34 protein-coding genes and 1 pseudogene (1 of these 35 running past the window's edge) are annotated in these 47,220 nt (G+C 66.0%); 20 read left to right on the top strand and 15 right to left on the bottom strand.

Annotated elements, in window-relative coordinates:
- On the top strand, positions 1-222 hold a 222-nt coding region (locus HL666_RS32715; RefSeq protein WP_210262420.1), incomplete at its 5' end, for a hypothetical protein.
- A 1,179-nt stretch (positions 223-1,401) separates the two neighbouring features.
- On the opposite strand, the gene HL666_RS32710 is transcribed toward HL666_RS32715, so the two are convergent.
- Both HL666_RS32710 and HL666_RS32705 read right to left on the bottom strand, forming a co-directional pair.
- On the bottom strand, positions 1,402-3,477 hold the full coding sequence (locus HL666_RS32710; protein WP_172185648.1) for a methyl-accepting chemotaxis protein: 2,076 nt from the start codon (positions 3,475-3,477) through the stop codon (positions 1,402-1,404).
- A gap of 212 nt (positions 3,478-3,689) precedes the next feature.
- Complete coding sequence (locus HL666_RS32705) at positions 3,690-4,418, bottom strand: SDR family oxidoreductase (RefSeq protein ID WP_172185646.1); 729 nt, start codon at positions 4,416-4,418, stop codon at positions 3,690-3,692.
- Between the two features lie 147 nt (positions 4,419-4,565).
- Here HL666_RS32705 and HL666_RS32700 point away from each other — a divergent pair, with 147 nt between their 5' ends.
- Positions 4,566-6,182: an ABC transporter substrate-binding protein gene (locus HL666_RS32700; RefSeq protein WP_172185644.1), complete on the top strand. Its 1,617-nt coding sequence runs from the start codon at positions 4,566-4,568 to the stop codon at positions 6,180-6,182.
- 140 nt (positions 6,183-6,322) lie between these two features.
- Here the strand turns inward: HL666_RS32700 and HL666_RS32695 are convergent, their stop codons facing one another.
- Positions 6,323-7,357 (bottom strand): magnesium and cobalt transport protein CorA, encoded by a 1,035-nt coding sequence (locus HL666_RS32695; RefSeq protein ID WP_172110201.1) that lies wholly within the window; start codon positions 7,355-7,357, stop codon positions 6,323-6,325.
- 62 nt (positions 7,358-7,419) lie between these two features.
- Positions 7,420-9,024, bottom strand: coding sequence for a hybrid sensor histidine kinase/response regulator (locus HL666_RS32690; RefSeq protein WP_172110202.1), 1,605 nt, complete (start codon positions 9,022-9,024; stop codon positions 7,420-7,422).
- A 269-nt stretch (positions 9,025-9,293) separates the two neighbouring features.
- Here HL666_RS32690 and HL666_RS32685 point away from each other — a divergent pair, with 269 nt between their 5' ends.
- Positions 9,294-9,998 carry an SDR family oxidoreductase gene (locus HL666_RS32685; RefSeq protein ID WP_172185642.1) on the top strand — a complete coding sequence of 235 codons (705 nt, stop codon included), beginning with the start codon at positions 9,294-9,296 and terminating at the stop codon, positions 9,996-9,998.
- Between the two features lie 6 nt (positions 9,999-10,004).
- On the opposite strand, the gene HL666_RS32680 is transcribed toward HL666_RS32685, so the two are convergent.
- Positions 10,005-11,444 carry a glutamine synthetase family protein gene (locus HL666_RS32680; protein WP_172185640.1) on the bottom strand — a complete coding sequence of 480 codons (1,440 nt, stop codon included), beginning with the start codon at positions 11,442-11,444 and terminating at the stop codon, positions 10,005-10,007.
- 287 nt (positions 11,445-11,731) lie between these two features.
- Positions 11,732-13,090, bottom strand: coding sequence for an aromatic ring-hydroxylating dioxygenase subunit alpha (locus HL666_RS32675; RefSeq protein ID WP_172185638.1), 1,359 nt, complete (start codon positions 13,088-13,090; stop codon positions 11,732-11,734).
- A 211-nt stretch (positions 13,091-13,301) separates the two neighbouring features.
- Between HL666_RS32675 and HL666_RS32670 the strand changes: the two genes are divergently transcribed.
- From HL666_RS32670 to HL666_RS32660, 3 genes are all read left to right on the top strand, one after another.
- Complete coding sequence (locus tag HL666_RS32670) at positions 13,302-14,102, top strand: IclR family transcriptional regulator domain-containing protein (protein ID WP_172110206.1); 801 nt, start codon at positions 13,302-13,304, stop codon at positions 14,100-14,102.
- A gap of 815 nt (positions 14,103-14,917) precedes the next feature.
- Entirely contained in the window at positions 14,918-15,619 is a 702-nt protein-coding gene (locus HL666_RS32665; RefSeq protein WP_172133792.1) for an alpha/beta fold hydrolase, read from the top strand.
- 1 nt (position 15,620) lies between these two features.
- Complete coding sequence (locus HL666_RS32660) at positions 15,621-15,962, top strand: zinc-ribbon domain-containing protein (RefSeq protein WP_210262418.1); 342 nt, start codon at positions 15,621-15,623, stop codon at positions 15,960-15,962.
- 274 nt (positions 15,963-16,236) lie between these two features.
- Here HL666_RS32660 and HL666_RS32655 read toward each other — a convergent pair whose 3' ends face one another.
- The gene (locus HL666_RS32655; protein ID WP_172110208.1) at positions 16,237-16,827 is read right to left on the bottom strand and encodes a TetR/AcrR family transcriptional regulator; all 591 of its coding nucleotides are present in this window, start codon (positions 16,825-16,827) and stop codon (positions 16,237-16,239) included.
- A 198-nt stretch (positions 16,828-17,025) separates the two neighbouring features.
- Here HL666_RS32655 and HL666_RS32650 point away from each other — a divergent pair, with 198 nt between their 5' ends.
- The 3 genes from HL666_RS32650 to HL666_RS32640 are packed head-to-tail and all read left to right on the top strand — an operon-like array spanning position 17,026 to position 20,829.
- Positions 17,026-17,517 carry a (2Fe-2S)-binding protein gene (locus HL666_RS32650; protein WP_172185636.1) on the top strand — a complete coding sequence of 164 codons (492 nt, stop codon included), beginning with the start codon at positions 17,026-17,028 and terminating at the stop codon, positions 17,515-17,517.
- Positions 17,514-18,572 (top strand): FAD binding domain-containing protein, encoded by a 1,059-nt coding sequence (locus HL666_RS32645; protein ID WP_172185635.1) that lies wholly within the window; start codon positions 17,514-17,516, stop codon positions 18,570-18,572. The genes HL666_RS32650 and HL666_RS32645 overlap by 4 nt, the downstream gene beginning before the upstream one ends.
- The gene (locus tag HL666_RS32640) at positions 18,562-20,829 is read left to right on the top strand and encodes a xanthine dehydrogenase family protein molybdopterin-binding subunit (RefSeq protein WP_172185634.1); all 2,268 of its coding nucleotides are present in this window, start codon (positions 18,562-18,564) and stop codon (positions 20,827-20,829) included. Before HL666_RS32645 ends, HL666_RS32640 begins: the two co-directional genes overlap by 11 nt.
- A 138-nt stretch (positions 20,830-20,967) precedes the next feature.
- Here the strand turns inward: HL666_RS32640 and HL666_RS32635 are convergent, their stop codons facing one another.
- Positions 20,968-21,465, bottom strand: coding sequence for a hypothetical protein (locus HL666_RS32635; protein WP_172185632.1), 498 nt, complete (start codon positions 21,463-21,465; stop codon positions 20,968-20,970).
- 333 nt (positions 21,466-21,798) lie between these two features.
- Positions 21,799-23,787: a methyl-accepting chemotaxis protein gene (locus HL666_RS32630; protein WP_172133798.1), complete on the bottom strand. Its 1,989-nt coding sequence runs from the start codon at positions 23,785-23,787 to the stop codon at positions 21,799-21,801.
- Positions 23,788-24,093: 306 nt separating this feature from the next.
- Between HL666_RS32630 and HL666_RS32625 the strand changes: the two genes are divergently transcribed.
- The 6 genes and pseudogenes from HL666_RS32625 to HL666_RS32600 all read left to right on the top strand — a co-directional run bounded on the left by HL666_RS32625 (position 24,094) and on the right by HL666_RS32600 (position 34,519).
- The gene (locus HL666_RS32625; RefSeq protein ID WP_172110214.1) at positions 24,094-24,405 is read left to right on the top strand and encodes a hypothetical protein; all 312 of its coding nucleotides are present in this window, start codon (positions 24,094-24,096) and stop codon (positions 24,403-24,405) included.
- A 220-nt stretch (positions 24,406-24,625) separates the two neighbouring features.
- Complete coding sequence (locus HL666_RS32620) at positions 24,626-25,357, top strand: outer membrane protein (protein ID WP_172110215.1); 732 nt, start codon at positions 24,626-24,628, stop codon at positions 25,355-25,357.
- 244 nt (positions 25,358-25,601) lie between these two features.
- Positions 25,602-27,740 carry a methyl-accepting chemotaxis protein gene (locus HL666_RS32615; protein WP_172110216.1) on the top strand — a complete coding sequence of 713 codons (2,139 nt, stop codon included), beginning with the start codon at positions 25,602-25,604 and terminating at the stop codon, positions 27,738-27,740.
- A gap of 289 nt (positions 27,741-28,029) precedes the next feature.
- Entirely contained in the window at positions 28,030-29,088 is a 1,059-nt protein-coding gene (locus HL666_RS32610; protein ID WP_172185630.1) for an MBL fold metallo-hydrolase, read from the top strand.
- 193 nt (positions 29,089-29,281) lie between these two features.
- Positions 29,282-30,511 carry a 5-aminolevulinate synthase gene (hemA, locus tag HL666_RS32605; protein ID WP_172110218.1) on the top strand — a complete coding sequence of 410 codons (1,230 nt, stop codon included), beginning with the start codon at positions 29,282-29,284 and terminating at the stop codon, positions 30,509-30,511.
- Between the two features lie 439 nt (positions 30,512-30,950).
- Positions 30,951-34,519: pseudogene (locus HL666_RS32600) on the top strand (PAS domain-containing hybrid sensor histidine kinase/response regulator).
- A 2-nt stretch (positions 34,520-34,521) separates the two neighbouring features.
- Here the strand turns inward: HL666_RS32600 and HL666_RS32595 are convergent.
- Positions 34,522-35,352 (bottom strand): AraC family transcriptional regulator, encoded by an 831-nt coding sequence (locus tag HL666_RS32595; RefSeq protein WP_172185628.1) that lies wholly within the window; start codon positions 35,350-35,352, stop codon positions 34,522-34,524.
- A 105-nt stretch (positions 35,353-35,457) separates the two neighbouring features.
- On the opposite strand from HL666_RS32595, the gene HL666_RS32590 reads away from it, so the two are divergent.
- Positions 35,458-36,006, top strand: coding sequence for a carboxymuconolactone decarboxylase family protein (locus HL666_RS32590; RefSeq protein ID WP_172133803.1), 549 nt, complete (start codon positions 35,458-35,460; stop codon positions 36,004-36,006).
- Between the two features lie 64 nt (positions 36,007-36,070).
- Here HL666_RS32590 and HL666_RS32585 read toward each other — a convergent pair whose 3' ends face one another.
- On the bottom strand, positions 36,071-36,982 hold the full coding sequence (locus tag HL666_RS32585; protein WP_172185626.1) for a LysR family transcriptional regulator: 912 nt from the start codon (positions 36,980-36,982) through the stop codon (positions 36,071-36,073).
- Between the two features lie 101 nt (positions 36,983-37,083).
- Here HL666_RS32585 and HL666_RS32580 point away from each other — a divergent pair, with 101 nt between their 5' ends.
- The 3 genes from HL666_RS32580 to HL666_RS32570 all read left to right on the top strand — a co-directional run bounded on the left by HL666_RS32580 (position 37,084) and on the right by HL666_RS32570 (position 40,288).
- Complete coding sequence (locus tag HL666_RS32580) at positions 37,084-38,040, top strand: alpha/beta fold hydrolase (protein WP_172110223.1); 957 nt, start codon at positions 37,084-37,086, stop codon at positions 38,038-38,040.
- Between the two features lie 38 nt (positions 38,041-38,078).
- Positions 38,079-38,888, top strand: coding sequence for an alpha/beta hydrolase (locus HL666_RS32575; protein WP_172185624.1), 810 nt, complete (start codon positions 38,079-38,081; stop codon positions 38,886-38,888).
- A gap of 152 nt (positions 38,889-39,040) precedes the next feature.
- Positions 39,041-40,288, top strand: a complete 1,248-nt coding sequence (locus tag HL666_RS32570) for a hypothetical protein (protein WP_172185622.1) — start codon at positions 39,041-39,043, stop codon at positions 40,286-40,288.
- 5 nt (positions 40,289-40,293) lie between these two features.
- Here HL666_RS32570 and HL666_RS32565 read toward each other — a convergent pair whose 3' ends face one another.
- On the bottom strand, positions 40,294-42,336 hold the full coding sequence (locus tag HL666_RS32565) for an acyltransferase family protein (RefSeq protein WP_172110226.1): 2,043 nt from the start codon (positions 42,334-42,336) through the stop codon (positions 40,294-40,296).
- A 1,351-nt stretch (positions 42,337-43,687) separates the two neighbouring features.
- Complete coding sequence (locus HL666_RS32560; protein ID WP_172110227.1) at positions 43,688-44,362, bottom strand: response regulator; 675 nt, start codon at positions 44,360-44,362, stop codon at positions 43,688-43,690.
- 354 nt (positions 44,363-44,716) lie between these two features.
- Between HL666_RS32560 and HL666_RS32555 the strand changes: the two genes are divergently transcribed.
- Positions 44,717-46,387, top strand: a complete 1,671-nt coding sequence (locus HL666_RS32555) for an MFS transporter (RefSeq protein WP_172110228.1) — start codon at positions 44,717-44,719, stop codon at positions 46,385-46,387.
- A gap of 107 nt (positions 46,388-46,494) precedes the next feature.
- Here the strand turns inward: HL666_RS32555 and HL666_RS32550 are convergent, their stop codons facing one another.
- Together HL666_RS32550 and HL666_RS32545 are read right to left on the bottom strand one after the other, a co-directional pair.
- Positions 46,495-46,962 carry a secondary thiamine-phosphate synthase enzyme YjbQ gene (locus HL666_RS32550; protein ID WP_172133808.1) on the bottom strand — a complete coding sequence of 156 codons (468 nt, stop codon included), beginning with the start codon at positions 46,960-46,962 and terminating at the stop codon, positions 46,495-46,497.
- A 24-nt stretch (positions 46,963-46,986) separates the two neighbouring features.
- Positions 46,987-47,220 carry the final stretch of a hypothetical protein gene (locus HL666_RS32545; protein ID WP_172110230.1) on the bottom strand. Its footprint extends 333 nt past the window's final position, so only the last 234 of its 567 coding nucleotides appear in the window; its start codon lies beyond the right edge, outside the window — the gene reads right to left on this strand; the stop codon is at positions 46,987-46,989.

The following is a 47,220-nucleotide window of genomic DNA, read 5'->3' as shown; positions in this document are numbered from 1 at the left end:
CTACGACGCCAGCTGCCGCTACGACGCCAGCTGCCGCTACGACGCCAGCTGCCGCCACGACGCCAGCAGCCGCCGCGACGCCAGCAGCCGCCACGACGCCGGGCGGCGGCGATGGTGGCGGTGGCGGTGGTGGCGGTGGTGGCGGTGGCGGTGGCGGTGGCGCCGCGGGAGCAGCGGCTGCAGGGCTCGCACGTTTCGGATCATGGTTCACTGGGGCTGTAATTTTGATCCTAGTGCTCGGAATCCTCGCCGTCTTGCTTGCTAATCCTCGTGTCCTTCAAGAGTTGAAAGACGTTAGCTACGCCCGAGGTGTCATCACTTCTATCATCGTGCTCGCGACTATTGGTCTCGCCGGTGTCTTAGTATACCAATCGTCCGGAGCCACTGATGATAGTTTCCGACGCGCCCGCGAAGTATACGCTGGCCTGATGGGTATTCTCGGGACGATCGTCGGATTTTATTTTGGAACCCCCGAGAAACCGAGCGCTCCGTTGGAACTTGCGCCGGTGAAAGTCGCTGAAAAGCAGCTGATCACTGTCGCGTCTGGAGGTACTCGCCCTTATCAGTACTCCATCACATCGACGACAGAAAAGGATTTCAAAGAAATCAATGGGCGCTCCGAGGATGGGTGGATAGTTGCGTTCGTAGAGCAAGCAAAGCCGGGCTTGCGACTGACAGTTACTGTTACGGACAATAAGCAGCAGAAGGAGACGAAGAGCGTCGATCTCCCTGGAGTGATAAGTGTCCAACCACCCCCGGCTCCGGGAGCGCCACCGGCTCCAGGAGCGCCCGCAGCGGACTCAAAATCGGGTCAATGAGCGCTCGGGCGCCCAGCACATGTACACTGCTGCGTTGGTGAGCTGACGTTTGACAGTGAAACGGACGTTCAATGGCTCACGGCGCCGGCGATGCTTCGGGCATAGACTGCCCGGTGGAGCCCGTCGAACCCTTGGCCGCCGTGCCCGTCGAGCGGAACGCGTCAATGGCGTTCTGCATCCGTGTCTCGATCCGCGTCAGGAAATCCGGCGACGGCTCAACCGTCACTTTGCTTCAAGCGTGGCATTACCTTCGATCTCGGCCTTGACGGGCTCATTTGGTGCCGATGCCCGTCGCCTTGCGCGATGTCGTCGATCGTTCAGCCCGGCGTACCCTTTCCCGACGTCCCTGCGTCACCGCGGGATTGTGGACTGCACACCGAACGGCGGCAGCGGCCGCACTTTCTAAGTTCAGTGCACGGTCACCGTCATGCCGAATGCTCCACGGCGTGGCCATTCCCGCGCTAACCGGAAGCTCAGCGACGGCGGCGCGCGTCCGCAGCCTGTAGTGACCGCGGTGACACGCTGGACGGCGGAGCCGGCAGCCATCGATGGCATCGCGGTGTCGCGCGATGCTCTGCCCGCCTTACGCCGCCCGCACCGAGTCCAGGAAGCGGCTGACCTCGTCGCGGAGGCGGCTGCTCTGGCCGGAGAGCGACTTGGCGGCGGACAGCACCTGCGAGGAGGCCGAGCCGGTCTCGTCGGCGCCATGCCGGACGCTGGCGATGTTCGCCGAGACCTGCTGGGTGCCGTGCGCGGCCTGCTGGACGTTGCGCGAGATCTCGCGGGTGGCCGAGCTCTGCTCCTCGACGGCGGACGCGATCGCGGAGGCGATCTCCGACATCCGGGCGATGGTCTCGCCGATTTCCTTGATCGAGCCGACCGACTCCTGGGTCGCCGCCTGGATGCCGCCGATCTGCTGGCCGATCTCACCGGTGGCCTTGGCGGTCTGCTCGGCGAGTGCCTTGACCTCGGAGGCGACCACCGCGAAGCCGCGGCCGGCCTCGCCGGCGCGGGCGGCCTCGATGGTGGCGTTGAGCGCGAGCAGATTGGTTTGTCCTGCGATCGCGTTGATCAGTTCGACGACGTCGCCGATGCGCGCGGCGGCCTTGGCGAGCTCGGCGACGTTGTCGTTGGTCTTGCGCGCCTGCGCCAGCGCCTCGTTGGCGATGCGCGCGGAATCCTGCACCTGGCGGCTGATCTCGTTGACCGACGAGCTCATCTGCTCGGCGGCCGCGGCCACCGAATGCACGTTGGTCGAGGCTTCCTCGGAGGCCGAGGTCACCACGGTGGCGAGCTCCAGCGAGCGGCCAGCGGTCGTCGTCAGCGAGGCGGCGGAACGCTCCAGATCGGCCGAGGCCGACGACACGATGCCGACGACGTCGCCGATCGCCATCTCGAACTCGCGCGTGAAACGCTCGACGCGCTGGCCGCGCTCGATCTTGGCCTGCGCCTCGGCCGCGGCCTCCTGCTCGGCGCGCTTCTTCGCGAGCAGCGCTTCCTTGAAGGTCTGCAGCGATCCGGTCATCGCGGCGATCTCGTCGTCGCGATCGATCGTCGGGATCGCCACGTCGTCATGGCCGGCCGCCATTTCGCCGATCAGACCTGTCAGGTTCACGATCGGGTTGATCACGCGGCGGCGCAGCAGCATGGTGACGAACACGAGAATGCCGGCAAGGGCGACAACGACGACCATCGCCAGCGCCAGCATGCGATAGGCCGCGTCACGCGCCGCGACGGCGCTGTCGCGCGCCTCGGTGATGGCGGCATCGCGCACGACGAAGAACTTCTGCACGGCCGGGACGACCGCCTCGGCCAGGCTGTCGGCGGTGAGTGTGTAGTTGAGGTCGCCGAGCCCGGCTGCGAGGTCCTTGTCGATGATCGGAACGGCGCGTCCGAAATAGGCCTCTCGGGCGTCCTTGAAGGCCGCCAGCAGGCGCTCCGGATTGCCGAGCTGGTCGATGCCGGCCTCCAGACGCTCGCGATCGACCTCGGTGCGGCCCTGGGCGCGGTCCATCGCCGCCTTCTCGGCCGGCGTCACGGCGCGGCGGGCGCTGAGCGCCGGCGACAGCGCGGCGGCGCGGCCGCCGGCGGTCACGCGCAGGTCCTGCGCGGTGCGGGCGACGTCGAGCAGCGTCGTCAGCGATGCGTCGGCATTGGCGATACGGTTCTGCAACTGGTTCAGAATCGGCTCGATCGCGAGCGCCACCTGGGTCACCCCCGGCAGGAGGCTCTTGATGACAGCGGGATCCCGCGCACTCAGCGGCACGGTCAGTGTGGGGTCGACCTTGGCGAGGATCTCGGACAGCTTGGACGACGCCTGCTCCAGGCTCCGCGTGATCGCCGCACTGTCGGAGACGTTCGCCAGCTGCGCGCGGGCCTTGGCAAAGGACGCCTCGGACGACTGCCTGATCTTGCGGACGCCTTCCAGCTGCGCCGGCGTTGCCGGATTGTCCTGGAAGATCGGGGTGATGTAGGGGGCGCGATGACCGACGACATCCTGCGCGTAGAGCAGCACCGCGCCGAACGCCTCGACGGTCCTGATCGCTTCCGCCTTGTCGCTGACCGCTCTGACCTGCTCGATGACGACCTGGGCGGCAGGCAGGACGGCAAGCGCCGTTACGGAAAGCATGGAGATTGCAAAGAGGCGGCCGATCTTCATCGTTGAATCCCGGGTTCGAGTCGAATGAAGCTAGAATCGTATGCTTAAGACGATGCTTAATTCGACACCCGTAGTTCCACGGAGTGGTCGTCATCCGCGGAAGGCACCAGGGCGGCCGCTCCGGAAGGACCGTCACACCGGCCATCGCAACAGAGGGGCCGGGCGCGGCGATGACCTCGGACTGCTCCCAGCTCATGGGAGGCTGACGTCTTCTACAGATCGAAATTCGTCGGCAGCATCACGACGTCGCGGATGGTCATGCCGCGCGGACGCATCAGCATGAACATGATCACCTCGGCGACCTCCGAGGGCTCCAGCAGGCTGCCGGACTCGCGCGCCTCCTTCAGCTTCTCGGCCGGCCAGTCGGCGATCAGCGCGGTGACGACCGGGCCCGGCGAGATCGCGCCGACGCGGATGCCGTGCTTGAAGACCTGGCGGCGCGTGGTCTGAACGAAGCAGTCGATCGCCCATTTCGACGAGGCATAGACCGGCTCCCAGGGGGTCGGATAGTGCGCGGCGAGCGAGCTGGTGACGATGACGTCGCCGGACCCGCGCGCGATCATGTGCGGGAGCACGTCGCGCACGTTCTTCATGACGACGTTGACGTTGAGGGTCAGCATGCGGTCGATCGCGTCGCCGCTGGTCTCGACGAGGTCGCCGCCGAGATAGCTGCCGGCATTGGCGTGGAGGATGTCGAGCCGTCCGGCCGCGTCCAGCACCCGCGGCATCAGCGTGGCGCAATCCGTGGGGTCGAGCAGGTCGATGACCACGGGGATCATGGCGTCGCCGTGCCGCTCGCGAAGACGCGCCAGCGCCGCGGCATCGCGGTCGATCATCACCACGCGGGCGCCAGCCGCCAGCATCACCTCGCTGCTGGCGAGCCCGATGCCGGACGCCGCGCCGGTCACGGCTGCTACCTTGCGTTCGAGCGCTCCCGCCATCGTCGCCTCCTCACCGCTGTGATCTGCCGATCAGCGTAGCAAAAGATGGCGCGCGATGTCGGGGGGCAATCGGCCGGCATGGCTGGGCCCTCGCTGGCACGCGCCTTGCCTCGACGAGGGCAATTCGTGCACCGCAGGGGGGTCCCAATGAGCAGCTCGCATTTCGATTTCACACGCCGCAGCCTCCTGCTCGGCGGTCTCGGCGCCGCCGGGCTGACCTTGGCACCGCGCAGCGCCTGGTCGCAGGGCCGCGCCGAGACGCTGCTGGTGGTGCAGGAGCTCGGGCCGAACTCGCTGGACATGCAGGGCGTCGGCTCGAACCAGACCGTGAACGGGCTCGCCTGGAACTGCTACGACCGGCTGCTCAGCTATGCGGCCAAGGCCCTGCCGGACGGCACGACGTCCTACGACCGCGCCGTGCTGGCGCCGGAGCTGGCCGAGAGCTGGGAGGTCGCCGCCGACGGCATGTCCTGCACCTTCAAGCTGCGCAAGGACGCGACCTTCCATGACGGCACGAAGGTGACCGCGAAGGACGTCAAATGGTCGTTCGACCGCGCGGTGTCGGTCGGCGGCTTCCCGACCTTCCAGATGTCGGCGGGATCGCTGGAGAAGCCGGAGCAGTTCGTCGTGGTGGACGATCACACCTTCCGCATCGACTATATCCGCAAGGACAAGATGCTGCTGTTCAACGTCGCGGTGGTCGTGCCCTTCATCATCAATTCGGAGCTCGCCAAGAAGAACGTGACGGCGGAAGATCCGTGGGCGCTCGCCTGGCTGAAGGCCAACGAGGCCGGCGGCGGCGCCTACAAGGTGGAGAGCTGGAAGCCGGGCACGGAGACCATCCTGAGCCGGTTCGACAATTGGACATGCGGACCCTTGCCGAAGATCAAGCGCGTGATCGCGCGCGACATTCCCTCGGCCGGCACGCGGCGGGCGATGCTCGAGCGCGGCGATGCGGATCTCTCCAGCGGCTTTGCGCCGCGCGATTTCGATCAGCTGATCAAGGAGGGCAAGGTCAAGGTCACGGGCGTGCCGATCCCCAACGCGCTGTGGTATGTCGCGCTCAACACCGCCAAGCCGCCGTTCGACAATGTCAAGCTGCGCCAGGCGATCGCCTGGGCGATGCCCTATGAGCAGATCCAGTCGAGCGCGTTCTTCGGCCGCGCGGTGCCGATGTATGGCGGCGCAGCGGAGGTGTCGAAGCCGGTATGGCCGCAGCCGTTTCCCTATGTGACCGACCTCGATAAGGCCAAGGCTTTGATGAAGGAGGCCGGCCTGGAGGGCCTGGAGACGACGTTGTCGCTCGACGCAGGCACGGCGACGGTCGGCGAGCCCACCGCGATCCTGATCCAGGAGAGCCTCGCCAAGATCGGCATCAAGGCGGGAATCGAGAAGATTCCCGGCGCCAACTGGCGCACGACGCTGAACAAGAAGGAGCTGCCGATGGCGCTCAATCGGTTCTCAGGCTGGCTCGATTATCCCGAATATTATTTCTACTGGAATTTCCACGGCCGCAATTCGATCTTCAACATCTCGTCCTACCAGAGCAAGGAGATGGACGCGCTGATCGACAAGGCACGCTTCACGACGGATGCCGGCGAGTATGAGAGCACAGTGAAGGCCTTCATCGCTCTGTGCATGCGCGAGGTCCCGGTGGTGCCGCTGAACCAGCCGATCCACGACGTCGCGATGCAGAAGGCGGTGAGCGGCTACGAGTTCTGGTTTCACCGCGAGCCGGACTATCGACAGTTCGTGAAGGGGTAGTTTCGCTCGTCATTCCGGGGCGTGCGCAGCACGAGCCCGGAATCCATCTCACCACACAACGCGCTGCAGAATGGATTCCGGGCTCGACGCGCTTGCGTGCGCCGCCCCGGAATGACACCGACACCAGAATTGCCTTTTCCTCACAACCACCCGCGCCGCCTGAACTGCCAGTACAGCGTGCTGCACACGACCGCGATGAAGCCGAGCACCGCGTAGTAGCCGTACTGCCATTTCAGCTCCGGCATGTGCTCGAAGTTCATGCCGTAGATGCCGGCGACCGCGGTCGGCACCGCGAGGATGGCAGCCCAGGCGGTGAGCCTGCGGGCGATGTCGGTCTGCTGCGCCTGGCCGGCCATCATGCTGGCCTCGAACACGAAAGCGAGGATCTCGCGAAGGGAATCCGCATCCTCCTCGGCGCGCCTGGCGTGGTCGAGCACGTCGCGAAACAAGGGAGCCATCTCGGCATCGATCGCGACGTTGTCGACATGCTCGAGCCGCTTGCAGACGTCGACCACCGGACCCACGGCGCGGCGCAGCCGCAGGAGATCGCGCCGCAGGCGATACAGCCGGTCGACCTCGTGGCGCGCCAGCGGCCGCTGCAGCACGACCTCCTCCAGGGTCTCGACCTCGGCCATGATGCTCTCGGTCACCGGCCGGTAGTTGTCGACGATGAAGTCGAGGATCGCATAGAGGATGTAGTCCTCGCCCTTGGCGAGCGAGCCCGGACAGCTCTCGCAGCGCTCCCGCACCGCGCCATAGGAGGTCGAGGCGCCGTGGCGCACCGAGACGACGAAGCCGGGGCCGACGAAGACGTGGGTCTCGCCGAATACAATATGCTCCTTGACGAGCTGCGCAGTGCGCGCGACAACGAACAGTGCATCGCCATATCGCTCGACCTTCGGCTGCTGATGCGCCTTCGACGCATCCTCGATCGCGAGTTCGTGCAGGCCGAACTGATCGGCCACCCGTTGCAGCAGCGCCGCATCCGGCTCGTGCAGCCCGATCCAAACCACGTGGCCCGGCCGCTTGCTCCAGGCGCCGGCGTCCTCGATCGGGATGTCGGCGACGCGGCGGCCATCGGCATAGACGCCGGCCGCGACCACGCCGGGTTCGCGCGGCTCGCCATGCGCCCGAACGGCCGGCGCATCGGCTGTCTGCATCGTGACGTGACGCATGGTGGACTCTCCGCTCTGCGGACCGACTTTCGACGCGAGGACTCGCCGGGTCAAGCGGCGCATCAGGTCACGCCGGTCGGGCCGTCGAGCAATTGGCGGACGCGGCGGACCAGATCGGTGCGGCGGTACGGCTTGTTGATGATCTCGAACTCGCCGATATTGGCATCGGCGCGCTCGACCGCGGCGTCGGAATAGCCGGTCGTGAGCAGCACCTTCAGCTTCGGCTGGCGCTTGCGCGCCTCTCGCGCCAGCACCGTGCCGTTCATGCCGCCGGGCATTACGAGATCCGTGAACAGCAGATCGAAGCGGGTCTCCGAATCCAACAGCTCCAATGCCGCGTGCGCATTGGCGGCGACCTCGGTGCGGTAGCCGAAATCCTCCAGGATCGAGCGCGCGAGCTCGGCCACCTCGGCGCGATCCTCGACGATCAGAATGCGCTCGCTGCCGGTGCGATCCATCGCCATCGCGGGACGGATGGACGGCGCCGCGATCGCCTGCTCTGTCGCCGGGAACAGCAGCTGCACGGTCGTGCCGAGGCCGACCTCGCTGTAGATGTAGGTGCTGCCGCCGGACTGGCGCGTGAACCCGTAGACCATGGCGAGGCCGAGACCGGTGCCCTTGCCCTCCTCCTTGGTCGTGAAAAAGGGCTCCGCGACGCGTGCGAGAATGTGGTGCGGAATACCGACGCCGTCGTCCGACACCTTCAGCGCGACGTAACGCCCGGCCTTGGGCACGCCGAACTGCGCGATGTCCTCCTCGGCGATCTCCTTGTTCTCGGTGCGAATCGTGAGCGTGCCGCCCTGTGGCATCGCATCGCGCGCATTGACGAACAGGTTGAGCAGCGCGACCTCTGCCTGGGTCTGGTCGACCCGGCTGTTCCACAGGCCCGGCTGCGCCTTCACGACGATGCGGACGCTTTCGCCGAGCGTGTGCCGCGCCATCTGCACCATGGTCTCGATCATGTTGTTGAGGTTGATCGGCCGGCTGTCGAGCCGCTGCTTGCGCGCGAACGACAGCAGCTGCTGCGTCAAGGTCGCGGCGCGGTTGGCCGCCGCGCGGATGTTGTCGACGGCCCGGCGGTGCCGCGGCGCGAGCTCGCTGACAGCCCCCTGCAGGGTCTCGGTGTAGCCGATGATGACCTGCAGGATGTTGTTGAAATCGTGCGCGATGCCGCCCGTGAGCTGGCCGATGGCCTCCATCTTCTGGGACTGCACCAGCGCACTCTCCGCGTCGCGCCGGCGCGAGACATCGAGCTGCGAGCCGAAGAAATACACCAGCTCGCCGCTCCGGTTGTAGACCGGGCTGATGAACAGCGCATTCCAGAACGCCGCGCCGTTCTTGCGGTAATTGAGGATCTCGACCGCGATGTCCTGACGGTTCGCGATCGCGGTGCGGACCGCATCGATGGTGTCGCGATCGGTGTCCGGCCCCTGCAGGAAACGGCAATTGGATCCGACGATCTCGCTGAGATCGTAGCCGGTCATCTCCAGAAACGCCCGGTTGGCAAACAGAATGGGATTATCGTTCTGGCGCGGATCGGTGACGATCATCGGCATCCGCGTCGTCTCGACGGCGGCGAAGAAGATGTCGTGACGCTCCGACGACAGATCGGACGCATCGCCGCTGTCGACGACGGCGCGATCGCGCTGCGGCCTGTGCTCTGACATCTTCCCTGCTCCGCCTTGGTCCCGTGATGACGCGCATGATTGCGCGGGCGCCGTGTTCCGATGCAGCGCACATCGATATGCCGCCCGATGGGCTCGGGTTCCCGCAGCCAAGGCCTGCGTGAAAGCCGGCCCGTGCAATCTCACGAAAATGCGACGAGCGGACGCGGGAACAATCCTCGCGAAGATGGCGATACCCGCCTCGTGCCCTCGACCGGATGGCAGCGAGCAGCTACATCGTCGCTTCGATCATCCGGGCAGGAGCACACGTCATGACAGGACAAAAGGTCGCGCTGGTCACCGCCGGCGGCAGCGGCATGGGCGCGGCGGCGGCGCGCCGTCTCGCGGCTGACGGATTCCAGGTCGCGATCCTGTCGTCATCGGGCAAGGGCGAGGCGCTGGCCGCTGAGCTCGGCGGCCTCGGCGTCACCGGATCGAACACGTCCAACGATGATCTCAAGCGCCTCGTCGACGGTGCCGTCAGCCGCTGGGGCCGCATCGACGTGCTCGTCAACAGCGCCGGACACGGTCCGCGGGCGCCGATCCTGGAATTGACCGACGAGCAGTGGCACGGTGGGCTCGATACCTATCTGCTGAACGTGATCCGTCCGACGCGCCTGGTCACGCCGATCATGCAGGCGCAGAAGAATGGCGCGATCATCAACATCTCGACGGCCTGGACCTTCGAGCCGTCGGCGATGTTTCCGACCTCGGCGGTGTTCCGCGCCGGTCTCGCCGCGTTCACCAAGATCTTCACCGACAGCTATGCTGCCGACAACATCCGGATGAACAACGTGCTGCCCGGCTGGATCGACAGCCTGCCGGCCACCGAGGAGCGCCGCAGCACAGTGCCGTTGGGCCGCTACGGCAAGTCGGAAGAGATCGCCGCCACCATCGCGTTCCTCGCCTCCGAGGGCGCGGCCTACATCACCGGCCAGAACATCCGGGTCGACGGCGGGTTGACGCGCAGCGTGTGAGACGCGTCAGAACATCTCGAAATACTCGCGCTGCTCCCAGTCGGACACTTCCTGCTGGAAGCGCTCGATCTCGGCGTTCTTGATGAAGGTGTAGTAGTCGATGAAGGTGGCGCCGAAGGCTTCGCGGAAGAATGCGTCGTCCTTCAGCGCATCGACGGCCTCGCGGAGCGATTTTGGCAGCGGGCTCGCCTTGGTCTCGTAGGGCACGTCGGCCGACGGGCCGGGGTCGAGCTGGCGGTCGATGCCGTCGAGACCGGCTGCGATCTGCGAGGCCATGTAGAGATAGGGGTTGGCGGCGGGCTCGCCGATGCGGTTCTCCAGCCGTGTGGCGCGATCGCCGGCGCCGCCGAGCACGCGGATCATGACGCCCCGGTTGTCGCGTCCCCAGATGGCGCGGTCCGGCGCCAGCGAGTAGGAGCGATAGCGCCGGTAGCCGTTGATCGTTGGGGTCGAGAATACCGCAGAGGCGCGCGCATGCGCGAGCAGGCCCGCCATGTAGTGGCGGCCGAGCGCGGACAGACCCTCAGCGTCCTGCGTCATGAATGCGTTGCTGCCGTCGCGCGCCACCAGCGACTGGTGCAGATGCCAGCCCGACGACATCACGTTCGGAATGCGCGGCCGGCACATGAAGGTGGCGTGATAGCCGTGGCGCTGCGCGATCTGCTTCACGGCGCTGCGGAACAGCACCATCGTATCGGCCGGCACGAGGCCGAGCGACGGCTGCAACACGAACTCGCACTGGCTCGGCCCGTATTCGAGCTCGATCGAACGCAGCGGCAGACCGAGTGCGACGAGATTCGCCCTGATGAGCTCGAGGGCCGGCTCCATCTGATCGAAGCGCTGCTCGGTGAGATACTGATAGCCCTGCGTCAGCAGGCTGACGGTGGGCGGCGCGCCGGGCTGGCCCGGCATGCCGGCGTCGCCAGGGGCGAGACGGGGGTCTTCGACCTTGAAGATGTGGCATTCGACCTCGAGGCCGGCCATGAACTGATAGCCGCGCTGATCGAGCCTCGCCAATGCCGATCGATAGAGGTTGCGCGTGGCGAACGGCACGGGCGCGCCATTGGCGAAATACAGGTCGCACAGCACCCAGCCGGTGCCGGGCGCCCAGGGCAGCACGCGGAACGTGGTGGGATCGGCGACCATCAGCGCGTCGCTGCCACCCTGCATCTCGGCCATGCCGAAGCCGCCGCCGGCGGTGAACACCGGAAACACCGTGCGGTGCGAGGTGTCCTTGGCGAGCAGGGTCGTGGTGATCGAGCAGCCGCTCTCCAGCGAGGACAGTGCGGCATCGATCGTGAGCGTCTTGCCGCGCAGGATGCCGTGCTGATCCGGGAACGAGAAGCGGATCGTGGTGAGCCCGTGCTCCTCGGCGAGGCGGCGCATGCGCACCGCGGCCTCGGCCTGCTCGGCGCTCCACAGCTGATGCTTGTCGACGAAACTCAACGATGACTCCTGATTAGGATGGCGAGGCGCGCGATCGAGTTCGCGGCCGTCGGGAAGGTTCGGTGCCGGCCTCACCCGCCTGCGGCTGGGCAATCGCATTTGGAGATCGCAGTGTAGCACCCGTCTGTGTCCACATCGTCATGGCCGGGCTTGTCCCGGCCATCCACGTTGTTCGGTATCCCGAGGACGGCGTGGATGCCCGGGACGAGCCCGGGCATGACGGAGTAAATAATTGACAAGGCTGCTCGTCGCGACAGCCCCCATCAAATGCGCGCTCACGCTCACCATCACTCCGCAGCGCTGAGATGCGGCGCGAGGCGCACGATGTCCGCCGGCACCGGCGCTGCCCAGGGGGCGTTGCGGCGGCGGCGGACGTCGACTTCCATCCAGTAGGTCTCCCAGCCGCGTGTCGGACCGATGCCGTCCATCGTCGCCGGGCCCTGCACGCTACGGGCCTCGGCGGCATCGAGGAACAGCATCGGCGGCTCGCCGCTCGCGACCTTCTCGATCTGCTCGCGCAGCATGCGGCGATATTGGATGATCGCCTTGTCGGACTGCCCGAGATGCTCGCGGGTGCGGTCCTGGATCCGGCCCATCGACTCCACCGCCCACTGGTCGTGCACGTTGATGTCGTTGCCCATGCCGGTGTAGGTCGCGGTCGCCTGCTCGCGGGGATCGAAGCCGTAGTCGTTGCTCTTGTTCTTGCGCGAGCGATAGTCCGGCAGCTCGTAGAGCTCCAGCCGCTGCGCCCGCATCTTCGCCCGGTCCACCGGCGCGCCGTAGCTGGTGAAGATGGCGTACCAGTAGCAGGTCTCGTCATCGACCGGCACGTGCCATTGCGTGATCGTCATCTCCGTGCTCATCGGAATCACGAAGGCATGCGGAAACAGCTGGTTGGTGACGCGGACGTGGGTGCGCTCGGCGTCGATCTCGCGCAGCGCGATGATGCGCAGGCCGTACTCGGTGCGCTCGACATTGATGATCGGGCGATCGTACTCGCGCAGCACCTTGGTCATCGGCAGCTCGCTGTCAGCCGAGGCGCCGCGGAACTGCTTGCCATAGGCCGTCGAGGTGTCCTCGTCCTCGAAGAAGCGATGCAGGAACGAGGCGTGGGCCGGGTCGATGCCGACCTCCAGCGCCTGGAGCCAGTTGCACTCGATCAGGCCCTTGAAGGCGAAGGTGTAGGTATCGGGCGCGGTGAAGCAGTCGAGATCCGGGAACGCCGGCGCGGCGCCGTCGCCAAGCCAGGCCCAGAGGATGCCGCCCTTCTCGACCACCGGATAAGAGCGCTGCTTGACGTTCTTGCACAGCGGCGAGCCGGCCGGCTCCGCCGGCGTCTCCAGGCAGTTTCCGTCGGCGTCGAACAGCCAGCCGTGGAAGGCGCAACGCAGCCCGCCATTCTCCAATCGTCCGAAGGCGAGGTCGGCGCCGCGATGCGGACAATCCCGGTCCAGTAGGCCATAGCGGCCATTCCCATCCTTGAAGAGAACGAAGTCCTGACCGAGCAGCTTGACCGCGCGCACCGGGCGCTCGCCCGCCAGCTCATCGACCAGCGCAGCCGGCTGCCAATACATCCTCATTAGTTTACCGGCAGGCGCGCCGGGTCCGATGCGGGTGATCAGGTCGTTCTGCTCCTGGCTCATCATGATGGCCGTCTCTCCTGTTCCGTCGCAAGTCGGGCGTTGAGCGTCACGTGATCATCTAATAATGTTCGCTAGACGAACACATGTTCGCCCAGATTAGATTCGCTTTAAGTGGGGAGAAGCGCAAGTGAAAAAGCTACAACCGAAGCCGAGGGGCAGGCGGGCAGCAGTTTCACTGCGGCCGAGAACAACAACAGCGGATCGTGTCGGGCCGATGCCGAAACTAAAGCGCACTGATGAGGAGAAGAAGCAGGCCCGGGGCGATGGTCCCGAGTTCGTGGAGGCTCTCGACCGTGGCTTGCGCGTCATCCAGGCCTTCAGTCGCGAGGGCCGGCCGATGACGCTGAGCAAGGCCGCGGAACTCACCGGCCTTGCCCGCGCCACGGTGCGACGGATTCTGCTGACCCTGAAAGCCTCCGGCTTCGTGCATGGCGACGACCGCCTCTTCTCGCTGACGCCGCGCGTCCTGCTGCTGGCATCCAGCTATCTCGCCTCCAACCAGCTCAACAGCGTCATGCAGCCGTTGATGGACATGGCGGCCAGTGAGGCCCACGAGGTCTGCTCCCTCGCCGTCCTCGACGGCGACCAGGTGGTGTTCATCGCGCGCGCGACGCCGGCGCGCATGTTCTCCACCGGGCTGGAGATCGGCTACCGTCTGCCCGCCTTCTGCACCTCGGTCGGTCGCGTGCTGCTCAGCCGGATGCCGGACGATCAGCTGCGCCACACGATCGAGCGCATGACGCTGACGGCGCCGACGCCGCAGACCTCGACCGACAGGGAGGCGCTGATCGCGGCGATCTCGGCGGTCCGCAGCGATGGCTATTCGCTCGTCGATGGCGAGGCGGAACCGGGCTTTCGCTCGATTTCCGTGCCGATACGCCGCTATGACGGCGGCATCGTCGCGGCGGCGAATATCGGCGGCCATGTCGATCGCATCTCGGTCGATGAGATGAAGGAGCGCTTCCTGCCGCTGCTGAACAAGCTGTCGGCAACGGTCCAGCCGCTGCTGGTCTGATCGTCCGCTGCCCCCGGCAGGCTGACACGGGCTGCGATGAATCGGCGCACGCAACCGTCACGACTCCGGCCAACGCCTCCGCTCGCGCCATCGCGAGCTCCGCTCCCGGCACCTGCCCGGCATGGCTGCTGGCGGCGCAACTGCATCGCCAGCCCGACGGGACCAGCTCTGCGGACCAAGCCCCTCTGCTCGCGATCCACCGGCGGCATCTTCGTCGCTCCCTGCACTGCGGCCAATCATGGCGAAGATGATCGTCCGCGCCCTGCGACAGTGGCTGCGATGTCATCACTCGCAGCACAGTGCCAGCAACTCATCGCCGCGAGCAAACAAGCAAGCCGACCGCGTGCGGCCACGTGAAGTTTCGCCCTCAACGAACTAATCGTTATGGTCGCAATCGCGCCTGCGCTTCGCTGCATGCCCATTACGTGATATTATCATGACACCCGACCCCGTTTGCCACGATTGACGAACTCTCCAGGTATCATCGCGCCGCATGCGATGGTGGCATGATCCGGGGCGCAAGTAATTAGATCCCGGCCTCGCGCGCGAATTGCGGACGGCGCCACCAGATTGCCGCGAATGGCGACGCGATCACGAGAGACCGCAGCGAGCGGTACTCCAGGCGACATCGCATGCGGCCTGTTCACCGCGACGACCGGTCAGCCCCATTGCCGGGAGCAGAGAGCCGGAGGGGACGAGGTCGCCCCCCGGAGCTCAGCGTGAAACGGTCGACTTCGTTGGACATCGGCGGCGTCTCGCGCGTAAATGGCACATCGGGCGCGAGACACCCGGTAATGCCATCCAGGGGAAGAGCCATGACTGAAGCGCTGCCGCTCGTGCTGGTGCCCGGACTGATCTCGTCGCCGCGCATCTATGCGCCGGTCGTTCCCGCGCTGTGGCGGCTCGCGCCGGTGATGGTGGCGAACCACATCCGCGATGACAGCATGGCCGGAATCGCACGCCGCATCCTAGCCGAGGCGCCGCCGCGCTTCGCGCTCGCCGGTCATTCGATGGGCGGCTACATTGCCTTCGAGATCATGCGCCAGGCGCCGGAGCGCGTCGGCCGGCTGGCGCTGATCAACACCCAGGCGCGGCCCGATACGCCGGAGGCCGGCGCGCGGCGCCGCACCATGATCACGCGCGCGAAGGACGGCGACTACCATGGCATTGTCGACGAGCTGTTCGCAGGCTTCGTGCATCCGTCGCGCCAGGACGATCCGCGACTGCGCCAGATGGTGCACGACATGGCCGAGGAGGTCGGCGTCATGGGCTTCATCCGGCAGTTGACGGCGATCATGTCGCGTCCGGACTCGCGGCCGACCTTGACCGCGATCCGCTGCCCGACCCTGGTGCTGACCGGCGACACCGACAATACCATCCCGAACAGCCTGTCGAAGGAGATGGCCGACGGCATCGACGGCAGCTGGCTGGTCGTGCTGGAGAATTGCGGCCACCTGCCGCAGCCCGAGCAGCCGGAGGAAACGGCGCAGGCGCTGATGGAGTGGTTGAGGGGGTGAGATGGCGATCACAGCCTATTGCTGGCGTTGCGGCATCGAAGTGCCCATGCTCGACGAACAGGAGTGGGCCGAGATCGAGCCTCTCCTGAGAAAGCGGATTGACGACATCAAAGACTATCGGCGGTCGAATGAATGCACGCTTGGGCAAGCCGCAGCTGCGGTCGACGGCAAAGCGGGCGCGCTGCAGCGATACCGCGAACTGACCGGCTTCGAGGAGACGAATGCCCTTGCGATCTGGCACCATCGACGAAGCGATTTCGGTCCGCCATGCACGTCGTGTGGCAAGCCGCTGAGAACACCGCGCGCAAAACTCTGCGCCGCGTGCGGAACGCCAGTTTCCTAGCATCTTCCAATCCCACCGTCGTCATTCCGGGGCATTCGCGGCACGCGAATGAGCCCGGAATCCATACTCCCGGCGATTCGTTTTGGAGCGAGAACGGCGTGCGGAGGCACCGAGAGTTTCAGCAACGCTCGTGGCTATGGATTCCGGGCTCGCGCTTCGCGCGCCCCGGAATGACGATGGAGAGAACTTACGGCTCCACAAAGCATCGCCTGGACGAGAGGGCCGGCGAATTCGTCGCAAGCGATGCGCAGCTCACGTGTCCCGTGAGGCGCGCTCACGTCTGCTTGTGCCCCACCCTCAACCCATCCACGAATACATCCAGCAGCCGCAGCACGCTCTGCTGCCAGCCGGTCTGGTCGTGCATGTAGCACATGCCGATCAACGCGCGCAGGACGTCATCGGCGGTGATGTCGCCGCGGATCTCGCCGGCGTCGACGGCGCGGCCGAGCAGCGCGCCGATCGAGCGGGTGAGATGGGCGTGCGAATAGGCCGCGAGCTCGGAATTCGCGGTCATCACGATCGCGAGCGCGGCCATCATGCCCTTCTTGGTGGCGACGAACTGCACCGTCGAACGCAGCCAGCGGCGGAGCGCCTCGACCGGCAAGGGCTCGCTCTTCAACTCCTCGGCCAGTTCGGCAAGCTGCTCGACCTCGCGGCGATAGACCGCCTCGAACAGGTCCTCGCGGGTGGGGAAATGACGGTACAGCGTGCCGATGCCGACGCCGGCCTGGCGCGCCACCGCTTCCAGGCTGGCCTCGGCGCCGCCGACGCTGAACACCGCCTTGGCCGCCTCCAGCACACGCTCGCGATTGCGCTGCGCATCCGCACGCGGCTTGCGATGGTGCTCTTGTGGTTTCGTCTCCATCTCACCAGCTCTTGATGACGGACCGTTCATGTCCCCTTGCTAAACGGAGGAGCCCTCCGTATAAATAGACCTGCCACCCGGGACAGCCAACCTTTGCTCAGCTCGTCGTCCCGCGGTCGCTGGATCTGGACGGACACACGCCCGTAAGGCGGTGCCCGCTGCGATCCGATTAGGCCATCGCTTCGATCGGAACAACGCATGAATTGGACTGTCAGACTCGCCGTCAACGGTGAGCCGCGAACCCTTGCGCTCGACGACCCCCGGGTCACCCTGCTCGACCTCCTGCGCGAGCGCCTCCACCTCACCGGCACCAAGAAGGGCTGCGACCGCGGCCAGTGCGGCGCCTGCACCGTCCTGGTCGACGGCCGCCGCATCAACTCCTGCCTGACGCTCGCCGTCAGCCTCGACGGCGCCGCCATCACCACCATCGAAGGTCTCGCCCAGGGCGATCGGCTGCACCCGGTGCAGGAGGCTTTCATCGCCCACGACGCCCTGCAATGCGGCTTCTGCACGCCGGGCCAGATCATGAGCGCGGTCGGGCTCATCAACGAAGGCCAGGCCGGCGACGATCCCGAGCGCGTGCGCGAAGGCATGAGCGGCAATCTGTGCCGCTGCAGCGCCTATGTCGGGATCGTCGAGGCGGTGCGCGACGCACAAGCGACGCTCACGGACAAGGAGCGCGCGGCATGAACCGGTTCGATTATGTGAAGCCCGCGACTGTTGCCGAGGCGATCGCCGCGGCCGGCGCACCGGGCGCGGCGTATCTCGCTTCGGGCACCAACCTGCTGGACCTGATGAAGGGCAATGTCGTCCGGCCCGAACGGCTGGTCGACATCACCCATATCAAGGAGCTGACGCGCATCGAAACGTCAGGCAATGGCGACGTCAGGATCGGGGCGCTCGTGCGCAACGCCGACCTCGCCTACGACGCGTCCTTCGCCAAGGACTTCCCTGCGGTGGCCGAAGCGCTGCTGTCCGGCGCCTCGGCGCAGCTCCGCAATGCGGCGACCGTCGGCGGCAATCTGCTGCAGCGAACGCGCTGCGCCTACTTCTATGACACCGCCTCGGCCTGCAACAAGCGCGCGCCGGGATCCGGCTGCGATGCCCGCGACGGCGAGAACAGCCAGCACGCCGTGCTCGGCTGGAGCGAGGCCTGCATCGCCACCAACCCCTCGGACTTCTGCGTGCCGCTGGCCGCGTTCGATGCGGTCGTCGAGGTCGAAGGCGCATCCGGCCGCCGCGAGGTCGCGCTGGAGGCGTTGCATCTGTTGACCGGCACCACGCCGGATCGAGAGAGCGTGCTCGCTCCCGGAGAACTGATCGTCGCGATCCGTCTGCCTGCGGCCGCACGCGCCTTCGCCAAGCATGCGCGTTATCTCAAGGTGCGCGAGCGCAACTCCTACGCCTTCGCCGTGGTCTCGGCCGCGGCCGGCCTCGTGCTCGAGAACGGCAGCATCCAGCAGGCGCGTCTCGCGCTCGGCGGCGTCGCCGCCAAGCCGTGGCGCGCGCATGAGGCGGAGGCGCTCCTCGCAGGCCAGCCGGCGGAGCACGGCTCGTTCGAGCGTGCCGCCGAAGCTGCGCTGCGCGAGGCAACCCCTTCCGGCGACAACGCCTACAAGATCCCGCTCGCACGACAGCTGATCGTGCGCGCCCTGCAGGCCGCAATGCAAGGCACGCCGTCGCGCATGCCGGCGCTGCCGGCCTCTCCCTTCTCCGCCGTTCCAGGAGCGCTTCATGACGCCTGAGCTCAATCTCTCCCGCGATCCCGCCCATCTCCGCCACGGCTCGAATATCGGCCAGCCGCTGTCGCGCGTGGACGGTCTGGCCAAGGTCACCGGCACCGCGCGCTACGCCGCCGACAACAATCCGCCTGGCCTGCTCTATGCGGTCACGGCGGTGAGCAGCATCGCCCGCGGCCGCGTCGTCGCACTCGACGTGGACGCCGCCAAGGCCCATCCCGGCGTGGTCGAGGTGATGACCCCGGCGAACCGTCCTGCGCTCGCAGGCGATCCCGACGGCAAGCCGAATCCGTTCGCGTTCCGATTCGAAGCGCTACAAAACGATCGCGTCCGCTATGCCAACCAGCCGATCGCGCTCGTGATCGCGGAAAGCCTGGAGGCCGCGACCGAAGGCGCCGCGCTGCTTGCCCCGCGCTACGAAGCCGAGCCGGCCCGGATCGGGCTCGACGCCGGCGACGCCTACGTGCCGCCGGTCGTCGGCATGGGCTTTCCGGCCGAGAGCCATCATGGCGACGTCGAGGCTGCGCTCGCAGGCAGCGACAGGCAGATCACTGCGACCTACGAGACCCCGGCGCATTATCACAATGCGATGGAGCCGCATGCGATCGTCGCCGAGTGGCAGGGCGACAAGCTCGTCATCGACACCCCGACCCAGGGCCTCGTGATGATGCGCGGACGGCTGGCCGAGCTGTTCGGCATCGCGCCCGAGAGCATCCTGATCCGCAGCCCCTATCTCGGCGGCGGCTTCGGCGGCAAGGGCTTCATCGCCGGACCGCAGATCCTCGGCATCCTCGCCGCCAAGCTGGTCGGACGTCCGGTGAAGCTCGTGGTCCGCCGGGAGCAGCTCTACGGTCCGTTCGGCCATCGCTCGCCGACCCGGCAGACGCTGCGCCTCGGCGCCGACGGCGCGGGACGGCTGTCGGGGATTCATCATCACGCCCGGATCGCGACCTCCAGCTTCGAGGATTTCTACGAGGCGGCGGCGCATGTCACGCACACGCTGTATGCGGCGGAGGCGATCGCGACCACCTACGACGCCGTGCGCATGGACACCGGCACCCCGCTGTTCGTGCGCGCGCCGGGCATCGCGCCGGGCTCGATTGCCTTGGAGAGCGCGGTCGACGAGATGGCCGAGGCCTGCGGCCTCGATCCGCTCGCCTTCCGCGTCAAGAACTACGCCGAGGTCGAGCCCTCGACCGGCAAGCCGTTCTCGTCCAAGGCGCTACGCGAATGCTACACGCAGGGCGCCGAGCGGTTCGGCTGGTGGGAGCGGCCGCTGAAGGCCCGCACGATGCGCGACAAGGATGGCTTCCTGGTCGGCTGGGGCATGGGCACCGCGACCTTCCACGCGCTGATGTTCGCCGGGCAAGCGCGCGCCGTGATCCGGCGCGACGGCTCTGGCGTGGTGGAAAGCGGCGCGCACGACATGGGCCAGGGCGCCTGGACCGCGTTTGCGCAGATCGCGGCAGACTCGCTCGCGCTCGAGCTCGATCAGGTCACGTTCAAGGCCGGTACGTCGGACCTGCCGGATGCCGGCATCGCCGGCGGCTCGGCGCATACGGCCACGGTCGGCACCGCGATCCACAATGCGGGCGCGGCCGTGATCGCCAAGCTCGCCGAGCTCGCCACCTCCGATCAGCGCTCGCCGCTGTTCGGCGCCGGCAATGCCGGGGTGATCGCCCGCAACGGCCGGCTGCTGCGGCGCGACGACGAGGGCCGCGGCGAGAGCTATGCCGACATTCTCGCGCGCGCCGGCCTGGACCAGATCGAAGGCTCCGGTAGCGGCGTGCCCGACCCGGCGGCCAACGAGCAGTACGCGATGCATTCGCATGGCGCTGTCTTCGCGGAGGTGAAGGTCGATCCCGATCTCGGGCAGGTGCGCGTGACCCGCATGGTCGGCGCATTCGCCGCGGGGCGGATCATCAACCCGAAGCTGGTGAACAGCCAACTTATCGGAGGCATGATCTGGGGCATCTCTCTCGCGCTGCACGAGGAGGCCGTCACCGACCGTCGCACCGGCCGCATCATGAACGCCAATCTCGGCGAGTATCATGTGCCAGTGAATGCCGACGTCCCGGCGATCGAGGCGTTCACGGTCGCGGAGCACGATCCGTTCGTCAATCCGCTCGGCATCAAGGGCGTCGGCGAAATCGGCATCACCGGCTCCGCCGGCGCGGTCGCCAACGCGGTGGCACATGCCACCGGCATCCGCGTCAGGCGCTTTCCGGTGCGGATCAGCGACCTCGTGCGCTCGGGCCATTGACGCACCGGCGCATCCCGACACGCAACGCTGCGCCTCCGGCGGGAGGCGCAGCGTCGTCGCGCCGAGCCTTGCGGCCCAGCTGGCGAAGTTGTGCGAGGCGAAATTTCAGATGACCCGGAGCGCGGCCTCCTGGTCAAGCTACCGTCTCCGGTATTGCACGATCCGCTTCTGGAAATATGCGATATCTCCAGACAGGGACTCATCACTGCGACAAGCCTTCTGCACGGCCTCCAATAACGACAACGCCTCTGTCGATTCATACAAGAAGGAACTGCTTCTCTCAGGTGTCACGATCGAGATTTGAACCGAGGTGCCGCCGGCAGACTCCGCATGTCTTTGCCGCGAGCTTTCGAAGCCATCGATCCTTGCGATGACATCGTTCAACAGAGACATGTCGACGACGTGCGCATCCGCCAGCTCTGCGGCGAATCGCCGGATCAGCATTCGACGGCCCCACTCCGCTCCCGCTCCAGAATTGCTCATCAGAACAGAATTCACGATCCCGTCTTGCTCTCCGACGTACTCAATCGCCACCACTGAATGGGTCGTACGCTCACTTGCCTGAGCAAAGCAGTTCACCACCATTGCGAGACAGACAAAAAGGCTTGCTGCCGCTGTTGTTGCTCTACGTCTCATTTGCCTACCACCGACGTGATCGCTCGCACCGGAACGTGGCGTGACGATGATGATCGCCGCGGAACTACGCTGATCACCTCGCGCGCGCCGGCCTCGACCAGGCGGAAAGCGCAGGTGGCGGCAGGCACGATCCGGCAGCCGAGAGCCTGTCATACCCCCGAAGATCGTGAAGAGCGAGCTCGGTCGCCGATGCCGCGGCGCAGGCAGGTCCCGATGCAATCGGTGACCTCGTACGCGCCGCTGCATAACGGGCTTCGCGGCACGTACCTGAAAAGCAACAAGCCTCCGCTCGTCCGGGCGGAGGCTCGTCCCCTTGATGCAATGCCGGACCGATTAAGCCGCCTGGCGCATGAAGGACGACCTGAACCAGGTCACGAAGGACTCGCGCTTGGCGCCGAGATCGAACTCGACCCGCAATGCGTCTCGGTCGCGGGCGCGAACCTGGTAGGGGACATCGCCGTCGAAACCTGCGAATTTCAGAATGCCGCGATCGCCGATGCCCGGCTCGGGATCGAGCCGGAACCAGGCGCCGCCCTCCGAGATGTCCACCAGATCGGCCCGAACCTCCCCCTTGCTGCTATCGACGACCTTGATCGGCAGGCTCGACCTGAACCGCGGCGCGTGCCGGCGATCGGCCTCGGCAGTCGTCGTCCTCACCACCTTCACCAGCGTGGCGCGCAGTGCCGTCAGGCTCGACGCCACGTTGCCGATCGCGCTGCGCACCTCTGCGGCGCGGTCGTTGACCATGCCGGCATCCTTGCCGACATTGCCGATCTTGGACGAGACGTCGCGGGCCGCGCTCGCCGAGGAGTGGACGGAACGGCTGATCTCCTGGGTTGCGGCGTGCTGCTCCTCCATCGCTGCGGCGATCGACGCCGCCACCTCGTCGATCTCCGAGATCTGACTGCCGATGCCCTCGACGACGTCGATGGTGGCCTGCGTGGTGGTCTGCACCTCGCCGATCAGGCGAGAGATTTCCTCGGTCGACTTGGCGGTCTGATCCGACAACGACTTGACCTCGGCCGCGACCACCGCGAAGCCGCGGCCGGCATCGCCGGCGCGCGCCGCCTCGATGGTGGCGTTGAGCGCCAGCAGGTTGGTCTGCTCGGCGATGCCGCCGATCAAGTTCGAGACCTCGGCGATCTTGTCGACGGCCTTGGTCAGCGACAGCATCGTGGTCTTGGCCTTCTCGCGCCCGGTCACCGCCGATTTGGTGATGGTGCTGGCGCGCGCGACCTGGCTCGAGATCTCGCGGATCGCCGAGCTCAGCTGCTCGGCCGCTGCCGAGACGGTCTGGGCATTGGCGAGCGACTGCTCGGAGGCGGCCGCCACCGACTGGGCATCAGCCGACAATTCGTGAGCGAGGTCGGACAATCCGCTGGCAACGGACTCGACCTGGCGCGAGGCGGTTGCCGCCGATTCGACCGACGTGCCGGTCTCGCGCTCGATCACGTCGGCCATGTCGAGCATGGCCCGCTTCTTCGTCTGTTCGGCCTCGGTGCGGTCGCGGTCCTGCTTGTCCCGCAGGCTGTTGTTCTCGATCGCATTGGTCTTGAAGACGCCGAGCGCGCGGGCCATCGCGCCGATCTCGTCGCCGCGTTCGGCATACGGAATCTCGGCGGCCAGCTCACCCTCGGCGATGCGCCGCATCAGTCCGGTCATGCGCGACAGCGGACGGACGACGCCCATCACCAGTCCGGACAGCCCGGCCACGACCAGCACGAGGACGATGCCGGCAACGGTCCAGACCACGACCGAGATGCTGCGATCCTGCTCCGCCGCAATCGTCTCGATGTCCGAATTCAGCTTGTTCGCCTTCTCGACCAGACGATCGATCACCGCACGGTGTGCGCCATAGGCCTCCGAGAGCCGCGCATAGGCCGCGTCGGCCTTCGCCGTGTCGCCGGCGCGCAGGGCCGGGATCAGCTCGGCTTCCGCCGCCTGCCAGAACCTCCTCACCTCGCCGTCCGACTGCTCGACCAACAGCGTCTTCAGCTCGGGCTCGAGCGCCGAGCCGCTCCAGAACGTCTTGCGGTCCTCATAGTCCTTCTTGAGCTGCTCCAGCTTCTTGACGTGCGCGTCGACGTTCTTGGGATTGCGCAGCGCCAGCGTCGCCTCGAGATAGGCCTCGAGTACATATTCGGGCGGCGGCAGGATGTCGGCCACCAGGTCGTTGCCCAGCTTGATCTTGCTGTAGAGCGCTCCACCGACCTTCAGCTCGCGCAACGCATAGGCGCTGGTCAGCACCACGGCACCGAAGCCGAGCGCCAGCATGAGGCCGAAGGCGGCAATGACGGCGGAGATCGACAGACGCATCTTCATGTCGGACGGCATTCCTCGTTGAATGGCACTAAACGGCGAACGGCGCCGGCCGGACCTCGTTCTGCCCCCGAGAAGATCGCAGGATCACGGTCCGGGCTGGCCCCAGTGGCAAATCGACGCTGCGACGATCATGCACAACTCATTTTCAACCAAGGTAAATTTCCGTCTCCGTAGAAATGCGGCTCGTCCGGCGGCAGCCCGAGCACCGGGTGCGCAATCCTCCGACCATGGCAGCCGTCTGACCTGGCGCAAGGCGCGGCTCCGGCGATCTGCAAGAATGCGGCGTGCCCCCGCAGGAGCCCGCTTATGTCGAAACCCGTTCCGGACAAGGCCGAGATCGCGCTCGAATATCCCGACAAGTTCTATGTCGGCACGTTCGAACGGTCCTCGCGATTCGAAGCCCATCTCGACCCCTCGGGATTGGCGCTCACACTGGAGCGGCCCGGGGCTGAGGACGTCCGCAAGTCGATCCACATGCATCTCAACTACGGACTGCTCGCCGCGATCCTCACCGAGATCGCCGCAGGCATCGCCGCGATTCCCGAGGACGACGGCCTCCATCGTGGCCAGCTGCGCGACGCGGCCGCCGCACTCCACGAAGCTCTTAAGCCGCGTTAACCGGTTGTCCCGCAGCGGCACAGTCCCTCGCGCCATCGAGGCCGGACCCGGCCTTTGTTAGCGCTTTGCTAACTACGACAAGACGTTTGGCCGCCGACGGGCCGGGTTGAAGACCACTGTGCTGCCCGAGTGACAGCATTTGATTCAAATCCGATCTATCTCCGATCCATCGACGGCGCGCGATGCGCGAGCCTTGTTAGTTGAGTGTTGGAGACCCGCCATGAAGAAGATCCTGTTCGCAACCGTTGCCCTCGCCGCGCTCGCCTCGGCCCAGTCCGTCCTCGCCGCCGATCTCGGCGCCCGCAATTATCCGTATGCGGCCAAGGCACCGGCCTATGCCGCGCCGATCTACAACTGGACCGGCTTCTATCTCGGCGCGCATCTCGGCGGCGCCTTCTCCAGCGACAACAACTTCTCGGGCCTGGCCACCGGCAACAACTCGAACGGCCGTTTCCTCGGCGGCGTGCAGGTCGGCGCCGACTGGCAGTTCGCCCCGACCTGGGTGATCGGCGCGGAAGGCCAGTACAGCTGGCTGAGCGGCAATGTCGGCGCGGCCTTCCCCGGCGGCTTCGTCTACACCAACAGCCAGCGCGGCCTCGGCTCGATCACCGGCCGCTTCGGCTACACCTGGGGTCCGGGCCTCCTCTACGTGAAGGGCGGCTACGCCTATTCGGACAACAACGAGAAGGTGACGCTCGCCGGCGTCCCGGTCGGCTTCGCCACCAATGGCGATCACCGCAACGGCTGGACCGTCGGCGGCGGTCTCGAATACATGTTTGCTCCGAACTGGTCGGCCAAGGCCGAATATCAGTACTACAATTTCGGCAGCGCCACCTTCGCAGCGCCGGCCGGGCTGGTTCCGACCGGCAGCTTCACCACCGACGATCACACCTTCAAGGCCGGTGTGAACTACCGCTTCAACTGGGGCGCGCCGGTTGCGGCCCGCTACTGATTTCCGCAGGCGTCAAATAACAAGCAAGACGGGGGCTGGCAGCGATGCCGGCCCCTTTTGCTGTCATAGGTGAATCGGAACGCCCGAAACAATCATTTCCACCCCGTTAAATGCCGCATGGTGAAATGCGGAAATGCACGAAAATTCAGCGGCAACCGAGTATTTTCCCGGATTTGTTAACCGCCGCCCGCGATACTGCCGGAAAGCATCAGCTCCAAGTAGCGCGTATCGGGGGAAACCAGAGATGGCGAATAGGTTCAGCTTCGGCAGGGTGTTCGGGATCCTGCGACCCAGATGGGGCGTACGGGGCAGCCTGTTTGCAGCCTTCACCGTCATCGCGGGCATGGCCATCGCGATCAGCATCGGCGCCGGGCTGATGCTGCGCTACATCGGCGGCACCATGGTCGAGCTGTCGAGCCGCGACATTCCGCGACTCACCTCGAGCCTGCAGCTGCTGGCCCAGAGCTCCAGCCTCGCGAGCCTCGGACCCGCGTTGTTGGGATCGCAGACCGAGGACGCCCTCAACGATCGTCTGAAGAAGATGCAGGACATCCAGAAGGGCACGCAGCAGCGCCTCGCCGAGATCACCGCGCTGGGCGCCGCGAAGAGCGTGGTCGCACCGCTCGCCGAGACCATCAAGAACATCAACGAGGCCAACCAGAGTCTGGTGTCCGCCGCGCGCGAGCGGCTCGCGGTCGCGGCCACTCACAACAAGCAGTATGACGCGTTGCGCAAGGCGCAGGAGGAGTTCACCAAGGCCGCCAACGAGCCGATGCTGGATGCCCAGACCCAGCTCAACGCCGTGCTGGGCGCCGCCGAAGTGTCGGCCGATGACGCCACCGCCGCGGCGAGGTTCGTCGAGCAGCTCGGCAACGTGACCGCGTCGGGCAATCTGATCGTGGCCCAGATGGCGGCCGCGCTCTCGGCCAATGACAGCGACACGCTGGAGACCATCGAGCGGCAGTTCAAGGACTCGCTGGCGCAGCTTAAGTCCAATCTCGAGCTGCTGCCGAGCGGCCGCGGGACCAAGGCGATCCGTGACGCCGCGACCAAGCTCGCCGCGCTGGGCGAGGGCAAGGAGCGCGTGTTCAAGACCCGGGAGAAGGAGCTCGACGCCAACGATTACGGACAGACCGTGCTGGAGGAGACGCGCAAGCTGAATGTCGGGCTCGACATCAGCGTCCAGCAGCTGGTCGAAGGCGTGCGCAAGTCCACCGAGGACGCAACCGGCACCGCCGGCCGCGAGATCGAGCTGGCGACGTTCGGCATGATCGGCGCCGGCGCAGCCACGCTGCTCGGCTCGTTCCTGTTCGTCTGGCTCTATGTCGGCGGCAACATCCTCCGCCGCATCAAGCGGCTGCAGCAGGCGATGCAGCGTCTGTCGGGCGGCGACCTCGAAACCGAGATCCAGACGTCGAAGCAGCGCGACGAGATCAGCGCGATGGTCGACACCCTGCAGGTGTTCCGCGACAACATGGTGCAGGCTCGCGCCCTCGCTGCCGAGCAGGATCGCGAGAACGCCGCCAAGGCCGAGCGCGCCACGCGCATGGAGGCCCGAATCGCCGAGTTCGAGGCGACGGTGCGCAGTGCGCTCGGCAATCTGCAGAGCTCCGCCACCGCGATGCAGGCCACGGCGCAAGGCATGTCGCAGACCGCCGACCAGTCCAACTCGCTGGTCAACGTCGTCGCAGCCGCCGCCGAGGAGACCTCGGTCAACGTGCAGACGGTCTCGGCCGGAACCGAGCAGCTGTCGTCGTCGATCGCCGAGATCGGCCGCCAGGTCGTGACCTCGGCGCAGATCGCCAAGAAGGCCGTCGAGGAAGCCGGCGCCACCGACTCCACGATGCAGGGTCTCGCCGACAATGCGAGCCGCGTCAGCGTGGTCGTCGACCTGATCCAGGCGATCGCCTCGCAGACCAACCTGCTGGCGCTCAACGCCACCATCGAGGCGGCGCGCGCCGGCGAGGCCGGCCGCGGCTTCGCGGTGGTCGCGCAGGAGGTGAAGAGCCTCGCCAGCCAGACCGCCAAGGCGACCGACGAGATCCGGACCCAGATTGCGGGCATGCAGCAGGTCGCGTCGACGGCCGTGTCGGCGATCCGCAACATCGGCGAGACCATCGCCGAGATCGACAACGTCACCACCGCGATCGCTGCGGCCGTGGAGGAACAGGGCACCGCGACGCGCGAGATCGCGCGCAACATCCAGCAGGCGGCGTCGGGCACCAGCGAGGTCTCCAACAACATCACCGGCGTCTCCAGCGCCTCGGCCCAGGCCGGCACCTCCGCCAACGAGGTGCTGAGCGCCTCCGAGGCGCTGCGCCGCGAGGCGGATACGCTGCGCGCCGAGGTCGATGCGTTCCTGACGAACATCAGGGCGGCGTAGCTGCGATTGCACTGTCACCGTCATTCCGGGGCAATCGTCGATGCGCGCAAGCGCATTGGCGATTGAACCCGGAATCTCGAGATGGTGGGGTGCAAGACAATGTCGAGATTCCGGGTTCAAGGCCTGCGGCCTTGCCCCGGAATGACGGTGGAGGTGGCAAGCAGGCGTCGTGGCTGGTCACGCCAGCCACTCCCAACCGCCTGCCGCGTCCCGAAATGCCGCCCAGCCATGTGGTCCCGCTGCGTTTTTCGGCTGGCGCTCGCCCGCGGCGGCCGTTAATCGATGAGGCATGACCAAGACCGACACCGCTTATTCCTCCGCCGAAGCCCTGCGCTACCCCTGGGAGCAGCATCCTGGTGAGGACCAGGTCGTCGAGGTCGCGCCCGGCGTGCTGTGGCTGCGGCTGAAGCTGCCGTTCCGCCTCAACCATGTGAACATCTATCTGCTGGCCGACGGCGACGGCTGGGTCGCGGTGGACTCGGGCTTCGGCAACGAGGAGTCGATCGCCGCCTGGACACGGCTGCTGGACGGGCCGCTGAAGCATGTGAAGATCAGCCGGCTGATCGTGACGCATTCGCATCCCGACCATGTCGGGCTCGCCGGCTGGATCGTCGAGCGCTTCAACTGTCCGCTGGTGATGTCGCAGGTCGAGTACCTGCAGTCGGTCTATCACCAGAACCGCGGCACCGAGGAGCGCCGCAACGCGCAACGGCTGTTCTTTCGCCGCCATGGCATGGACGAGACCCTGACCGACAAGCTGCTCGGCCGCGGCCAGGAATATCTGCAGCGCGTCTCGGTGCTGCCGGCGTCCTACCGCCGCATCTCCCATGGCGACGAGATCCAGATCGGCAGCCGCCGCTTCAAGGTGATCACCGGCGGCGGCCATGCGCTCGACCAGGTGATGCTGTATTGCGCCGCCGACAAACTCTTCCTGTCCGCCGACCAGGTGCTGAGCAAGATCTCGCCCAATGTCAGCGTCTGGGCGGTCGAGCCGGACCAGAACTCGCTCGGCGAATATCTGGCCTCGCTGGCGAGCCTCACCACCACCCTGCCCTATGACGTCCTGGTGCTGCCCGGTCATGGCGTGCCGTTCTATGGCCTGAAGACCCGCATCAAGCAGCTCGCCGATCATCACGAGGAGCGCTGCCGCATGATCGCGGACGCCTGCCGCGACCAGACCAGGACCTCGGCCCAGCTCGTGCCGGTGGTGTTCCACAAGCACGTGCTCGACCCGCACCAGATGGGCTTCGCCGCCGGCGAGCTGATCGCCCACGTCAACTACATGCTGGTCGAGGGCCGCCTGACCAGCCAGACCATCGACGGCGTGCTGCACTATCGCACCACCTGAGGCTGCCGCGAGTTCGCCGCAAGACGAGCGCGGTTCGGCCGTCATCGGCTCTGCCTTGGACAAATCGCCCAAGTCCTGCCGCGGGATTCCGGCTCGACAGCCGCTCTGGAAACGCTCTAAGAAGACTTGAACCCCGCCGCTTAGAGGGTCCGTTCCAGGCGCTGCGCTGCAGCGCAGCACGTCAGGTTTCGTGATGGACTACAACCAGTACTTCAGTGCCGCCCTCGGTCGTCTGCATGATGAGCGTCGCTACCGGGTCTTCGCCGATCTCGAACGTATCGCCGGCCGGTTCCCGCACGCGACCTGGCACTCGCCGAGCGGCCCGCGCAATGTCGTGATCTGGTGCTCGAACGATTATCTCGGCATGGGTCAGCACCCCAAGGTGGTCGGTGCGATGGTCGAGACTGCGACCCGCGTCGGCACCGGCGCCGGCGGCACCCGCAACATCGCCGGGACCCATCATCCGCTGGTGCAACTGGAAGCCGAGCTCGCCGATCTCCACGGCAAGGAAGCCGCGCTGCTGTTCACCTCCGGCTACGTGTCGAACCAGACCGGCATCGCCACGCTCGCCAAGCTGATCCCGGACTGCCTGATCCTGTCGGACGCGCTCAATCATAATTCGATGATCGAGGGCGTGCGCCAGTCCGGCTGCGAGCGCCAGATCTGGCGCCACAACGACCTCGCCCATCTCGAGCAGCTGCTGATCGCGGCTGGCCCGAACCGGCCGAAGCTGATCGCCTGCGAGAGCCTGTACTCGATGGACGGCGACGTCGCGCCGCTCGCCGCAATCTGCGACCTCGCCGAGCGCTACAACGCGATGACCTATGTCGACGAGGTCCATGCCGTCGGCATGTACGGCCCGCGCGGCGGCGGCATCGCCGAGCGCGACGGCGTCATGCACCGCATCGACATTCTCGAAGGCACGCTCGCCAAGGCGTTCGGCTGCCTCGGCGGCTACATCGCCGCGAAAGGCGAGATCATCGACGCGGTGCGCTCCTACGCGCCGGGCTTCATCTTCACGACCGCGCTGCCGCCGCCGATCTGCTCGGCCGCCACCGCCGCGATCAAGCACCTGAAATCGTCGAGCTGGGAGCGCGAGCGCCACCAGGACCGCGCCGCCCGGGTCAAGGCGATCCTCAACGCCGCCGGGCTCCCGGTCATGGACAACGACACCCACATCGTGCCGCTGTTCGTCGGCGATCCCGAGAAGTGCAAGCAGGCCTCCGACCTGCTGCTGGAAGAGCACGGCATCTACATCCAGCCGATCAACTATCCGACGGTCGCCAAGGGCACCGAACGCCTGCGCATCACGCCCTCGCCCTATCACGACGACGGCCTGATCGACCGCCTGGCCGAGGCCCTGCTGCAGGTGTGGGAACGCCTGGGCCTGGCGCTGCACAAGAAGGCGATGGCGGCGGAATAGGCCTCTCTCTCAGTCATTCCGGGGCGTGCGGAGCACGAGCCCGGAATCCATCGGGCCACGAAGCTTGAGGCAAAAGGGATTCCGGGCTCGCCCTGCGGGCGCCCCGGAATGACCGCCGAGAACGCGGTGACACGTTTGCCCTGCTCGCCGCCCAGCTGATGGAGCAACACCCTCTCCCCGTCATTCCGGGGCGTGCGGAGCACGAGCCCGGAATCCATCGGGCTACGAAGCGTGAGGCAAAATGGATTCCGGGCTCGCCCTGCGGGCGCCCCGGAATGACGGCGGAGAATGCCGAGCCGACTTGCCACGCTAACGATGAACCAAGGTCGGCACTCCCCCGGCAAGATCGCTGTCGCCTCGCCTGCGGCAAAGGGCTAGATTTCCCGGACAACGGGATCAGCCCGGAGCCTTCGAGGAAGACGTCGGAGACGCGTAGGAGATGCTGCACGACTGGGGCGTGATCCTGGCCGCGTTCGGCTATATCGGGTTCCTGTTCCTGGTCGCCAGCCGCGGCAACCGGGCCGGAGAGCGGCGGCCGGCGGAGGGACGCGGGCGGCTGGCCGGGCTGATCTACCCGCTGTCGCTGGCGATCTACTGCACGTCCTGGACCTTCTTCGGCTCGGTCGGATTCGCCTCGCGCACCAGCGTCGATTTCCTCGCGATCTATCTCGGCCCGATCCTGATGGTCGGCGCCTGCACGCCGCTGCTGCGCCGCGTGATCCATCTCGCCAAGACCCAGAACATCACCTCCGTCGCCGACCTCGTCGGCGCCCGCTACGGCAAGAGCCAGGCGGTGGCCGCCACCGTGGCCCTGATCGCGATCATCGGCTCGGTGCCCTACATCGCGCTGCAGCTCAAGGCGGTCGCCTCCTCGCTGCAGACCATCCTGATCGACGACCGCGCCTTCGCCCACATCCCGTTCGTCGGCGACATGGCGCTGATGGTGACCTTGGCGATGGCGATGTTCGCGGTGCTGTTCGGTACCAGGCAGACCGACGCCACCGAGCACCAGCACGGCCTGATGCTGGCGGTCGCGACCGAGTCGATCATCAAGCTGGTCGCCTTCATCGCGGCCGGCGCCTTCGTCACCTTCGTGATGTTCTCGCCGGTCGAGCTGATCGAGCGGGCGATGAAATCGCCGGAGGCCGAGCGCGCGCTCGAATACGTGCCCGGCATCGGCAACTTCCTCACGATGACCTTGCTGTCGTTCTGCGCCGCGATGCTGCTGCCGCGCCAGTTCCACGTCAGCGTCGTGGAGAATGCCAACGACGCCGAGGTGTCGCGGGCGCGCTGGCTGTTCCCGCTCTATCTCGTCGCCATCAACCTGTTCGTGATTCCGATTGCGCTGGCCGGCCTCGTCACCTTCCCGTTCGGCGCCGTCGACAGCGACATGTACGTGCTGGCGCTGCCGATCGAGGCCAACTCGCAATGGCTGTCGATCCTCGTCTTCGTCGGCGGCCTGTCGGCGGCGACCGCGATGGTGATCGTCGAATGCGTCGCGCTGTCGATCATGGTCTGCAACGACATCGTCGTGCCGCTGGTGCTGCAGCGCCAGCAGGAGCAGCGCGAGATCGGCCGCGACTTCGCCGGCTTCCTGCTCGGCACCCGCCGCATCGCGATCTTCGCCATCATGGTGATGGCCTATTTCTACTACCGCGCGCTCGGCACCACGCAGCTCGCCGCGATCGGCCTGCTGTCCTTTGCCGCGATCGCGCAACTCGCGCCGAGCTTCTTCGGCGGCCTGTTCTGGCGGCGCGCCACCGCGCGCGGCGCGATGGGCGGCATGCTGGTCGGCTTCGCGGTCTGGCTCTACACGCTGTTCATCCCGAGCTTCCTCGACACCTCCACGGCCGGCATCCTGTTCCTGCAGCACGGCCCGTTCGGCTTAGAGGCGCTCAGGCCGCAGGCCCTGCTCGGCACCGACCTGCCGCCGCTGCTGCATGGCGTGCTGTGGAGCCTGTCGCTCAATCTCTTGACCTACATCGTGCTGTCGCTGGCGCGGCAGCCGTCGTCGATCGAGCTGCTGCAGGCCGACCTGTTCGTGCCGGCCGAGCTGACGCCGAGCGCCCCGAGCTTCCGCCGCTGGCGCTCCACCGTCACCGTGCAGGACATCCAGAGCACGGTCGGCCAGTATCTCGGTCCCGACCGAGCCCGCGCTTCATTCGAGGCCTTCGCCGCCCAGCGCAACCTCCCGCTCGACGCTGCTGCGCCTGCCGACTTCGAGCTCTTGCGCCATGCCGAGCATCTGATCGCCTCCTCGATCGGCGCGGCGTCGTCACGCCTCGTGATGTCGCTGCTGCTGCGCAAGCGCACGGTCTCCGCAAAGGCCGCGCTCAAGCTGCTCGACGATTCCCACGCCGCGCTGCATTTCAACCGTGAGATCCTGCAGACCGCGCTGAACCATGTGCGCCAGGGCATTGCGGTGTTCGACGCCGATCTGCAGCTGATCTGCTCCAACGGCCAGTTCGTCGACCTGCTCGGACTGCCGCCGGACCTGGTGCAGATCGGCAGCCCCTTGAAGGAGATCCTCGAATTCATGGGCACGATCGGCGCGCCCACCTATGAGGACAGCGAGGCGCTGCTGGCGCGCCGGCTCGCCGCCTACACCACCGAGGGCGAGTCCTATCTCGAACGCCTTGCCGACCGCCACATGGTGATCGAGGTCCGCAGCAACCGCATGCCCGATGGCGGCCTCGTCATCACCTTCACCGACGTCACGCCGTCCTTCGAGGCCGCCGAGGCGCTGGAACGCGCCAACGCCACCTTGGAGAAGCGCGTGCGCGATCGCACCGAGGAGCTGACGCGGCTGAACTCGGAGCTCGCGGTCGCCAAGAGCGCCGCCGAGGACGCCAACATCTCCAAGACCCGCTTCCTCGCCGCCGCCAGCCACGACATCCTGCAGCCGCTGAACGCGGCGCGGCTCTATGTGACGAGTCTCGTCGAGCGGCAGACGCCGGGCGAGGACTCGCGTCTGGTCGAGAACATCGACGATTCATTGGAAGCGATCGAGGAGATTCTCGGCGCACTGCTCGACATCTCCCGGCTCGATGCCGGCGCGATGACCCCATCGGTGTCGAGCTTCAAGATGGCCGACCTGATGCGCTCGCTGGAGATCGAATTCGCGCCGGCCGCGCGCGCCAAGGGCCTCGATCTGGTCTTCGTACCGTGCTCATTGCCCGTCGAGTCCGACCGCCTGCTGCTGCGCCGCCTGCTGCAGAACTTCATCTCCAACGCCATCAAATACACGCCCAATGGCCGCGTGCTGGTCGGCTGCCGCCGCCACGGCCAGTCGCTGCAGATCGGCGTCTACGACACCGGCGTCGGCATCCCCCCGGTCAAGCGCGGCGAGATCTTCAAGGAATTCCACCGCCTCGAACAGGGCGCGCGCATCGCCCGCGGCCTCGGCCTCGGACTCTCGATCGTCGAGCGCATCGCCCGCGTGCTCAATCACGGCATCGCGCTGGAGTCCCAGCCCGGCCGCGGCTCCGTGTTCTCCGTGACGGTGCCGATCGCGAAAGCGATCAACCACACCGCCGCCGTCACCAGTGCCACGCCGTTGGCGACGACGCCGATCTCCGGCGCCCTCATCGTGTGCATCGAGAACGACCCCGCGATCCTCGACGGCATGCGCACCTTGCTCACCGCGTGGGGCGCGGAGGTGATTGCCGTGCCGGATCCGGAATCCGCAGTCGAGGCCATCGAAGCCCGCAACGGGGCCGTCACCGGTCTGCTGGTCGACTACCACCTCGACCGCGGCAACGGCATCGCCGCCATCCGCGACATCCGCCGCCGCTTCAACGNGGCAACGGCATCGCCGCCATCCGCGACATCCGCCGCCGCTTCAACGAGGCGCTGCCCGCGATCCTGATCACCGCCGACCGCAGCCCCCACGTCCGCGCCGCCGCCCGCGACGAGAACATCGCCGTCCTGAACAAGCCGCTGAAGCCGGCCTCGCTGCGCGCGCTACTGGGGCAGTGGCGCATTCAGCAGATGGTCGCGGCGGAGTAGGATCAGGATTCGAGCTCGCCGACGCCGATCTTGCCTGCGAGTTCTCGCGGCGGGCGTCCCGACACCCGGCTGAACACGCGCGAGAACGCGGCAGCACTGTCGTAGCCCACTTGAGCAGCGACGCTCTTCACGGGCTTGCCCTTGGCGAGCAACTGGCGCGCCAGCGTCATGCGCCAGGCCGTCAGATAGTCGATCGGCGTGCGGCCGATGCGCGTCCGGAACAGGTCGGCGAAGCGTGTGCGCGACATGCCGGCGACGTCGGCCAGGTCCTCCAGGGTCCACGGCTTGGCCGGCGCCTCATGGATCGCGGTCAGCGCCTTGGCCAAGCGTTGATCGGCGAGCCCGGCGAGCACACCGCTCTCGACCGCGCCGCTGGCGACGACGTCGCGGACGATCAGGATCAGCAGGTAGTCGAACAGCCGGTCCAGCGCCGCCTGTCGGCCGCCGCCGTCGGCAAATCCCTCGGCCACCAGGAGATCGCAGACCGGCGCGAGTGTCGGATGGCCGGCGATCGGCATGACCACCAGTTCCGGCAATCCCTCTCCGATCGGATTGCCCTCGGCGCCGCCAAGCTCGACGGTCGCGCAGACGAGATCGGCGCCACGCTCGGGATCGACCAGGAAGCGGTGCGTCCGGCCACGCGGAAAGAACAGCAAGGTCGGCTCGTGCAGCTCCAGATCATCAGCGCCCGGCTGCGTCAGGGTCAGCACGCCGCCCTTGAACAAATGCAGATGGCCCTCCGGCCCGAATTCCACGGTGTTGCAGAGGTTTCCGGAGAAGAAGGTACGGGCCCGCGGCGTGACATGGGCGAACAGCGCGGCAAAGGGGTCCATGGGACGTTCTCGGGACGATCTGCAATGTTTCTGGCACCTGATGTCACCCATAGTCCGGCATAGACAGGGAGTGCAACCCCGCATCTCCAACAAAGGATCTTCCTCATGCCCCGTATTGCTGTTGTCGACACCGCCCGCGCCGAGGCAGGCGTTCTCGCCACCCTGTCCGCCGTCAAGGCCAAGATCGGCATGACGCCGAACCTGTTCTCGACCTTCGCCCAGTCCGCCGCCGTGCTGAACGGCTATGTCGCCTTCTCGGATGCGCTCACGAAGGGTGCGCTGACCGCCAGGCAGCGCGAGATCATCGCGCTTGCGGTCGCCCAGGCCAACGGCTGTGAGTACTGCCTGTCGGCGCACTCGCTGATGGGCAAGGGCGCGGGCCTCAGCCCTGACGGCCTGCGCAAGGCCCGCGAAGGCACCGCGGACGACGCGACCGATGCCGCCGTCGTCCGCTTCGCGCGGCGCGTGCTGGACACGCGGGGACAGGTCGCGGACGCCGATCTCGCGGCGGCGCGCGCAGCCGGTCTCGACGACGGCCGCCTGCTCGAGATCATCGCCAACGTCGCGATCAACGTGCTCACCAACTACACCAACAACGCGGCGCAGACCGTCGTCGACTTCCCCAAGGTCGACCTCGCCCTGCAGCCGGCCTGATAACGGGACAAGCAGGCCGCCCGCCGGGCCTCTCTCGATCCCGGCGGGCGGCACGTTCCTGCCCCTACGTGTCTCTCTTCACGCTCATCCGCTCCACCAGATAGTCCACGAATACGCGCACGCGCGCCGGCATGTTGGCGCCGCCGACGAACACCGCGTGAAAGACTTCCCGGTCGCCGGGATTGAACGCCTCGAGCAGCGGGATCAGCCGCCCCTCGGCGATCGCATGGCCGAGGCTGAAATCGCCGACCCGGGCGATGCCGACGCCACCGAGTGCGAGCTGGGCCAGCGTGTCGCCGCTGTTGGCCTCGATGGCGCCGCGCAGCTTCAGCGCGTAGTCGACGCCGTCGCGGCGGAACGGCCAGACCGGCTCGGCGCGCCGGAAGCTGAAGTTGAGACAGTTGTGGTTGTGAAGGTCCTCCGGCGCTTCCGGAACGCCCCAGCGGGCGAGATAATCGGGCGAGGCAACGATGGTGCGGCCGTTCTCGCTGAGGCGGCGCGCGGTCAGCGCGGTGTCGGCCATCGGACCGCCACGGATTGCCACGTCCGCCTGCCCCGCCGCGATGTCCACGAGACCATCGCTGAGATTGATGTCGACCAGGATGTTCGGATAGCGCCGCACGAACTCGCCGAGCAGCGGCACGATGCAGATGCGCCCGTGCGACAGTGCAGCGCTGACACGGATGCGCCCGCGCGGGGCGCCCTGGTCGGCGATCGCCTGCTCGGCCTCGTCGAGATCGGCGAGGATGCGGCGGGCAGCCGCGAGATAGGCTTGCCCCTCCGCCGTCAAAGTCAATGCGCGCGTCGACCGCAACAACAGCCGCGCACCGAGCCTGATCTCGATGCGGTCGAGCGTGCGGCTCACCGCCGACGGCGTCAGTCCGAGACCGCGCCCCGCGGCGGAGAAGCTGCCGCTGTCGGCGACGGCGCAGAACACTTCGAGATCCCGGGCCCGATCCGCGCTGGCCAACACCATCTTTGCGTCCAGATCAAAAATCCTTGGCGTGACTACCCTCTAATACCGCGCTCCTTCCTCGTCTAGCTTTGCGTGCATCGACAGCCCCAGAGGAGACCGCCATGACCTTGCCCCGCCTGCTGCAACGAACTGCCCTTGCCGCCACCGCGCTCACGGCGCTGGCCAGCGCCGCCGTTGCCGACGCCACCGAGGCGCCCGGCCAATTCCCATCGAGCTTCCGCACCCAGGAGATCCCGACCAACGGCACCACCATCCACGTCCGCGTCGGCGGCACCGGGCCGGCCGTGGTGCTGCTGCACGGCTATGGCGACACCGGCGACATGTGGGTGCCGCTCGCCGCCAAGCTCGTCACCAACCACACCGTGATCGTGCCCGATCTGCGCGGGCTCGGTCTGTCCGCCCGCGCCGACAAAGGGTTCGAGAAGGCCAACCAGGCCGAGGACATCGCCGGCGTGATGGATGCGCTCGGGGCGCGCACCGCCGAGGTCGTCGCGCACGACATCGGCAACATGGTCGCCTACGCACTGGCGGCGCGGCACTCCGACCGGGTGACAAAACTGGTGCTGATGGATGCGCCGGTGCCGGGCATCGGCCCGTGGGAGGAGATCCTGAAGAACCCGCTGCTGTGGCACTTCCGCTTCGGCGGTCCGGACATGGAACGCCTGGTCGAGGGCCGCGAGCGCATCTATCTCGACCGCTTCTGGAACGAGTTCTCGGCCAACCCGAAGAATTTCCCGGAGGCCGCGCGTGTTCACTACGCGCAGCTCTATGCCGGCCCGGGCCGGATGCATGCCGGCTTCAGCCAGTTCGCCGCGTTCGATCAGGACGCGATCGACAACCGCGCCTGGCTTGCCGCTCACGGCAAGCTGACGATGCCGGTGCTGGCGATCGGCGGCGGCGCCTCGTTCGGCGCGACGATGGCCACGGTGACACGGGCCGGCGCCGACAATGTGCAGGAGAAGGTCATCGACGGCTCCGGCCACTGGCTGATGGAAGAGCAGCCCACTGCCACGGTCGCCGCGATCGACGCCTTCCTCAACGCGCCGTCGTCGCGCTGATCCCGACGCATCGACCCAACGCAGCAGAAGCGCCGATCATGTCAACCCACTCACGCGATGATGCGATCGGCGAAGCCAACGCATCGCGAAAGCCTGCCATCATCTTCATCCACGGCCTGTGGCAGAAGCCGAGCTCGTGGGACCGCTGGATCGAGATGTTCGACGCCGCAGGCTACGCCGCGCTGGCACCCGGCTGGCCGGCGGAGATCGGCGGCGCGTCCGCCCCCGAAACCATCGGCGAGGTCGCCGCGCATTTCGCACGCATCGCCAGGGCGCTCGACAAGCGCCCGGCGCTGGTCGGCCATTCCTTCGGCGGCCTGATCGCGCAGATCCTCGCCGGCCGACGCCTGTCGGCCGCAACCGTCGCCATCGACCCCGCGCCGTTCCGCGGCGTGCTGCCAGTGCCCGACTCCGCCCTGCGCTCTGCCTGGCCGGTGCAGCACAACCCCGCCAACGTCAACCGTAACGTCAGCCTCACCCCCGAGGAATCCCGCTACGCTGTCGCGAATGCGGTACCCGAGACCGAGTGTGACGCGCTCTATGCATCCTCTCAAGCCACCGCCCCGGGCCGGCCGGTCTTCGAGGCCGCCGCCAATCCCGATCCCTGGACCAAGGCCCAATTCGATACGGAGACTGCGGAACGCGGCCCGCTGCTGATCATCTCCGGCGAGCACGACCACGCGGTGCCGCCATCCGCCACCCGCGCCGCCTTCGAGCGGCAACAGCACAATCCTCACGCCGTCACCGAATTCGCACGGTTGTCGCTGCGCGGGCATTCGCTGACGATCGACCACGGCTGGCGCGAGGTGGCGGAGACGGCGTTGAGGTTTGTGCGACGGTTTGTTTAGCGTTCTGGTCAATACGCAATTTCGCTCCGTCCTGCTCGACGCCTCCGATCTTGAAAGCGCTGGACGAGGTTTGGCTCGAAGAACGCCAGGGAGTGACAAGGTTGAAGCGAAGTCGGCGACCCGGACGCGGATCGTCGCAGTTGACACAGCCGATGGTTGAACCCTACCAGAGAAAGCTTGGAGACTTACGATCCTTCATTTCACATTTTCCAGTTGGACTTGACTTGGTGGGACGATTTTTTTTCGTATTGATTGCGCTGACGGGAATGCTCCTCAGCGCGCAGTCGCGGCCTATCGCGACGATCGGCCTAAGTGGAACTCTGCCGCTTGCGTGCGACCGGACTGTCGTTGCGTTCGGTGGCGACTTACGAATTGCACTTCCGGCGGCAACCGATCTTGAGGATGGGTGCGATATCGTTCTCGTCAACGAAGAGGCCGAGGCCGGCAAGCTCCTGATCGGCTTCCCCCCAGACATCAACCCGCGGCTCTATCCAAACCAATCGGTGGGAATAACAAGCTACAAAGGTCGTTGGATTTCCACGCACAAGCCCGGCCGATACAAAGTTCCGGATGGAAGCTTGAGGATCCTTGTTGATAATGCCGGCGATGACGGCAATGACGGCATCAGCAGGCCGGTCAAACATCTCGCCACCGCAGTCCAGTTGATCCAGCAGGACCTCGACACGCGCCAATCGCTCGTGACGATCGCGCCAACCATCGGCCAGACTTTCACAGACGACGCAGTTGCCATCGGCGGGCAGCCCCTCGGCAGCAATCTGATCGCGCTATCTCCGAACGGGAACGGCACGATAAAACTGGTGCACGCGACGACATGCATCACGGCAGGCGACAATGGTGAGCTGTTTTTATGGGCGGACCAATTCGGGCCGCAGGGGCGGATCGAGCTGCATTGCAACAGGGACAACAATCCGAACACACCGCAGATGCTCGCGCACAACAATGGCGTTCTCGATGGCTCGGGAAGGATCGTCTTTTACGGGGCCGGCGACAAGGACGTTGCCGTCTCATTTGACGGTCCGACGGCGGGCTCATCGTTCAATGGAGGAATCCAAGTCGCCGGCCGGTTCGACATCGTCTGGCGCATGGAGCAAGGCGGAGGACGGTTCACGCTCGGCTGCAACTCCGACGGGTGCGCCAGCATAGAGCCGATAGCGGATGAATCGGGCGAGATGCCGAGCATCAACCGCTTGTTCATGATCATCGGGAGCGAACAGCTACGTCTCGGGAACTGCCCCAGGAGGGATGGCTACCGCAAGCTGGGGCCCTCGATTGTCGGGGGCAACGGCCTGCTTGTGAAGTTCGGCTGCTTTATCCCGGGCACGCCCGACGGTGTGCCTCTGATGACGCAGAATGGGAAAGTGTACGACTCGGCCTACTGACGGCCCTAGTTGCCCAAAGACCTTAAAATCAGGGGGGCCAGCTGCCGGCGAGCCAACCAGACAGAGGCGAATGGGCGGAGGTGAACCGTATCAGCCGTGATCAGCCCTTCGCGGCGGTTATCTCCGAGGAACGTAAGACACCCCTCCGCGCTGCAGAACGGTTGCATCTCGTCTACGAAGTCGAAGGGCTCGTCGCGCTTCAGCTGCGATTGAAACTTCTGTGTGAACGACATCAACTCCTCATCGAGGTGACCCGGTATGTACCGCGGGGTCGACTTCCAATACTCGTCCAGAATGATTTTGTGCAGGAAGCGCTTCCAGTGTGGGCGCTGTCCGAGCACGAGCACTTTCTTGACGCCATACCCCTTCACCATCATGGAAAACTTCCGGATGTACTCGATGTCGAAGGAGTTGTTCGATGAAAGCAGCAGAACATCGGGCGGATCGGCTTCAATCCGACGCAATGCAAAATGGTTCGCCATGTTACAGTGATGAGTTTCAACGATGTGCTGGATGATCGGACTGACCTGGCAGCCCGAGCTGTGAATCAGCAGCACCGAGACATCTTTCGGCAGAACTTCATTGAGCCCGTAATACAGGTCCGCAGCATTGGAATCTCCGAGAATGAGCACGCTCTTATCGGAATGCCGCATGTAGCAGCTGGGATCGATGGCCTTTCTTGGCGCCAGCGTGGGGACCGGACTGTCCCAAGCATAAAAGTTGCAACGGTTCTGCATGATATCCTGGGCCTCAGCCTGGATCAGCGGCGACCCGCCATAAAAATAGGCCGCATATTCACGCTTGTTCTCATCGTTGAGCCGGCCCGGAAGGCCCTGCATCTCGAAAACGAGGAGTCCACATCCGCCAATGGCGATCATCGCCATTGCGAGCCCGGGCACCGCCCAGACGCGCCGCGCGCCAAACCGGATGGGCTTCTCGACGAACTGATAGGTCGCCCACGCGAGCCCGACGGAAGCAGCGACCAGGAACGCCAGGACGGCTTGCGGGGCCGGCGAGGCTCCATAGTGGATGCGCGCGAAAGTCAGCAGCGGCCAGTGCCACAAATACAATGGATAGCTGATCAAACCGATCCACACCATGACCGGATTTGAGAGAAGCACGCGGTTGAGTAAGGCTCCGGGCCCGGCAAGGATGGCCAGATAGCTCCCGGCGACCGGCATGAGCGCCCACCAGCCTGGGAACTCTTGTCGGCGCGTGATCATGAGGACCGAGGCAGCGATCAGCGCGATGGCCACGACTGAAACGAAGTCGCGATAGATCTTTTTCTCGTCCACCGCGCCGCGTTCGAAGAGAACGGACGCCAGGACGGTCGCGATGCCATTTTCGATCCAGGCCGCCGCCCGCGGTGTCGAAAACGCGAGATAGGCCAGGATGCTGCCCGCTGACAGCTCCCAGAAGCGGGCTGCGGGAGAATAGAATGCGGCGGCCGGGTTGGAGGGCGTCGCCTTGATGCTGTAGAACAACGAAGCTGCAAACACTGCGACGAAGACCGTGAACAAGTTGAGGCGCAGCCGCCAGGCAATCCAGATGAGGGCCGGCCATAGCAGATAGAACTGCTCTTCGATGCCGAGCGACCAGAGATGCAGCAGGATCTTCGTGTCCGCCGCGACGTCGAAATAGTTGGCTTCCTGCCAGAGAGCAAAGTTGGAAACGAAGCCCGCGCCAGCGGCCACGTGCTTTCCGAGCAGACGAAAATCGTCGGGCAGCAGCAGCAGCGCTCCGGCCAGCACCGATCCGGCCAGCACGAGCGCAAGCGCCGGAAAGATCCGTTTGATACGCCTGGCGTAAAATGTCTGGAAGCTGAATGTGCCACCTTGCATCCCGCCGAGAATAATCGACGTGATGAGGAAACCCGAAATCACGAAGAAGATGTCGACGCCGACAAAGCCGCTTCGGAGCGTGTTGGGGAAGGCGTGGAAGGCGACAACGGAGACGACGGCGACCGCTCTCAATCCGTCTATGTCTGGCCGATAGAGGGCTCCATGAATGGAGTCCCTGGCGTGGTGCGTCTCCACTGGTGAATGCATATCGTCCCGCTCTCTACCCCACGCGCCAACACTACTGACGCGATCAAACGCATTACTCCGCAATCCCCCACCGATCAAACCTGGAAAACCCGACACAGACCGCAACGCTGCTGATGTTTTCACATCCAGTTGAGTACCTGGCCGATCGGCGTCGGTCAGTACTCCTCTTGTACGACCGCCTGCCTGTCTCCCGAGCCCGCGCCCGCCCCGTCGATCAGCACTCCATCATCCGCGCCATTGCGTTTCGCCGGAGCACGCCACACAGATCCAGCACCAACAACAACCACGCGCGTTGGCTCGCCCGTAGAGCCCTCGCAATACCGATCCTCTCCAAGAGGCATTCAGATCCGTGAATTCACAAGGCACACCGAATCTTATTTCTTTTTCCCCGAAATTATGCTATCCCCTGAGTCGTCCCGTGCCCGCCATGAGGGGCGCTTCGCGATCGTCACGAACGTGGGGTGCGGGATGCGGTGGGCGCGTCGGGTCGCAGCGGGCTTATGCTCGCGGACGAACGATCCGGCGCGCACGGTCAAGCCGTGTGGTCCTGGCATCCCGGTGCTGATGCCAAGTCCGTAGCGACGATGTTGCGGATGACGGGGGCAAGAACGCCGGTCCCCGGGGAGAGCGCGGAGCAGCCGTAGAACCATCGCGCAGGGAAGGCCGGGTGTGTTCGGCCAGACCTGTGGTGACTGCCGCCTGCTTTTTTTCTGCAGGCGGGCCACGGGCGCGGCCAGCGCCCGGCCTTCCCTGCGCCCTCTGATTTCGGAGAGGGCGATTGATCAGCAAGACTCGGACGCAACATGCGCCGCGAGACTGCGAAGGTGTGTCGCGATGGATCAAAAGTGTCTGGTGGCCTCGTGTTTCGAGACGCGCCGAAGAAGGCGCTCCTCACTGTGAGGAGGCGACTCCGAAGCCGGAGCTGCACATCGACCATGAGCCGCGTCCCCATGGAGAAGCAGAAAACGAATCAATCTCGCTGCGGGCACGATGGTCATGACTGCGCCCTCGCCCCTTGTGGGAGAGGGCATGGACGGCAGCGCAACGACCTCGGTCGGGTGAGGGGTCTGCCTCAAAGGGTTGCGCTCGCGGAGAGAACCCCTCACCCGACCGAGCCTGCGGATCGGCCGGCGCTGCCCTCTCCCACAAGGGGCGAGGGCACTGCATCGCGCAGCGGTGCGGAGGTTAGGCTGGTTCGAACGCGATCATCAACGGACAGAGATCGAGAAGAACAGATATCGAGAGGCGGACGACAGTCCGGCTCCAAGGCCGGAGCGCCACATGGACGGTGAGCAGCGCGCTTACGGTGAGGCTCTGCGCCAAGGCTGGCGCAGTGCGTACGCAGAGTCCGTCATTTCCCCGTCGGAATATCCTGGCGCCACGCCGAGCCCGCGATCTTCGCCGCCGCGATCACGGCCTGTGTCCGGCTCTCCACCCCGAGCTTCTGCAGGATGGCCGAGACGTGCGCCTTGATGGTCGCCTCGGAGACGCCGAGCTCGTAGGCGATCTGCTTGTTGAGCAGCCCCTGCGACAGCATCATCAGCACCCGGACCTGCTGCGGCGTCAGCGTGACCAGCCGGTCGCGCAGCTTCGTCATCTCCGGATCGGCGCCGGCCGCCAAATCAGTGTCCGCCGGAACCCAGACCTCACCGTCCATCACCTTCATGATGGCGTCGCGCAAGACATCCACGCCGAACCGCTTCGGGATGAAGCCGGAGGCGCCGAAATCGAGCGAGCGGCGGATCGTCGCGCCGTCGTCACTGGCCGACACGATCACCACCGGGATCGCCGGATATTGCGCGCGCAGATAGATCAGCCCGGAGAAGCCGGAGATGCCGGGCATGGTGAGGTCGAGCAGCACCAGATCGACGTCGGAGTCTTTCTCCAGGAGCGCCGTGAGGTCCTCGAACGAGCCGGCCTCGTCGACCACGGCCTCGGTGAGCACGCTCGCGACCGCCTGCCGCAGCGCGTTCCGAAACAGCGGATGATCATCGGCAATGACGAGATGGGTGTTGGCAGCCGCCATACGTTCTGACTTGACCTTGCGACACCGGCCGCGCGCTCGCTTCGCACGCAGCCTGCTTTTGCGGAAATACTCGCCCGGCGACTGGTTGCATGCAAGCATGCAATTCCACTTGCGGGGAAGGCGGTTAATCCACGCCTTGTGCAACGCAACATCAATAGCCCTGCGCCCGCTGACCGAACTTGATCCGCCGCAATGTCCGCAACTGTCCTGTGTGCGGCAGCCGGTCAGGGCCGAAAGTCGTATTGGGCCGAGTTTCACTGCAATGTTACTTAGGCGCCAAGGTCTCCGCGATCTGCGCCGTCCAAGTCCGGCATGCGGAGGCGAAACCATCACAGCAACAATCTTGGGGAGCGAATGCCGATGTCGACAATGGTAGCCACGCAAGCGAGATCGGGAGGCATGACGAAGGACGAACGCTTCGTCATTCTGGCCTCTTCTCTCGGCACTGTCTTCGAGTGGTACGATTTCTATCTCTACGGGTCGCTGGCCTCGATCATCGGCGCCCAGTTCTTCTCGGCCTATCCGCCGGCCACCCGCGACATTTTCGCCCTGCTCGCCTTTGCCGCGGGCTTCCTGGTCCGCCCGTTCGGCGCGATCGTGTTCGGCCGCATCGGCGACATCGTCGGCCGCAAATACACCTTCCTGGTCACGATCCTGATCATGGGTCTGTCGACCTTCATCGTCGGCATCCTGCCGAACGCCGCGACGATCGGCTTCGCCGCGCCGGTGATCCTGATCGGCCTTCGCCTGCTGCAGGGCCTCGCGCTCGGCGGTGAGTATGGCGGCGCCGCGACCTATGTCGCCGAGCATGCCCCGATGGGCAAGCGCGGCTATTACACCTCCTTCATTCAGACCACCGCGACGATGGGCCTGTTCCTGTCGCTGCTGGTGATCCTGGCAACGCGCTCGATTATCGGCGAGGAAGACTTCGCCAAATGGGGCTGGCGCGTGCCGTTCCTGGTGTCCGTGCTGCTGCTCGGCATCTCCGTCTGGATCCGTCTGCGCCTGAATGAGTCGCCGGTCTTCCAGAAGATGAAGGACGAGGGCAAGAGCTCGAAGGCGCCGCTGACGGAAGCGTTCGCGAACTGGGGCAACGGCAAGATCGTGCTGCTCGCGCTGATCGGTGCGACCATGGGCCAGGGCGTGGTCTGGTACACCGGCCAGTTCTACGCGCTGTTCTTCCTGCAATCGATTCTGAAGGTCGACGGCTACACCGCCAACCTGCTGATCGCCTGGTCGCTGCTGCTCGGCACCGGCTTCTTCATCGTGTTCGGCATCCTCTCGGACAAGATCGGCCGCAAGCCGATCATCATGGGCGGCTGTCTGATCGCGGCGCTGACCTTCTTCCCGATCTTCAAGATGATCACCACCAACGCCAACCCGGCGCTGGAGAAGGCGATCGAGGCGACGAAGGTGGAAGTGGTGGCCGATCCCGCCGGCTGCGGCGACCTGTTCAACCCGGTCGGCACCCGCGTCTTCACCGCGCCTTGCGACACGGCCCGTGCCTTCCTGGCCCAGTCCTCGGTCAAGTACTCGACCGTTCCTGGCCCGGCCGGCTCCGGGGTGAAGGTCACCTTCAATGGCAAGGAAGTGCCTTACACCGACGCCAAGACCAGCAACCCGGCCCTGACGGCCGCGATCGGCGAGGCCGGCTATCCGAAGGCGGGCAACCCGTCGATCGTGAAGATGGCGCATCCGTTCGACATCTTCCGTCCGCAGGTGGCCGCCATCATCGGCCTGCTGCTGATCCTGGTGATCTTCGTCACCATGGTTTACGGCCCGATCGCCGCAATGCTGGTCGAGCTGTTCCCGACCAAGATCCGCTACACCTCGATGTCGCTGCCCTACCATATCGGCAACGGCTGGTTCGGCGGCCTGCTGCCGGCCACCGCCTTCGCAATCGTGGCCTCGACCGGCGATATCTATGCCGGCCTGTGGTACCCGATCACGTTCGCGGTGATCACGGCGGTGGTCGGCTTCCTGTTCCTGCCGGAGACCAAGGACGTCGACATCCAGGCCAATTGATCCTGAGAGCGAGCGGCGTCCCGGCTCGCATCACATCCAACGACGAACGGCCGCGGATCAGTCCGCGGCCGTTCCGCGTTTCAAGCTGCGAGTTTTGTCGTTTGAGGTCAGACCGCGCCGATGAACTGCAGCACCACCTCACGCCGATGCGGACGCGCGCGATGCTCGATCAGATAGATCGCCTGCCAGGTGCCGAGCATCATCCGGCCGCCATGAACGGGAACCTGCAGCGAGATCGAACTCAGCATCGTCTTGATGTGAGCCGGCATGTCGTCGGGTCCTTCGGTGTCATGCACCCAGCCGGCATCCTCCGGCGCCAGCCGCGCCAGCGCCGTGGCGAGATCGCGCAGCACGGTCGGATCGGCATTCTCCTGAATCGTCAGCGAGGCCGAGGTGTGGCGAATGAAGGCGGTCACCGCACCGTCTCTTGCGCCGATCTCGCGCAGCAGCGCCTCGACCTCGCGCGTCAGATCGGTGAAGCCGCGGCCGGAGGTGTGCACCGTCAGAACCGACGTCACGACCGTGTCGATCGCGACAACCACGGGCGCCGTGCGCGACATCGCTCGTGCAGACATGCGCGTCGCCTCCTCGCCGCAGCCTCAGATCTTGCCCGACACGTCCTTCTGAACCCGGCCCGCCATGTCGAGCAGCCGCCGCCAAGCCTGCTCGAGGAAACCCATCATGCGATCCATGTCCTGGTCGCTGGGCAACGGAATTTCGAGCTTGCGCGTGCCGTCGGCGGACTTGGATTCTCCAGGCCTGGATTCGCCGGACTTCGGCTCGGCCTTCTTCAGCTGGTCGGATTTCGGCAGCGCCTGGTCCTTCGGCAGCGG

Source organism: Bradyrhizobium aeschynomenes, assembly GCF_013178945.1.
Classification (GTDB): Bacteria; Pseudomonadota; Alphaproteobacteria; order Rhizobiales; family Xanthobacteraceae; genus Bradyrhizobium; species Bradyrhizobium aeschynomenes.
Note: the sequence above shows the minus strand (reverse complement) of the source record. Positions and strands in the feature narration are given on the sequence as shown.

Bases quoted from the DNA above. Each gene is read 5' to 3' on its own strand.
- HL666_RS32710 (WP_172185648.1), bottom strand. From the start codon at position 3,477: ATGAAGATCGGCCGCCTCTTTGCAATCTCCATGCTTTCCGTAACGGCG.
- HL666_RS32705 (WP_172185646.1), bottom strand. From the start codon at position 4,418: ATGGCGGGAGCGCTCGAACGCAAGGTAGCAGCCGTGACCGGCGCGGCG.
- HL666_RS32700 (WP_172185644.1), top strand. From the start codon at position 4,566: ATGAGCAGCTCGCATTTCGATTTCACACGCCGCAGCCTCCTGCTCGGC.
- HL666_RS32695 (WP_172110201.1), bottom strand. From the start codon at position 7,357: ATGCGTCACGTCACGATGCAGACAGCCGATGCGCCGGCCGTTCGGGCG.
- HL666_RS32690 (WP_172110202.1), bottom strand. From the start codon at position 9,024: ATGTCAGAGCACAGGCCGCAGCGCGATCGCGCCGTCGTCGACAGCGGC.
- HL666_RS32685 (WP_172185642.1), top strand. From the start codon at position 9,294: ATGACAGGACAAAAGGTCGCGCTGGTCACCGCCGGCGGCAGCGGCATG.
- HL666_RS32675 (WP_172185638.1), bottom strand. From the start codon at position 13,090: ATGATGAGCCAGGAGCAGAACGACCTGATCACCCGCATCGGACCCGGC.
- HL666_RS32670 (WP_172110206.1), top strand. From the start codon at position 13,302: ATGCCGAAACTAAAGCGCACTGATGAGGAGAAGAAGCAGGCCCGGGGC.
- HL666_RS32665 (WP_172133792.1), top strand. From the start codon at position 14,918: ATGACTGAAGCGCTGCCGCTCGTGCTGGTGCCCGGACTGATCTCGTCG.
- HL666_RS32660 (WP_210262418.1), top strand. From the start codon at position 15,621: ATGGCGATCACAGCCTATTGCTGGCGTTGCGGCATCGAAGTGCCCATG.
- HL666_RS32655 (WP_172110208.1), bottom strand. From the start codon at position 16,827: ATGGAGACGAAACCACAAGAGCACCATCGCAAGCCGCGTGCGGATGCG.
- HL666_RS32650 (WP_172185636.1), top strand. From the start codon at position 17,026: ATGAATTGGACTGTCAGACTCGCCGTCAACGGTGAGCCGCGAACCCTT.
- HL666_RS32645 (WP_172185635.1), top strand. From the start codon at position 17,514: ATGAACCGGTTCGATTATGTGAAGCCCGCGACTGTTGCCGAGGCGATC.
- HL666_RS32640 (WP_172185634.1), top strand. From the start codon at position 18,562: ATGACGCCTGAGCTCAATCTCTCCCGCGATCCCGCCCATCTCCGCCAC.
- HL666_RS32635 (WP_172185632.1), bottom strand. From the start codon at position 21,465: ATGAGACGTAGAGCAACAACAGCGGCAGCAAGCCTTTTTGTCTGTCTC.
- HL666_RS32630 (WP_172133798.1), bottom strand. From the start codon at position 23,787: ATGAAGATGCGTCTGTCGATCTCCGCCGTCATTGCCGCCTTCGGCCTC.
- HL666_RS32625 (WP_172110214.1), top strand. From the start codon at position 24,094: ATGTCGAAACCCGTTCCGGACAAGGCCGAGATCGCGCTCGAATATCCC.
- HL666_RS32620 (WP_172110215.1), top strand. From the start codon at position 24,626: ATGAAGAAGATCCTGTTCGCAACCGTTGCCCTCGCCGCGCTCGCCTCG.
- HL666_RS32615 (WP_172110216.1), top strand. From the start codon at position 25,602: ATGGCGAATAGGTTCAGCTTCGGCAGGGTGTTCGGGATCCTGCGACCC.
- HL666_RS32610 (WP_172185630.1), top strand. From the start codon at position 28,030: ATGACCAAGACCGACACCGCTTATTCCTCCGCCGAAGCCCTGCGCTAC.
- hemA (WP_172110218.1), top strand. From the start codon at position 29,282: ATGGACTACAACCAGTACTTCAGTGCCGCCCTCGGTCGTCTGCATGAT.
- HL666_RS32595 (WP_172185628.1), bottom strand. From the start codon at position 35,352: ATGGACCCCTTTGCCGCGCTGTTCGCCCATGTCACGCCGCGGGCCCGT.
- HL666_RS32590 (WP_172133803.1), top strand. From the start codon at position 35,458: ATGCCCCGTATTGCTGTTGTCGACACCGCCCGCGCCGAGGCAGGCGTT.
- HL666_RS32585 (WP_172185626.1), bottom strand. From the start codon at position 36,982: ATGGTGTTGGCCAGCGCGGATCGGGCCCGGGATCTCGAAGTGTTCTGC.
- HL666_RS32580 (WP_172110223.1), top strand. From the start codon at position 37,084: ATGACCTTGCCCCGCCTGCTGCAACGAACTGCCCTTGCCGCCACCGCG.
- HL666_RS32575 (WP_172185624.1), top strand. From the start codon at position 38,079: ATGTCAACCCACTCACGCGATGATGCGATCGGCGAAGCCAACGCATCG.
- HL666_RS32570 (WP_172185622.1), top strand. From the start codon at position 39,041: ATGGTTGAACCCTACCAGAGAAAGCTTGGAGACTTACGATCCTTCATT.
- HL666_RS32565 (WP_172110226.1), bottom strand. From the start codon at position 42,336: ATGCATTCACCAGTGGAGACGCACCACGCCAGGGACTCCATTCATGGA.
- HL666_RS32560 (WP_172110227.1), bottom strand. From the start codon at position 44,362: ATGGCGGCTGCCAACACCCATCTCGTCATTGCCGATGATCATCCGCTG.
- HL666_RS32555 (WP_172110228.1), top strand. From the start codon at position 44,717: ATGCCGATGTCGACAATGGTAGCCACGCAAGCGAGATCGGGAGGCATG.
- HL666_RS32550 (WP_172133808.1), bottom strand. From the start codon at position 46,962: ATGTCTGCACGAGCGATGTCGCGCACGGCGCCCGTGGTTGTCGCGATC.